The organism is Halomonas garicola (assembly GCF_055382465.1).
This window is the reverse complement of sequence record NZ_AP043931.1, coordinates 222771-277024: the sequence shown is the minus strand read 5'-3', so window position 1 is coordinate 277024 and position 54254 is coordinate 222771. Positions and strand designations below refer to the sequence as shown.

Here is a 54254-nt window from a genome sequence, read left to right as displayed (position 1 = left end):
TTCTCGCGAAGCTGCAAGCCATAGTCGGAAAGACGCTGACGGCGCTGGCCGTGCACACCCGGGATCTGCTCGGATTTACACTTCTTCTCGAAGGGGGTGACGCCACTCTTGAGAAAGAGGTCGGTACCCTCACGACGAGACAGTTTACACTTGGGTCCAATATAACGAGCCATGAATCTGTCTCCTTAAACGCGGCGTTTCTTCGGCGGACGGCAGCCATTGTGGGGGATGGGCGTCGCGTCGGTGATGCTTTGCACGCGGAAGCCGGCGGCATTCAGTGCGCGCACGGCGGATTCACGGCCGGGTCCTGGGCCCTTGACCAGCACGTCGACGTTTTTCACACCATACTCGGCTGCAGCATTAGCTGCACGTTCACTTGCTACTTGAGCAGCGAACGGGGTGCTCTTGCGAGAACCACGAAAACCCGAACCACCGGCGGTCGCCCAGGAAAGGGCGTTGCCCTGGCGGTCTGTGATCGTCACGATCGTGTTGTTAAAAGAGGCGTGGATATGCGCAACGGCATCCACTACCTGCTTTTTAACCTTCTTGCGATTAGTACGCGGGTTAGCCATGTTGATGTTTCTTCCTGTCTTTACGCCATAACGTGCGTATTATTTGCGGATCGGCTTACGCGGGCCCTTGCGGGTACGCGCGTTAGTCTTGGTCCGCTGACCACGCAGCGGAAGACTGCGACGATGACGCAGACCACGATAGCAACCCAGGTCCATGAGACGCTTGATGTTAAGCGTAACGTCACGGCGAAGGTCGCCTTCTACGGTGTACTTGCCAACTTCAGACCGCAGGGTGTCGACTTCTTCAGAAGACAGCTCCTGGATCCTGGCAGTCGGCGCGATACCCGCGGAGGTACAGATGTCCTGCGCGCGAGTCCGGCCGATCCCGAAGATATAGGTCAGCGAGATCGCCGCATGCTTGTTGTCCGGGATATTGACGCCTGCAATACGGGCCATCAGCTTACTCCGAAATGTGAGCGGCTTGCTCGTTGTTCATCTTTAAAAGGCGCAACAGCATACCCCTTTGAACGCGTCCGTGCAATGGCACGCGTATAGGGGTATGCCGGCACCCACTTGATGCAGCCTAGGGATTACCCCTGGCGCTGCTTGTGCCGCGGTTCGCTGCAAATGACGCGCACGGCGCCGTTGCGACGAATGATCTTGCAGTTACGGCACATCTTTTTTACGGAAGCTCGAACTTTCATCGTTCTTTCTCCAAACCGGCTGCGACGCGCCTCAGCGCATGATGCCGCCGCTACCGTAGCCTTTCAGGTTGGACTTCTTCATTACCGAGTCATACTGATGCGACATGAGGTGCGACTGCACCTGGGCCATGAAGTCCATGATCACCACGACCACGATCAGAAGCGAGGTACCGCCGAAGAAAAACGGCACGTTCCACGCCACGATGAGGAACTGGGGCATCAGGGAAACGGCGGTAATATATAAAGCACCGAACAGGGTCAGACGCGTCATGACCTTGTCGATATAGCGAGCCGTCTGCTCGCCGGGGCGAATACCCGGCAGGAAAGCGCCTGACTTTTTCAGATTGTCAGCCACGTCCTTGGGGTTGAAGACCAGCGCTGTGTAAAAGAAGCAGAAGAATACCACCGCGAGGCCAAAAAGCAAGATGTAAAGCGGCTGGCCCGGGCCTAGCGCCTGGGACGCGCGCTGCAGCCATTCCATGCCCTCGCCGGCACCGACCCACTGGCCGATGGACGCCGGGAAAAGCAGAATGCTTGACGCAAAGATCGCCGGGATAACGCCAGCCATGTTCACTTTCAGCGGCAGGTAGCTGCTCTGGCCTGCATACATCTTGTTGCCGACCTGGCGACGCGGGTAGTTCACCTTGAGGCGGCGTTGACCGCGCTCGATGAACACCACAAACGCCACGGTGGCAATGCCTAGCGCCGACAGCGCCAACAGCGGCAGCACGTTCCATGCCCCTTCGTTGCGGGCAAGCTCGAATGCCTGCCCCACGGCGCTTGGCAGCCCGGCGACGATCCCCGAGAAAATCAGCAGCGAAATGCCGTTGCCGATGCCCTTTTCGGTGATCTGTTCGCCCAGCCACATCATGAATGTCGCGCCGGCCACAAAGGTGATAACCGCAGTGAAATAAAAGCTGATATCAGCGCTATAGGCAATGCCTTGACTCGCCAGACCCACCGACATGCCGATGGCCTGGACGAAGGCCAGTAACACCGTGCCGTAGCGGGTGTACTGACTGATCTTGCGGCGGCCGGCTTCACCTTCCTTCTTGAGCTGCTCAAGGTGAGGTGAAACCGCAGTCATCAGCTGCATGATGATCGACGCCGAAATGTAGGGCATGATGCCCAGGGCGAGAACACTCATGCGCTCCAGCGCACCACCCGAAAACATGTTGAACATGCCAAGGATGGTACCCTGCTGCTCCTTGAACAAGGCAGCAAGCTGGTCAGGATTGATACCGGGAATGGGGATATGGGCACCGATACGGTACACCACGATGGCGAGAAGCACGAAGCGCAAGCGCGCCCAGAGTTCACTCAGTCCGCTACCCATCGCCGGCATGTTTCCTGACTTGGCCATTTAGTCCTCTACCTTGCCGCCGGCGGCTTCGATCGCGGCCCGGGCACCCTTGGTGACCTTGAGTCCGCGGACGGTAACCGCCTTGTTCAGTTCGCCGGAAAGAATGATCTTCGCGTAGCGCGTGGCATTCTTCAGCACGTTGGCCTGCTTTAAGGTCTCCAGGGTGACGTCGTCACCGGCGACCCGGCCAACCTCGGTCAGGCGCACTTCTTCAGAGGCAAGCGACTTGGCCGAGGTAAAGCCGAACTTCGGCAGACGGCGCTGCAAGGGCATCTGACCGCCCTCGAAGCCCGGCGTTACGCTGCCGCCGCTGCGCGACTTGAGGCCTTTGTGGCCGCGGCCGCCGGTTTTGCCCAACCCGGAGCCGATACCACGCCCCACGCGCTTTTCGGCGTGCTTGGAACCCGCTGCGGGGCTCAGGCTGTTAAGTTTCATGGATTACTCTCCCTCTACACGCACAAGGTAGTTGACCTTGTGGATCATGCCGCGAACGGCGGGGGTGTCTTCCAGCTCAACCGTGTGACCGATGCGACGCAGACCCAGACCGTTAACCGTGGCCTTGTGCTTGGTCAGCACGCCGATGGTGCTACGGACCTGGGTAACTTTAATCAAAGCTGCCATGTTGAATTACCCCGTGATCGCTTCGACTGGCAGGCCGCGCTTGGCCGCCACGTCTTCCGGCGCGTGCATGGACGCAAGGCCGTTGACCGTTGCGCGCACTACGTTGATCGGATTGGTGGAGCCGTAGCACTTGGCCAGGACGTCGTGGACGCCGGCAAGTTCAAGCACGGAGCGCATGGCGCCGCCGGCGATGATGCCGGTACCTTCGGTGGCCGGCTGCATGTACACCTTGGAAGCACCGTGACGGGCTTTCACCGGGTACTGCAGCGTCTGGCCAGCGAGGCGGACCTTGACCATGTTGCGGCGCGCCTGATCCATCGCTTTCTGGATCGCGACCGGCACTTCACGCGCCTTGCCGCGACCAAAACCGATACGGCCGTTGCCATCGCCGACGACGGTCAGGGCGGTAAAGCCGAACACACGGCCCCCCTTGACCACCTTGGCGACACGGTTGACCTGCACCAGTTTTTCCTGCAGATCACCGTTTTGCTGTTCGTTCTTCGCCATCGTAAAACCCTTTAGAATTCCAGGCCGCCTTCACGAGCGGCGTCGGCCAAAGCCTTGACGCGACCGTGAAACTTGAAACCGGCACGATCGAAGGCTACCTGGGTGATGCCTGCTTCCTTTGCGCGCTCGGCAATCAGGGCGCCGACTTTCGTGGCGGCCTCGACGTTGCCGGTCGCACCCTCGCTCAGCGCCTTGTCCAGCGTAGATGCACTGGCCAGCACTTTGCCACCATCCGGCGAGATAACCTGCGCATAGATGTGGCGCGGAGTACGGTTGACGCACAGGCGGAACGCGCCTAGCTCGCGGATCTTGGCACGAGCGCGGCGGGCACGACGGAGACGGGATTCTTTCTTCGCGTTCATAACCCTGCCTTACTTCTTCTTGGCTTCTTTGCGACGCACCTGCTCGTCGGCGTACCGGACACCCTTGCCTTTGTACGGCTCGGGCGGACGGAAGGCGCGGATCTCCGCAGCGGCGTGGCCGAGCTTCTGCTTGTCCGCGCTTTTCAGCACGATCACGGTGTTCTTGGGCGCTTCCGCCGTGACACCTTCAGGCAGTTCATAGTCGACCGGGTGCGAGAAGCCCAGTGAAAGATTGAGCGTCTGGCCCTTTACTTGGGCACGATAACCGACGCCAACAATTTCGAGGGTCTTGGTAAAGCCCTCGGATACGCCCGTGACCAGGTTTTGTACCAGGGCACGGGTGGTGCCGGCCAGCGCCCAGCTTTTAGCCGACTCGCACGGAGCGAAGGTCAGCTTGCCGTCTTCCTGGCCGATCACCACGTCAGGGTGAACCACCATGGAAAGCGTGCCCAGACTGCCCTTGGCGGTCAGCTGGTCGGCGTCGATATCAACCTCGACGCCGGTGGGCAGTGTAACCGGATATTTCGCTATGCGGGACATTCCAGCCTCCTAGAATACGGTGCAGATGACTTCACCACCGACACCCGCCTGGCGCGCGGCGCGATCGGTCATCACCCCGCTTGAGGTAGTGACGATCGCGATACCCAGACCGTCGGCCACCTTGGGCATGTTGTGCTTGCCCTTGTAGCTGCGCAGGGACGGCTTGGAAGCCCGCTGGATGTGGTCGATAACCGGCTTGCCCTCAAAGTACTTGAGGGAAACGGTCAGTTCGGGCTTGCTGTCGCCAGCCACCGCGTAATCGGCGATGTAGCCCTCTTCTTTCAGCACGCGGGCCACTTCCACTTTGAGCTTGGAGGACGGCAGATTTACCGTCTCCAGGGTGGCCATCTGCGCATTGCGGATACGGGTAAACATATCCGCCAGAGTGTCTTGCATGCTCATTTAATGTGCGCTCCTGATGATTCTACGTGGCCCTTACCAGCTGGACTTCTTGAGTCCCGGGACGTAGCCACTCATGGCGGCTTCACGCAGCTTATTACGGCCGAGGCCGAACTTTTGGTAAACACCGTGCGGACGACCCGTGACGCGGCAGCGGTTACGCTGGCGTACCGGGCTTGAATCGCGCGGCAGTTGCTGCAGCTTGAGCTGCGCCTCGAAGCGCTCTTCGTCAGAAGCGTTCACATCAACGGTGATCGCCTTGAGCTCGGCACGCCTGGCCGCGTACTTTTCGACCAGCTTGGCGCGCTTGAGCTCGCGCTCTACCATGCTTTTCTTTGCCATGTTCCCAACCTTATTTCTTGAACGGGAAGCGCATCGCGCGCAGCAGCGCACGGCCTTCCTCGTCGGTGTTGGCAGTAGTGGTGATGGTGACGTCCATCCCCCGGATGCGATCGATTTTATCATACTCGATCTCCGGGAAGATGATCTGCTCACGCACCCCCATGGAGTAGTTGCCACGACCGTCGAACGACTTCGGGTTGAGACCACGGAAATCACGCACGCGCGGAATCGCGATGTTCACCAGACGGTCCAGAAAGTCCCACATGCGCTCGGCGCGCAGCGTGACCTTGATACCGATCGGCCAGCCTTCGCGCACTTTGAAGCCTGCAACGGACTTGCGTGCCTTGGTTACCAGCGGCTTTTGCCCGGAAAGCTTTTCCAGGTCGCCGATGGCATTGTCGATCAGCTTCTTGTCGCTGACCGCGTCGCCGATGCCCATGTTCAGGGTCACTTTCGTGATCCGGGGCACCTGCATTACGTTGGCGTAGCTAAACTCCTCCTGGAGTTGACCCACCACCTCGTTTTGATAACGTTCTTTCAAGTTCGCCATTTTGCTACCCGACTCACGTTAGGCGTCGATCTGCGCTTGCGTCGACTTGTAGATACGTACCTTGGTACCGTCTTCCTTTACCTGGAAGCCGACGCGATCCGCCTTACCGGTCTCCGAATTGAAGATGGCTACGTTGGACGCGTGAATCGGAGCCTCGCGCTCGACGATACCGCCCTGATTTCCCGCCATGGGATTTGGCTTGGTGTGACGCTTGATCATGTTCACACCGGACACTACGAAACGGTTTTCGAGTACCCGCTTCACCGTGCCGCGCTTGCCCTTGTCCTTTCCGGCGAGGACGATGACTTCATCGTCACGTTTGATCTTTTGCATATCCGCCTCGCTCCTTACAGCACTTCAGGCGCTAAGGAAATGATCTTCATGAACTTTTCGTTACGCAGCTCACGAGTGACCGGCCCGAAAATACGCGTGCCGACCGGCTGTTCGTTAACGTTTTGCAACAGAACCGCCGCATTTCCATCGAAACGGATCAGCGAACCGTCGGGACGACGGACGCCGCTTTTGGTACGCACGACAACGGCCTTCATGACCTGGCCTTTCTTGACCTTGCCGCGCGGAATCGCTTCGCGTACTGAGATCTTGATGATGTCACCAACGCGGGCGTAGCGGCGATGCGAGCCGCCCAGCACCTTGATGCACTGCACCCGGCGCGCTCCGCTGTTGTCAGCGACATCCAGCATTGTCTGAGTCTGAATCATCGGTTTTCTCCAAACCTAATCTGACTGCACTGATTGAACAGCCGCAGGGATTACCCTTTGGCCTGCTCGACCACTTCGATCAGCGCCCAGGACTTCTTCCTGGACAGCGGACGGCATTCCTTGATGGAAACCGTGTCGCCGGCCTTGGCCTGGTTCGCCTCGTCGTGGGCGTGCAGTTTAGTGGAGCGCTTGACGTATTTTCCGTAAAGCGGGTGACGCTCACGGCGCTCGATCATCACAACGATGGACTTGTCCATCTTGTCGCTCACTACCGTACCGGTAAGCGTGCGGGTTTTCTTTTCTTCGGCCATCTCAGTCACCTGCCTTCTCGTTGAGCACAGTCTTCACGCGGGCAATATCCCGACGGACCTGCTTGAGCAGATGAGTCTGGCTCAGCTGGCCGGTGGCCTTCTGCATGCGCAGGTTAAACTGCTCGCGGAGGAGCTCAAGAAGCTGGTCCTTAAGTTCTCCGACGGATTTTTCACGGATTTCCTGGACTTTCATCACATCACCGTCCGTTTCGCAAAGGTGGTGGATACGGGCATTTTCTGGGCGGCAAGCTCAAACGCTTCGCGCGCAAGCTCTTCAGAAACGCCTTCAATCTCGTAGAGCACCCGACCCGGCTGGATCTGGGCAACCCAGTACTCGACAGAGCCCTTACCCTTACCCATACGAACTTCGAGCGGCTTTTTGGAAACCGGCTTGTCCGGGAATACGCGGATCCATATCTTGCCGCCACGCTTGACGTGACGCGTGATCGCACGACGGCCGGCCTCGATCTGGCGCGCGGTAACGCGGCCACGACCGGTGGACTTCAAACCGTATTCCCCGAAGCTGATCCGGCTGCCGCGATGCGCCAGACCACGGTTACGGCCTTTCTGCACCTTACGGAATTTTAAACGCTTGGGTTGTAACATCGACTCGCTCTCCCCTTACCTGGAACCTTTCTTCTTGGGCGCGTTGCCGGCCGACTGCTTGGCCTTGGCACGCACTTCCTCGATACCGCCGAGGATTTCGCCCTTGAAGATCCACACTTTGACACCGATGATGCCGTAGGTGGTATGAGCTTCGTAAGTGGCGAAGTCGATGTCCGCACGCAGCGTGTGCAGCGGAACGCGACCTTCGCGGTACCATTCGGTCCGGGCGATTTCAGCACCGCCCAGACGACCTGACAGCTGGATGCGGATACCGCCAGCGCCCAGGCGCATGGAGTTCTGTACCGCGCGCTTCATGGCGCGACGGAACATCACCCGGCGCTCGAGCTGACCGGCGACGTTGGCCGCGACCAGCTTGGCGTCCAGCTCCGGCTTGCGAACTTCTTCGATGTTCACATGGACCGGTACGCCCATCAGCTCGGCAAGATCCCGGCGCAGACGGTCAACGTCCTCGCCCTTCTTGCCGATCACGATGCCCGGGCGGGCCGTGTGAATGGTGATACGGGCGTTGTTCGCCGGACGCTCGATGTGCACGTGGCTCACGGAGGCGTTTTTCAAACGCTCATCCAGGAAGCTGCGCACTTCGAGATCGTTGTTGAGCTTATCGGCATAGGCGCCGCGCTCGGCATACCAGACAGAAGCATGGTCTTTGACGATGCCCAGCCGCATACCTATTGGATTGACTTTCTGACCCATCTGGTCGACTCCTACTTCTCGGCTACCTTGACGGTGATGTGGCAGGTGCGCTTCAAGATACGGTCCGCGCGGCCCTTGGCACGCGGCTTGATACGCTTGAGCGTCATGCCCTCATCGACGCAGATGGTCGAGACACGCAGCTCGTCGATATCCATGCCGTTATTTTCTTCCGCGTTTGCAATGGCGGACTGCAGCACCTTGTTGACCAGCGTGGCTGCCTTCTTCGGCGAGAAGGCCAGCAGGTCGAGCGCCTCGGCGACCGGTTTGTTCCGCACCTGATCAGCCACCAAACGGGCCTTCTGGGCGGATAACCGAGCGCCACGCAGCTTAGCTGTGACTTCCATCTCTAATCCTCTCTGGCTTACCGTTTGGCTTTCTTGTCCGCCACGTGCCCGCGATAAAGGCGGGTGGCAGCAAATTCGCCCAGTTTATGGCCGACCATTTCCTCGGAGACGTGCACCGGGACGTGTTGGCGACCGTTATGAACTGCAATGGTCAGGCCTACCATGTTGGGCAGAACCATCGAACGACGCGACCAGGTCTTGATCGGTTTGCGGTCGTTCTTTTCCGCTGCAGTCTCGACCTTCTTCAACAGATGAAGGTCAATGAAGGGACCTTTCTTTAGTGAACGTGGCACAGCCGTTACCCCTTAATGTCTGTTACTTGGCCTTGCGGCGACGAACGATGAGTGCGTCGGTGCGCTTGTTCTTGCGGGTCTTGTAACCCTTGGTCGGCACGCCCCACGGAGTGACCGGGTGACGACCGCCGCTCGAGCGACCTTCACCACCGCCGTGCGGGTGGTCGATCGGGTTCATGGCGACACCGCGAACGGCCGAACGCCTGCCTCTCCAGCGCTTCGCACCGGCCTTGCCAAGTTGACGCAGGCTGTGCTCGGAGTTGCTCACCTGACCCAGAGTAGCGCGGCACTCGGCCAGCACCTTGCGCGTCTCGCCGGAGCGCAGACGCAGGGTGGCGTAGTTGCCTTCACGAGCGACCAGCTGAGCGCTGGTACCGGCACTGCGAGCCATCTGCGCGCCCTTGCCCGGCTTGAGCTCGACACCGTGAACGGTGGAACCCAGCGGGATGTTGCGCAGCGGCAAGGCGTTGCCCTTGCGGATGGGGGCGTTGACACCGGATTCCAGCACGTCGCCGGCTTTGACGCCGCGCGGTGCCAGGATGTAGCGACGCTCACCATCGGCGTACTTGAGCAGCGCAATGTGCGCACTGCGGTTCGGGTCGTACTCAATGCGCTCGACGGTGGCGGGAACGCCATCCTTGGTGCGCTTGAAGTCGATCAGCCGGTAGTGATGGCGATGGCCACCACCAATGTGACGGCTGGTGATACGACCGTTGTTGTTACGACCGCCGGTCTTGGACTGCTTTTCCAGAAGCGGCGCGTAGGCGCGGCCCTTGTGCAGCTCGGCGCTCACGACCTTGATGACGTGACGACGACCGGAGGATGTGGGTTTGGTCTTGACGATTGCCATTGTCCGTACTCCTGCCCTTATTCGGCGCCAGCGAAGTCTTCGAGCGTTTCGCCCGCAGCCAGGGTTACATACGCCTTGCGGTACCCTTTACGCAGCCCCATGCCGTGTGCCGTACGCTTGGTTTTGCCCTTGACGTTCAGCACTTGAACACCGTCCACTTTCTTTTCGAACAGCGCTTCGACGGCTTTTTTGATCTCGGGCTTGGTAGCGTCGCTCGCCACCTTGAAAACGTACTGATTGCGCTCTGCTGCCATCGCGGCCTTTTCGGTCACGTGCGGTCCGAGCAGAACCTTGAATACGCGTTCCTGGTTCATGCCAGCTTCTCCTCGAATTTACGCAGGGCGGAGACGGTGACCAGCACCTTGTCGAAGGCAACCAGGCTCACCGGGTCAGCGGCGGTAACGTCCACCACGTCAACGTGAGGCAGATTGCGCGCGGCCAGATAGAGCTTTTCATCAACCTCTTCGGTGACGATCAGCGCCTTGTCCAGCTCAAGCTCCTTGAGCTTGGCAGCGACCTGCTTGGTCTTCGGCGCATCCACGGCGAACTCTTCCACCACGACCAGACGTTCCTGACGCACGAGCTCAGACAGGATCGAACGCATCGCCGCGCGGTACATCTTGCGGTTGACCTTCTGCGAGTGGTCCTGGGGACGCGCTGCAAAGGTGACGCCGCCGGCACGCCAGATCGGCGAGCGGATGGTACCGGCGCGAGCGCGACCGGTGCCCTTCTGGCGCCACGGCTTCTTGCCGCCGCCGCGCACGTCAGAGCGGTTCTTCTGTGCACGAGTGCCCTGGCGACCGCCGGCAAGATATGCCGTAACGACCTGGTGAACCAGCGCTTCGTTGAATTCTTTGCCAAAGGTGGCGTCGGCGACTTCAACAGTACCCGCGCCTGCAGCAAGATTCAGATTCATGGGTATTATCCTCTTCAGCCAGCTTTCACGGCACTGCGTACGATCACGTCGCTGCCGGTTGCTCCCGGAACGGCGCCCTTGATTAGCAGCAGGTTGCGCTCGGCATCGATGCGGACGACTTCAAGGCTCTGTACGGTGCAGCGGGCGTTACCCATCTGACCGGCCATCTTTTTGCCCTTGAATACGCGACCCGGCGTCTGGCACATGCCGATGGAACCCGGCGCGCGGTGAGCCAGCGAGTTGCCGTGGGTGGCGTCCTGGGTGTTGAAGTTCCAGCGCTTAACGCCGCCCTGGAAACCTTTACCCTTGGAGGTGCCGGTCACGTCGATCATCTGACCAGCTTCGAAGAGGGATACGGTGAGTTCGCCGCCGACTTCCGGAGCTTCCTCGCCTTCTGCCAGGCGAAACTCCATCAGCGAACGACCAGCCTCGACACCTGCCTTGGCAAACTGACCAGCTTGCGCACGGGTGAGGTGTTTGGCTTTGCGGGAGCCGGTTGTGACCTGAATCGCCGCGTAGCCGTCGGATTCGACGGATTTGACGCGCGTGATGCGATTAGGCTCAACCTCAATAACGGTTACGGGCACTGAGGCGCCGCTTTCGGTGAAGACGCGGGTCATCCCGGCCTTCTTACCGACCAAACCGATAGTCATTCTCAGTTCTCCTATAGTGTACGGGGCTATCACCCGCTATGGCTGCCCTTTCCAGAGCATTCCACTAGCACATTGTATGGCGCCTCACGGCGCGGCGGCTGCTGATCACCCCACAAAAAAAGTACCGGGTGAACGCTGGGCCGCGTGTGACTAGTGTGGTTAGTCGAGCTTGATCTGCACGTCAACGCCGGCGGCGAGGTCGAGCTTCATCAACGCATCGACTGTTTTTTCAGTCGGCTCGACAATGTCAAGCACACGCTTGTGCGTACGGATCTCGAGCTGATCGCGCGCGTCCTTGTTGACGTGCGGCGAGGTCAGCACGGTATAGCGCTCGCGATTGGTCGGCAGCGGGATGGGACCGCGAACCTGAGCACCAGTGCGCTTGGCGGTATCAACGATTTCCGCGGTGGACTGGTCAATCAGGCGATGGTCGAACGCTTTCAACCGAATGCGAATCTTCTGGTTCTGCATTTGCCCTAAACTCCAATGGATGTCGACGGCGCGAGCCGTCTACCCACGCATTCAAAGGATGCGCATTGTAGGCACGCAGACGGGAGGTGTCAAACACTTCTCGCCAGTGCGAAGAAAGGGGGCTCGGCGAGCCCCCTTGAACCCGCGAAGGGTCTGCTTACTTGAGGATCTTGGCGACGACGCCGGCACCCACGGTGCGGCCGCCTTCGCGGATCGCAAAGCGCAGACCGTCGTCCATGGCAACCGGGGCAATCAGGCTGACAACCATCTTGACGTTGTCGCCCGGCATGACCATTTCGACGCCTTCCGGCAGTTCACAGGTACCGGTGATGTCGGTGGTACGGAAGTAGAACTGCGGACGATAGCCCTTGAAGAACGGCGTGTGACGACCGCCTTCTTCCTTGGACAGCACGTAGACTTCGGCTTCAAACTCGGTGTGCGGCTTGATGGTGCCGGTCTTGGCCAGTACCTGGCCGCGCTCGACATCGTCACGCTTGGTGCCGCGCAGCAGCGCGCCGATGTTCTCGCCGGCACGACCTTCGTCGAGCAGCTTGCGGAACATTTCCACGCCGGTAACGGTGGTCTTGGCGGTATCGCGGATGCCCACGATTTCCACGTCTTCACCGGCCTTGACGATGCCGCTCTCGACGCGACCAGTCACTACGGTGCCGCGACCGGAGATGGAGAACACGTCTTCGATCGGCATCAGGAACGGCTGGTCGATGGCGCGCTCGGGCTCGGGGATGTAGGCATCCATCGCCTTGATCAGGTCGGCAACGGCGGTGGTACCCATGCCGTTGTCGTCCTTGCCTTCCAGCGCCATCAGCGCAGAACCGGTGATGATCGGGGTGTCGTCGCCCGGGAAGTCGTACTCGCTGAGCAGCTCGCGAACTTCCATCTCGACAAGCTCGAGGAGCTCCTCGTCGTCGACCATGTCGGCCTTGTTGAGGAACACAACGATGTACGGAACGCCAACCTGGCGAGACAGCAGGATGTGCTCGCGAGTCTGCGGCATGGGGCCGTCAGCGGCAGAGCAGACCAGGATCGCGCCGTCCATCTGAGCCGCGCCGGTGATCATGTTCTTGACGTAGTCGGCGTGCCCAGGGCAGTCAACGTGCGCGTAGTGACGGTCTTCTGACTGGTACTCGACGTGCGACGTGGCGATGGTGATGCCGCGCTCGCGCTCTTCGGGCGCGTTGTCGATGGCCGCGAACTCGCTCCAGTCGCCGCCGAATACTTCGGCGGAAACGCGAGTCAGGGCGGCTGTCAGCGTGGTTTTACCGTGGTCGACGTGACCGATGGTACCGACGTTGATATGCGGTTTGGAACGTTCGAATTTTTCCTTAGCCACTGCTATAACCTCTTTACGTTAGCTAACGGTTAACCGTTTTGGTTGATGACGGCTTCTACGATGCTGGAGGGCGCCTCGTCGTACTGCGCAAACTCCATGGAGTAGCTTGCACGGCCCTGGGTTTGAGAGCGCAGGTCGGTTGCGTAACCGAACATCTCGCCCAGCGGCACCGTGGCGCGGATGACTTTACCAGCGGATGTGTCATCCATGCCCTGCACCAGACCGCGACGACGGTTCAGGTCGCCCATGACGTCACCCATGAATTCCTCGGGGGTCACGACCTCGACCTTCATCACCGGTTCCAGCAGCACGGCCTTGGCCTTTCTGGCACCTTCTTTGACTGCCATGGAAGAGGCAATCTTGAACGCGGTCTCGTTAGAGTCCACGTCGTGGTAGGAACCATCAAACAGCGTGACCTTGACGTCAATCATCGGGTAGCCCGCGATAACGCCGTTTTGCAGCTGCTCATAGGCCCCTTTCTCGACGGCAGGCACGTATTCCTTGGGAACCACGCCGCCAACGATTTCGGAGTTGAACTTGAAAAATATTTCGTCGTCGCCTTCGCCCTTCTCTTCGTAAGTCAAGGGCTCGATACGCATGACCACGTGGCCGTACTGGCCGCGGCCGCCTGACTGGCGAACGAACTTGCCTTCCTGCTCGACGCTGCCGCGAATGGTTTCGCGGTAGGCAACCTGGGGCTTGCCGATGTTGGCATCGACCTTGAACTCGCGACGCAGGCGGTCAACGATGATATCCAGGTGCAGCTCACCCATGCCGGAGATGATGGTCTGGCCGGTCTCTTCGTCGGTTTTTACCTGGAAGGACGGGTCTTCCTGGGCCAGCTTGCCAAGGGCAGTGCCCATTTTCTCCTGGTCAGTCTTGGTCTTGGGCTCCACGGCGACCGAGATAACCGGGTCAGGGAACTCCATGCGCTCAAGGATGATCTTGTTGTTGATATCGCACAGCGTATCACCGGTCGTCACGTCCTTAAGGCCGATACAGGCGGCGATATCACCGGCGCGGATCTCCTTGATCTCCTCGCGGGAGTTGGCGTGCATCTGCACCAGACGGCCGATACGCTCTTTCTTCTCGCGAACCGAGTTGTACACGCTGTCGCCGGAATTGAGCACGCCGGAGTAGACGCGAATGAACGTCAGCGTTCCGACGAAGGGGTCGGTGGCAATCTTGAACGCCAGCGCCGAGAACGGTGCCTTGTCGTCGGCCTCACGCGTGTCGATGGTGCCGTTCTTGTCGTCAAGCTCACCTTCGATGGCCTTGACCTCGGTGGGCGACGGCAGGTATTCGATCACCGCGTCGAGCACGGCCTGAACGCCCTTGTTCTTGAACGCCGAGCCGCAGGTGACCAGCACGATCTCGTTGTCGAGAGTACGACGGCGCAGGCCGGCCTTGATTTCGGCGTTGGACAGCTCGCCCTCTTCGAGGTACTTGTCCATCAGCTCTTCAGAGGCTTCGGCGGCGGCTTCTACCATCTGCTCGCGGTACTTGTCGGCGGCTTCCTGGAGCTCGGCGGGAATGTCCAGCAGCTCGTAGGAGGCGCCGAAATCGTCCTGACTCCAGAGAATGGCCTTCATCTCGATGAGATCAATGACGCCCTTGAAGTCTTCCTCGGTGCCCCAGTTGATCTGGATCGGCACGGCGTGGGCGCCCAGGCGATCGCCCAGCTGATCGACCACGTTGAAGAAGTCGGCGCCGGTGCGGTCCATCTTGTTGACGAACACCAGCCGCGGCACTTCGTACTTGTCGGCCTGACGCCAGACGGTTTCCGTCTGCGGCTGAACGCCGGAGCTGCCGCACAGCACGACGACCGCGCAGTCCAGCACGCGCAGGGAACGCTCAACTTCGATGGTGAAGTCGACGTGCCCCGGGGTGTCGATGATGTTGACGCGGTGCTCGTCGAACTGGTGGCTCATGCCCTTCCAGAATGTCGTCACGGCAGCGGAGGTAATGGTGATACCCCGCTCCTGCTCCTGGGACATCCAGTCAGTCGTCGACGCGCCTTCGTGTGTTTCACCCAGCTTGTGGTTGATACCGGTGTAAAACAGCACGCGCTCGGTGGTGGTGGTTTTACCGGCATCGACGTGGGCGACGATACCAAGATTGCGGTAGCGATTTAGTGGAGTCTTGCGTGCCACGGTGGTAACTCCCGTTTGTTGGCAATGCTCGTTGATCCAGCTAGCGACGCCTAAAGGCACTTATCGCCGCTGCCGGAAAGGCAGCGGCGCGGGCCCTCAAAACGCGAAACCGGCATGTTCCGCTCAGCGCCGCTATCAGAAGCGGAAGTGAGAGAAAGCCTTGTTGGCTTCTGCCATGCGATGTACGTCTTCCCGCTTCTTCACGGCGGAGCCCTTGCCCTCGGAGGCGTCCAGGATCTCGCCGGCCAGACGCTGAACCATGGTTTTCTCACCGCGACGACGCGCCGCGTCGGCCAGCCAACGCATGGCCAGCGCGCTACGGCGTGACGGGCGAACCTCTACCGGCACCTGATAGGTCGCACCGCCAACGCGGCGCGACTTGACCTCGACCATGGGCTGGATGGCTTCCAGCGCCTTCTCGAAGGTCTCCAGCGGCTCTTCCTTATTACGATCGGCAACCTTGTCCAACGCACCATAGACGATACGCTCAGCTACGGACTTTTTGCCGCTGATCATCAGGTGGTTCATGAACTTTGCCAGACGTTCACTCTTGAACTTCGGATCCGGCAGGATCTCGCGCTTCGCTACAATCTTCCTTCTAGGCATGATAAGCCCTCTATCAAGGATCCTTCAGGTAAACCCGGGACTCGCGCCGCGACTGCCGGCACCGCCCGACCTTACTCTTATCAGACCGTTTCTGAATATGTGTTATCTGGCAGCGCGTGCGCTAACGCTAGCGCCGCTGCCCAACGACCGAGTCCAAAACGATCAGGACTTCGGACGCTTGGTGCCGTACTTGGAACGGCCCTGACGACGGTTCTGCACGCCGGAGGTGTCAAGCGCGCCGCGTACGGTGTGGTAACGCACACCCGGCAGGTCCTTGACGCGGCCGCCGCGGATCAGAACCACGGAGTGTTCCTGGAGGTTGTGACCTTCACCGCCGATGTAGGACGCCACTTCGAAGCCGTTGGTCAGGCGCACGCGGCATACCTTACGCAGGGCCGAGTTGGGCTTTTTCGGGGTGGTGGTGTAGACGCGGGTGCATACGCCACGCTTTTGCGGGCAGGCCTGCAGCGCCGGCACGTCATTTTTGGTGACGGGGCGCTTGCGCGGCTTGCGCACTAGCTGATTAATCGTTGCCATAGTAAGTAGCTGACTCCAATGGTTGCCTGGCTTTAACAGCGGATTCGGACGTACCCGCCCCACTGTTAAAGGCTGCGCATTCTAATGGCCGGGCCGGCGCGGCGTCAAGCGCTGCGGGCTTTTTGCCCGCCGGCGCCGCGCCGGCCCGGCGTCTTGCTAGAGCTCTTCGTCGTCGTCCAGCGCGGTCAGCTGGGCGCCAAGCTCCTGCTCGACATCCGTTGCCGAGGGCTTGGCCAACCGCTCGTCGCTGTCGCGCTGGCGACGGCGCTCGGCGTGGTGGGTAAGCCCGGTACCGGCGGGGATCAAGCGGCCCACCACCACGTTTTCCTTCAGGCCGCGCAGGTAGTCGCGCTTGCCGGTTACCGCCGCTTCGGTCAGCACGCGGGTCGTTTCCTGGAACGACGCCGCCGAGATGAACGACTCGGTGGCAAGGCTCGCCTTGGTAATACCCAGCAGCAGGCGCTGGTACTTGGCCGGGAACTTGCCTTCCTGCTCAAGACGGGCGTTTTGTTCCAACACGCGCACCAGTTCGGCCTGGTCGCCGGTGATGAAGTCCGAGTCGCCGGCGTCGGTAATCTCCACCTTGCGCAGCATCTGACGCACGATCACTTCGATGTGCTTGTCGTTGATGCCCACGCCCTGGAGGCGGTAGACGTCCTGCACCTCGGCGGTGATGTACTTGGCCAGCTCCGCCACGCCCAGCAGCCGCAGGATGTCGTGGGGGTTGCTTGGACCGTCGGAAATCACCTCGCCCTTCTGGACGGTTTCGCCCTCGAACACCGCGATCTGGCGCCACTTGTGGATCAGCATCTCGAACGGATCGCCGTCTTCCGGGGTGATCGCCAGGCGGCGCTTGCCCTTGGTTTCCTTGCCGAAGCTGACCATGCCGCTGATCTCGGCGAGAATCGCCGATTCCTTGGGCTTGCGCGCCTCGAACAGGTCGGCCACCCGGGGCAGACCGCCGGTGATGTCCTTGTTGCCCGACGCCTCCACCGGAATACGCGCGACCACCTCGCCAACGCCGATATGCGCGCCGTCATCGGCGGAGATAACCGCCTTGCCCGGCAGCGGGTACTGTACCGGCGTGTTGGAACCGGCAATGGCGACGTACTCGCCGGCTTCGTCCTTGAGCATGATCATCGGACGCTTGTCGCGGCCGGACATGGGGCGCGACGCCGACTCGATGACCTCGATGGAGGACAGGCCGGTCATCTCGTCCACCGTGCGATGCATGGTGACGCCTTCGTCGAGGTCGACGAACTGCGCCTGGCCTTCCATTTCGGCGACGATCGGGTGGGTGTGCGGGTCCCACTTGGCCACCGCCTGACCGGGCGCGACTTCATCGCCGTCGCGCACGTCGAGCACCGCACCGTAAGGCAGCTTGTAGTACTCGCGCTCGCGGCCGTGATCGTCGGCGACGGCCAGGGCGCTGGAGCGCGATACGACTACCAGCTTGCCGTCAGCGCGCTCCACGTGCTTGATGTTGTGCAGCCGCACGCTGCCGCCGTGCTTGACCTGGACGCTATCGATGGCCGAGGCCCTTGAGGCCGCGCCGCCGATGTGGAAGGTCCGCATGGTCAGCTGGGTACCCGGCTCGCCGATGGACTGCGCGGCGATGACGCCGACCGACTCGCCGACGTTGACCTGATGGCCCCGGGCCAGATCGCGACCGTAGCACGCCGAGCACACGCCGTGGTTGGTGTCGCAGGTGATGGTCGAGCGCACGATGACTTCATCCACGCCCATGGTTTCAAGCGCGGCACACCAGGCTTCATCGAGCAGGGTGTTGCGCGGGATCAGCACCTCTTCGGTGCGCGGATCTACTACGTCGCGCGCCACCACGCGGCCCAGCACGCGCTGGGACAGCGGCACGATAATGTCACCGCCCTCGATGATCGGGTGCAGGGTCATGCCGTTTTCGGTGTCGCAGTCGGCCTCGGTGATCACCAGATCCTGGGCGACGTCCACCAGACGACGGGTCAGGTAGCCCGAGTTGGCGGTCTTCAGCGCGGTATCGGCAAGACCTTTACGCGCGCCGTGGGTCGAGATGAAGTACTGCAGTACGTTCAGACCTTCACGGAAGTTGGCGATGATCGGCGTTTCGATGATCGAGCCGTCCGGCTTGGCCATCAGGCCGCGCATGCCCGCCAGCTGGCGGATCTGGGCGGCACTGCCCCGAGCGCCGGAGTCGGCCATGATGAAGACGCTGTTGAACGAGTCCTGCTCGACCTCGTTGCCCTCGCGGTCGATGACGTTCTCTTTCGAAATACCGGTCATCATCGCCTTGGCCACCTGGTCGTTGGCCCGGGCCCAGATGTCGATGACCTTGTTGTACTTCTCGCCGGCGGTGACCAGGCCCGAGGAGAACTGGTCCTCGATCTCCTTGACCTCGTCCTCGGCGCCGGCAACGATTTCTGCCTTGGCATCGGGGATGACGAAGTCGTTGACGCCGATGGAGGCGCCGGACCAGGTCGCCATGCGAAAGCCGGTGTACATCAGCTGGTCGGCAAAGATCACCGTGGGCTTGAGGCCCGAACGGCGATACACCTCGTTGATCAGCGCGGAGATGGCCTTCTTCTTCATCGGCTGATCGATCAGCTCGAAGGGCACGCCTTCGGGCAGGATGCGGAACAGCAGCGCCCGGCCCACCGTGGTGTCTTCGATGCGCCGATGGGTGGATTTCTCGCCGGTCTCTTCGTCAACGTCGACTTCGTCCAGGCGCACCTTGATGCGCGCGTGGAGCGACACCGACTGGGTGCCAAAGGCGCGCTCGACCTCGTTGAGGTCGGAGAAGATCATGCCTTCGCCGCGGTCGTTGATGCGCTCCCGAGTCATGTAGTAAAGCCCCAGCACCACGTCCTGGGACGGCACGATGATCGGCTCGCCGTTGGCCGGTGAGAGCACGTTGTTGGTGGCCATCATCAGCGCCCGGGCTTCCAGCTGGGCTTCCAGCGTCAGCGGCACGTGAACGGCCATCTGGTCGCCGTCAAAGTCGGCGTTGTAGGCGGCACACACCAGCGGGTGCAGCTGGATGGCCTTGCCTTCGATGAGCAGCGGCTCGAACGCCTGGATACCCAGACGGTGCAGGGTCGGCGCGCGGTTGAGCAGCACCGGGTGCTCGCGAATGACGTCGGCGAGGATATCCCACACTTCCGCCGTCTCGCGCTCGACCATCTTCTTCGCCGCCTTGATCGTCGAGGCGTAGCCCAGCGACTGCAGCTTGGAATAGATGAACGGCTTGAACAGCTCCAGCGCCATCTTCTTGGGCAGGCCGCACTGGTGCAGGCGCAGGGTCGGGCCCACGGTGATCACCGAGCGGCCGGAGTAGTCCACGCGCTTGCCCAGCAGGTTCTGGCGGAAACGCCCCTGCTTGCCCTTGATCATATCGGCGAGCGACTTCAGCGGGCGCTTGTTGGAGCCGGTGATCGCCCGGCCGCGGCGGCCGTTGTCCAAAAGCGCATCCACCGCTTCCTGGAGCATGCGCTTTTCGTTGCGCACGATGATGTCCGGCGCGCTGAGATCCAACAGCCGCTTCAGGCGGTTGTTGCGGTTGATCACCCGGCGATACAGGTCGTTCAGGTCCGAGGTCGCAAAGCGGCCGCCGTCCAGCGGCACCAGCGGGCGCAGGTCCGGCGGCAGCACCGGCAGCACTTCCATGACCATCCACGCCGGCGCGTTGCCGGAGTAGTAAAAGGCTTCCAACAGCTTCAGGCGCTTGGACAGCTTCTTGATCTTGGTTTCGGAGTTGGTCTGCGGAATCTCTTCGCGCAGCTGGTTGATCTCCTCTTCCAGATCGATGTCCTTGAGCAGCTCCTGGACGGCCTCGGCGCCCATGCGGGCGTCAAAGTCGTCGCCGAACTCCTCGAGCGCCTCGAAGTACTGCTCATCGTTGAGCAGCTGGCCGCGCTCGAGCGTGGTCATGCCCGGGTCGATCACCACGAAGGACTCGAAGTACAGCACCCGCTCGATATCGCGCAGGGTCATGTCGAGGAACATACCGATGCGCGAAGGCAGCGACTTCAGAAACCAGATGTGCGCCACCGGCGAGGCAAGCTCGATATGGCCCATGCGCTCCCGGCGCACGGCGGCCTTGGTCACTTCCACGCCGCATTTTTCGCAGATGATGCCGCGGTGCTTCATGCGCTTGTACTTGCCGCACAGGCACTCGTAATCCTTCACCGGGCCGAAAATCTTGGCACAGAACAGACCATCCCGCTCCGGCTTGAAGGTGCGGTAGTTGATGGTCTCGGGCTTTTTCACCTCACCGAAGGACCAGGAGCGAATCATGTCCGGCGACGCCAGGGTAATCCTGATGGCGTCGAACTCTTCGGACTGTGATTGCGATTTGAGGACTTTCACCAAATCTTTCATTGGGGGCTCCTAGCTCTCTAACTCGATATCGATGCCCAGCGAGCGGATTTCCTTCACCAGCACGTTGAAGGATTCCGGCATGCCTGCCTGCATGGCGTGGTCGCCGTCGACGATGTTTTTGTACATCTTGGTGCGCCCTTCGACGTCATCCGACTTGACGGTGAGCATCTCCTGCAGCGTGTAGGCCGCGCCGTAGGCCTCAAGGGCCCACACTTCCATCTCGCCGAAGCGCTGACCACCGAACTGCGCCTTGCCGCCCAGCGGCTGCTGGGTCACCAGCGAGTAGGAGCCGGTAGAGCGCGCGTGCATCTTGTCGTCAACCAGGTGGTTGAGCTTGAGGATGTACATGTAGCCAACGGTGACCGGACGATCAAACTGCTCACCGGTACGCCCGTCATAAAGCGTCAGCTGACCGGATTCCGGCACGTCGGCCAGGCGCAGCAGGTGCTTGATCTCGGGCTCTTCGGCCCCGTCAAACACCGCCGTTGCCATGGGAACGCCGTCCTTGAGGTTCTTCGCCAGCGCGATGACTTCGTCATCGGACAGCTGCGACAGATCCTCGACCTTCAGCGTACTTTCAGTGTTATACACCTGGCCCAGGAAGTCGCGGATTTCCGCTACCTGGGTCTCCCGGGCGTCGCGCAGCATGTGGTCGATCTTGACCCCGAGCCCGCGAGCCGCCATGCCCAGGTGGGTTTCCAGAATCTGGCCCACGTTCATCCGCGAAGGCACGCCCAGCGGGTTCAACACCACGTCCACCGGCTCGCCCTGCTCGTCAAACGGCATGTCTTCCACCGGCATAATCGCCGAGATGACACCCTTGTTGCCGTGACGGCCGGCCATCTTGTCGCCCGGCTGAATGCGACGCTTCACCGCCATGTAGATCTTGACGATCTTGAGTACGCCCGGCGCCAGGTCGTCGCCCTGGGTGAGCTTGCGCTTCTTGTCTTCAAAGCGCTCGTCCATTTCCCGGCGACGGGTTTCCAGCTGCTCGTCGGCCTGGGCCAACAGCTCATTGTGGGTTTCATCCTGCATGCGCAGCTTGAACCAGTCCTGACGCGGCAGCGCGTCGAGGTAGGCGTCATCCAGCACGTCGCCCTTGGACAGCTTCGGGCCGCCGTTGACCGTTTGCCCGCTCAGCGTGCGCTTGAGGCGCTCGTAAGTGGCTTCCTCGGCGATGCGGTAGGTTTCCTGGAGGTCGCGACGCACTTCGTCGAGCTGCATTTCCTCGATGGCAAGCGCCCGGGAATCCTTCTCCACGCCGTCGCGGGTGAAGACCTGAACGTCGATGACCGTACCGTTCATGCCCGTGGGCGCGCGCAGCGAAGTGTCCTTCACGTCGCTTGCCTTCTCGCCGAAGATGGCGCGCAGAAGCTTCTCTTCCGGCGTCAGCTGGGTTTCGCCCTTGGGCGTTACCTTGCCCACCAGGATATCGCCCGGATCGACTTCGGCCCCGATGTAGACCACACCGGCCTCATCCAGCTTGGACAGCGCCGACTCGCCGACGTTGGGAATGTCCGAAGTAATCTCCTCCGGCCCCAGCTTGGTGTCGCGCGACACACAGGTCAGCTCCTGGATGTGAATGGTGGTAAAGCGGTCTTCCTGGGCCACCCGCTCGGAAATAAGGATGGAATCCTCGAAGTTGTAGCCGTTCCACGGCATGAACGCCATGCGCATGTTCTGACCCAGCGCCAGATCGCCCATATCCACGGACGGGCCGTCGGCGAGGATGTCACCCACGGCGACGCGGTCGCCGGTTTGCACGATGGGGCGCTGGTTCATGCAGGTGTTCTGATTCGAACGCACGTACTTGGTCAGGTTGTAGATGTCCACGCCGGCTTCGCCGCCGACGATTTCATCTTCGTTGACCCGGACGACCACTCGGCGGGCGTCGACGGAGTCGATGATGCCGCCGCGGCGCGCCACTTCGCAGACGCCGGAGTCACGGGCGACAAAGCGCTCCATGCCGGTGCCCACCAGCGGCTTGTCGGCGCGCAGGGTCGGCACCGCCTGACGCTGCATGTTGGCGCCCATCAGCGCGCGGTTGGCATCGTCATGCTCGAGGAACGGGATCAGCGCGGCAGCAACCGACACCACCTGGCGCGGCGACACGTCCATCAGCGTCACCTGCTCCGGGCGCATGAAGGTGGTTTCCCCCCGGTGGCGCGCCTGGACCAGGTCGTCGTTCAGCCGGCCGTTCTCGTCCACTGCGGCCGAGGCCTGGGCGATCACGTAGTCGCCCTCCTCGATGGCGGAGAGGTGGACCACCTCGTCGGTGACCTGGCTGTCCACCACCTTGCGGTACGGCGTCTCGAGGAAGCCGTAATTGTTGGTGTGGCTATAGGTCGCCAGCGAGTTGATCAGGCCGATGTTGGGGCCTTCCGGCGTCTCGATCGGGCACAGACGGCCGTAGTGGGTGGCGTGGACGTCGCGCACCTCGAAGCCAGCGCGTTCCCGTGTCAGCCCGCCCGGCCCAAGCGCGGAAACCCGGCGCTTGTGCGTGACCTCGGACAGCGGGTTGTTCTGGTCCATGAACTGCGAAAGCTGACTCGAGCCAAAGAACTCCTTCACCGCCGCCGCGACCGGCTTGGCGTTGATCAGGTCCTGGGGCATCAGGCCTTCGCTTTCGGCCATGGACAGGCGCTCGCGCACCGCGCGCTCGACCCGCACCAGACCCACGCGGAACTGGTTTTCGGCCATCTCGCCCACGCAGCGAATGCGGCGGTTGCCCAGGTGGTCGATGTCGTCGACGTCACCAAAGCCGTTACGGATACTGATCAGCTCGCGCAGTACGCCAAGAATGTCGTCGCGATCGAGTACGCCGGAGCCGGTATCAGCCTCGCGGCGCAGACGGCGGTTGAACTTCATGCGGCCGACGCCCGAGAGGTCGTAGCGGTCTTCCGAGAAGAACAGGTTGTGGAAAAGCGTCTCGGCGGCTTCCTTGGTGGGCGGCTCGCCGGGGCGCATCATGCGGTAGATTTCCACCAGCGCCTCGAGGCGCGAACCGGTGGTATCCAGGCGCAGGGTATCGGAGATGAACGAGCCGCAGTCGAGATCGTTGGTGTAAAGCGTCTCGATGCGGGTAATGCCGCCCTGGCCGATCTGTTCCAGCAGCTCCGGGGTGATTTCGGTGTTGCACGGGCAGATCAGCTCGCCGGTCTTGGCGTCGATCTGATCCTTGGCCAGCACCTTGCCGAACAGGTACTCCATGGGCACTTCCAGACGCTCCATCCCGGCTTTTTCCAGCTGGCGGATGTGCTTCTGGGTGACCCGGCGACCCTCGTCAACGATGACGTTGCCGTCGCCGTCCTTGATATCGAAGGTGGCGGTTTCACCGCGCAGGCGCGCGGGCACCAGCTCCACCGAGAAACCGTTTTTCTCGACGTGGAACACGCTGGTGGCAAAGAACTCCTCGAGGATCTCCTCGGCGCTCATGCCCAATGCACGCATCAGCACGGACGCCGGCAGCTTGCGACGGCGGTCGATGCGCACAAAGACGTTGTCCTTGGGATCGAACTCGAAGTCGAGCCAGGAGCCGCGGTACGGAATCACCCGGGCGGAGTACAAAAGCTTGCCCGAGGAGTGGCTCTTGCCCTTGTCGTGGTCGAAGAACACGCCCGGGGAGCGGTGGAGCTGGGAGACGATGACGCGCTCGGTACCGTTGATCACAAAGGTACCGTTTTCGGTCATCAGGGGGATTTCCCCCATGTAGACTTCCTGCTCCTTGATATCCTTGATTGCCTTGTTCGAGGAATCGCGATCATAGATGATCAAGCGAACCTTGACGCGCAGCGGGGCGGAATAGGTCACGCCGCGCAGCTGACACTCCTTGACATCGAACGCCGGCGTGCCGAAACGGTAGCTGACATACTCAAGTGCCGCGTTACCGGAGAAGCTCTCGATCGGAAACACGGACTTGAAAGCCGCGTGCAAGCCGACTTCGTGACGCTCGTCGGGCGAACGATCTTGCTGGAGAAAGTCGTAGTAGGAATCAAGCTGGATGGCCAGCAAGTAGGGCACATCCATCACTTGGGGCAGTTTGCCGAAATCCTTGCGGATGCGTTTTTTCTCAGTGTATGAGTAAGCCATCTGTATTCCCCAGCTTGTTCACCATGGGTGGCCGATGCGTGGTCATCTGCCCCGCGGGCGTTTCAGACGCAGACAGCAAGCTCCTGGTCGGGTAGCTCGCCGTCAAAAATCTTCATGTCGTCGCGTTTTTAACGCATCTGCTGCTGTTTTTTGCCGTCAGTGCCGTTTACGCCGCAGGCGCGGGACCGATAGCGGTACAGGCCAAGCCAATCAGCAGCGAAACGTCCTATTATGGCAGCATGTCAGCAACAGAAAAAGGCCGGCAGCGGGAATATCCCGCCGCCAGCCGCGGAAGCTTACGCAGCGCGCAAAGCCGCCGGCATCAAGATTACTTGAGCTCGACAGCAGCGCCAGCGTCTTCCAGCTTGGTCTTCGCTTCTTCAGCGTCTTCCTTGGACATCGCTTCCTTGATGGTCGCCGGTGCGCCGTCAACGGCACCCTTGGCTTCCTTCAGGCCGAGGCCTGTGATCTCGCGAACGGCCTTGATCACGTTGACCTTCTTGTCGCCGGCGCCGGTCAGCACCAGGTCAAATTCAGTCTGCTCTTCTTCGGCTTCGGCTTCACCGCCGCCCGGGCCTGCGACGACGGCCGCCGCCGCGGTCACGCCGAACTTCTCTTCCATCGCTTCGATCAGCTCGGCGACTTCCATGACGGACATGTCGGCGACGGCGTTGATGATATCGTCTTTGCTCAGTGCCATTGTTTCATTCCTAAACGTTGCGGGAGTCTCGCGCAGGCGAAACCCAAAAGTTTTTCCGGGTTCGTGCCGCCCGGGGTTTATCCCGGTACCGCGGCGAAAAGGGGCTTACGCCGCCTCTTCATCCTTCTGGGCGCGCAGGGCATCCAGCGTACGAACCAGCTTGCCGGCGGAGGCTTCTTTCATCACCGACATCAACTTGGCGATAGCCTCGTCGTAGGTCGGCAGGCTTGCCAGGCGGTCAATCTCGGCGGCCGGGATGTACTCACCTTCGTAGGCCAGCGCCTTGACTTCGAAGTCCGGGGCCGTCCTGATGAAATCCTTGAACAGACGCGCAGCGGCGCCGGGGTGTTCGTTGGAAAACGCCAGCAGGGTCGGACCTACAAAAGCCTCGTTCAGGCACTCCCACTGAGTGCCTGTCAGGGCGCGGCGTGCCAGGGTGTTGCGCACAACACGGATCTGGACGCCATTCTCGCGCGCCTGCTTGCGCAGGTCGGTCATCTTGCTGACCGGGACGCCGCGAGAATCGGCAACAACGACGGAGAGTGCGTCCTTGGCCGCTTCACTGACTTCGGCAACAATCGCTTTCTTGCCTTCAAGTGCTAGTGGCACAGTGATCACTCCTTCGTGCCGGAAACCCCGGGGGCTTCCGAGTTACCATCTCTTCCCACCCGGGGGCGGGAAGCCTTGGGATGGTGCTCACCAGAAAGCGCAACGCGACTCCTTGTTTTTCAAAACCTGTTTTTCACAACAAGGTTTCCACAACAAGGTTTCCACAACAATCGCTTGACGTTTTACTGACTGGCGGCAACACCATCTACGCAGGCCTTTGCCATTAAGCCGCTTATCCTGCTAGGGCAGGCCGCGGCACCTGCGGTCTTTGACGGTGCACCGCGCCTGGCACGGAGACCGCAAAGTCTTGCTGAAAATTCGCTCTGACGGGAGTTAAACCAGCGACGTATGGTCGACGGTCAGGCCCGGGCCCATGGTAGTGGATAGCGTCATCTTCTTGAAATAGATACCCTTGGACGTGCTCGGCTTGAGCTTTTTCAGGTCCGAGATCAGCGCGTCGAGGTTGCCCTTGATCGCATCGGCCTCAAAGTCCGCCTTGCCAAGCGTCGTGTGGATGATGCCGTTCTTGTCGGTACGGAAGCGCACCTGGCCCGCCTTGGCGTTCTTGACCGCGGTGGCGACGTCAGGCGTTACCGTGCCGACCTTGGGGTTGGGCATCAGGCCGCGCGGACCGAGGATCTGGCCCAGCTGGCCGACGACGCGCATGGCGTCCGGCGAGGCGATCACCACGTCAAAGTCGAGCTGGCCGTCCTTGACCTGGGCAGCCAGGTCGTCCATGCCGACGATGTCGGCACCGGCGTCCTTCGCCGCCTGCTCGTTGGCGCCCTGGGTAAAGACGGCAACGCGCACGTCCTTTCCGGTGCCATTGGGCATGACGGTGGCGCCGCGCACGACCTGGTCGGATTTACGCGGGTCAACGCCCAGGTTAACGGCAACGTCGAGGGATTCCTTGAAGTTGACGGTGGACAGCTCGGCGAGCAGCGCAACCGCCTCCTCAAGAGAATACGTCTTGTTGGAGTCAACTTTTTCGCGAATCTGCTGCGCGCGCTTGGTTAGCTTCGCCATGATTACAGACCCTCCACGTTGAGGCCCATGCTGCGGGCGCTACCGGCAATGGTGCGCACGGCGGCGTCGAGATCGGCAGCCGTCAGGTCCGGCTCCTTGGTCTGGGCAATCTCTTCGAGCTGCTCGCGGGTAACGCTGCCAACCTTGGCCTTGTTCGGCTCGCCGGAACCTGACTGAACGCCGGCGGCTTTCTTCAGCAGCACGGCGGCAGGCGCGGTTTTGGTGACGAACGTAAAGCTGCGGTCGGAGTACACGGTAATGACCACGGGCGTGGGCAGACCGGGCTCGATATCCTGGGTCTCGGCGTTGAACGCCTTGCAGAACTCCATGATATTGACGCCGTGCTGACCCAGCGCGGGGCCCACCGGCGGACTCGGGTTGGCTTTACCTGCAGCAACCTGCAGTTTGATGTAAGCCTGTACTTTCTTGGCCATTTTCTACTCCAGTTGGGTGATAGCGCCTTGCGGCTCCCCGGTAACAACGGGCCGCAACACAGGCGGCCCGCATGAAAATCGTTTTCCGGCCGGCTTTCCCGGCCTTTTCTGCCCGACCTACTCTTTCTCGACCTGAGCGAACTCGAGCTCGACCGGCGTGGCGCGGCCAAAGATCAGCACGCTGACCTGCAGGCGGCTCTTCTCGTAGTTGACCTCTTCGACCACGCCGTTGAAATCGGCGAAGGGGCCGTCGGTAACGCGCACCGACTGGCCGGGCTCGAACATGGTCTTGGGCCGCGGCTTGTCGGTGCCGTCTTTTACCCGGCGAAGAATCGCCTCGGCTTCGCTGGTGGTGATCGGCGCGGGCTTTTCCTTGGTGCCGCCGATAAAGCCCATGACGCGGGGCGTTTCGTTGACCAAATGCCAGGTATCGTCGGTCATTTCCATCTCGACCAGCACATAGCCGGGATAGAACTTGCGCTCGCTTTTGCGGCGCTTGCCGTCACGCATCTCGACGACTTCTTCGGTAGGCACGAGGATCTCGCCAAAAAGATCCTCGACCTGATAAAGCTTCACGCGCTCGGCAAGCGAGCGCAGGACATGCTTTTCAAAACCGGAATACGCGTGAACGACGTACCAACGCTTGGACATGAAAACTCCTAACCGATCACGCCGGACATCGCCCAGCTGAGAAGCGTGTCAATTAACCACAGCAACAGGCCGACCACCATGACGGCGACCAGCACGATTGCGGTTGTCTGCACGGTCTCCGGCCGTGTGGGCCAGACAACGCGCTGTATTTCTTTCTTGGACTCGCGCGCCAGAGTGAGCAGGCTGCGCCCTTTGGTCGTGGTCAGTGCCACGGCGCCGGCAAGCAGGCACAAAACCACAACGCCCAGCACGCGGTACAAAAGACCGATGCCGGCAAAATAGGTGTTGGCCACTACCGCTACTGCCAACAGCGCGACTACCGCCGCCCATTTGAGCCCGTCATGACGCGACTGCTGCACCTCGGCGCCATGCTTTACAGACTTAGGCTTCATAAAAACGAAACTCCTCGGGAGTGCGGCAAACGATAAAGGAAATCGGGAAAGGCACGCCAACTTGGGGAAAGCTGGCAGGCCAGGAGGGACTCGAACCCCCAACCTGCGGTTTTGGAGACCGCTGCTCTGCCAATTGAGCCACTGGCCTGTATCGTCGCTGCTGAGGCGATCATTGCGATGCCATGCAACAGCGGCCGTCATGTTAGCGAAGAAACCTCCGCCTGACAACCCTTGCGCCCTCACACCGCCAAGCACTCTCTCGGCGGCGGAGACAAAAAAAGCGAGCCTGGCTCGCCTTTTTGCAATGTGGAGCTCATGGACGGAATTGAACCGTCGACCTCACCCTTACCAAGGGTGTGCTCTACCCCTGAGCTACATGAGCAAACGTTACATGAACTGGAGCGGGCAGCGGGGATCGAACCCGCATCATCAGCTTGGAAGGCTGAGGTTCTACCATTGAACTATGCCCGCTTGGCACTACGCCCGCTTCAATCACTTGCGTCACTGCGGCATCTTTCTGCTGCCCGCTTGGCAACTTGTGGCTGCCAGTCATGCAAAGCTGGTGGAGGGAGAAGGATTCGAACCTTCGAAGCTTTCGCGGCAGATTTACAGTCTGCTCCCTTTGGCCACTTGGGTATCCCTCCATCACTGGCGGCGCATTCTACCGCCTTCCAAGGCCGTGTCAAGCCATGCTGCTGCTCGGTAGCAGCGCCGTTTGGCGACACCCTTCCGCCCTGGAACGCGCTGCATTCTGTCAAAGCAGCATGGAGAATGCAAGGCCTGCGCGGATTTTTTCCAGCGCCGGGCTTGCCGGCACGCCGGGCGCCCCGGACATCCGCCCGGCACGCTCGGCAAGCGTCAGCGGGAAACAGGCCTCGAGCCCGCCGTAGACCATGTCCGGCCATACCGCATGGGGCACGGGCACCCCGCGGGAAACCACCCGGGCATCGCCGCCGGTAAGCAGCATCGGCAGCGCCACGCCGTGCTGATCGCACACTTCGCTGTAAATGCGCTGCACCGCGCTGGTGGCCGCCATATAGATGCCGTGATTGACCGCATCCACGGTGGAGCGCCCCGGCGTCAGCAGGGTATCGGCCTCGCCCTCGGAGTCAATGGCGACGTTGCGGGTGCCGAGCCTCAAGCTCTCCTTCATCAGCCGCAGCCCGGGGACGATATAGCCGCCGGCGTGGGCGCCGCCGGGCAGCACGAAGTCCACGGTAATAGCGCTGCCGCAGTCCACCGCGCAGCAGCCGCCGGCCAGCTGGTAGCCGGCAAGCGCACCCAGCCAACGGTCCACGCCCAGCCGCCAGGGCTCGTCGTAGCCGTTGGTCACGCCCAGCGCTTCCCGGGTGGAGCGCCCGACATAGACGCGGGGCACCCGGGTGCGCAGCAGCGCCACGGTGTCGTTGAGCACCTCCCGGCGGGCGACGCTTGAGATGCGCACCGCCTCCACCACGTCGAGGTCGGGAATGTCGGCCCCCGGGCGCCACTCTTCCCGGGTCCACACCGCCCCGCGGGAGCGGATCTCGCTGCTTTCGGTATCCTTTAGCCGCCACTTGGACAGCGTGTTGCCGATATCCAGATCGAGAATCATGGCCGGCCGCGCACGCTGATTTCACCGCCGGCAAGCGCCCGCTCCGTGCCGCCCTCGCTCACCCAGAGGTTGCCGGCACTATCTACCTCCCCGGCCACCGCAACGCTTTGAGCATTGCCTACCAGCACGTCGACCGAGTGACCGGCGTAGGCATGGCGCCGGTTCCATTCACCCCGCCAGGCGCCGAAGCCCTCGCTTTCAAACGTCGCCAGCATGGCCAGCAGCCCGGCCACTACGTCGGCGGCCAGGGCGTTGCGATCAATATCGGGGCAAGCGTCGGCAAGCACCGCCACCGGCTGGCCGATGGCCTTGCGCAGGGTCTCGGGCAGGGCCAGATTCATGCCCACGCCGAGCACCACGTCGCAGGGCCCGGCGGCGTCGCCGGTCACCTCGACCAGGATGCCGGCCAGCTTGGCAAGGGAACCATCGGGCGTTGCCAGCAGAATATCGTTGGGCCACTTGAGCTGCGGCCGGGCGCCGTAGCGCTCGAGCACCTCGGCAACGACGACGCCGATCGCCAGACTGAGCCCTTCCAGGGCGGCCACGCCGCTGTCAAAGCGCCAGCCCACCGAGAGCATCAGGCTCTGCCCCCAGGGCGTCAGCCAGGCGCGCCCGCGCCGGCCGCGACCGGCGGACTGCTGCTCTACCAGGCATACCTCGCCGTGGCCGGCGCCCTGGGAAAAGCGTCGGCGCAGGTACTCGTTGCTCGACGGCAGCGTGTCTTCGACAAATAGCCGAGCGAGCCGGCGCCGGGCGTCGGCCGGCAGGTGCGCGACAATGCGCGCGCCGTCCAGCGGCGTCAGCGGCTGGGCCAGCTGATACCCGCGCCCCTTGACCGCGCTCACCTCGACGCCGGCGGTCTCGAGCTTTTTCAGCTGCTTCCACACGGCCGCCCGGGAAATCCCCAGAGCCTTGCCCAGCTGTTCGCCGGAATGCACCTCGCCGTCGCTTAACAAACGCATCAGATTGCCGATGGTCATGACCCTGCCCTGCCGGGGAAAACGGCTATCTTACCGGATGCCGTGCAGCGGCGAAAAGCTCCCCGCCCGGGCCCGTGCCATCGGCGCCGGCAAATACGGTCGTCGAATACAACGCTGGCCGCCATGCGCCCCCAGCCCGTATAATACCGGCCTATATTTTTAAGCAGGATCGCTTCGTGATCGAGAATCTTCGCAATATCGCCATCATCGCCCACGTTGACCACGGCAAAACCACCCTGGTCGACAAACTCCTGAGCCAGTCCGGCACTCTCGACCGCAAGGCCGAAGGCCAGGAGCGGGTAATGGATTCCAACGACCAGGAAAAAGAGCGCGGCATCACCATTCTGGCCAAGAACACTGCCATCCAGTGGCAGAATGGAGCCGGCACCGACTACCACATCAATATCGTCGACACCCCCGGCCACGCCGACTTCGGCGGCGAGGTCGAGCGGGTCATGTCCATGGTGGACTCGGTGCTGCTGCTGGTCGACGCCGTGGACGGCCCCATGCCGCAGACTCGCTTTGTCACCCAGAAGGCGTTTGACCAGGGGCTCAAGCCCATTGTGGTGGTCAACAAGATCGACCGCCCCGGCGCGCGGCCGGACTGGGTCATCGACCAGATATTTGATCTGTTCGACAACCTCGGCGCCAGCGAGGAGCAGCTCGATTTCCCCATCATCTACTGCTCGGCGCTCAACGGCATTGCCGGTCCCGACCCCGACGAGCTGGCCGATGACATGACGCCGATGTTCCAGTCCATCGTCGATATCGTCGAGCCGCCCAAGGTAGAAACCGACGGCCCCTTCCAGATGCAGATCTCGGCGCTGGACTACTCAAGCTACGTCGGCGTCATCGGCCTGGGGCGCATCGTGCGCGGCAGCGTCAAGCCCAACCAGCAGATCACCGTGATCAGCAAGGAAGGCAAGGAGCGCCGGGGCAAGGTCGGCCAGGTCATGACCCACATGGGCCTTGAGCGGGTACAGACCGAGGAAGCCACCGCCGGCGACATCATCTGCATCACCGGCATCGAGAACCTGGCCATTTCCGATACGCTGTGCGATCCGGCCGCCGCCGAGGCGCTGCCGGCGCTGTCCGTGGACGAGCCCACGGTATCGATGACCTTCCAGGTCAACGACTCGCCGTTTGCCGGCAAAGACGGCAAGTACGTCACCAGCCGCAACATCAAGGATCGCCTCGAGCAGGAGCTGATCCACAACGTCGCCCTGCGCGTGGAAGAAGGCGAAACCCCGGAGAAATTCACCGTCTCCGGCCGCGGCGAGCTGCACCTGTCGGTGCTGCTGGAAGCCATGCGCCGGGAAGGCTTCGAGGTGGCCGTGGGCCGCCCGGAAGTCATCATCCGCGAGTTCGACGGCGAGCAGCAGGAGCCCTACGAAGAAGTCATCATCGACTGCGAAGAGCAGCACCAGGGCGCCATCATGGAGGAGCTCGGCTACCGCAAGGGCGAGATGACCAACATGCACCCCGACGGCAAGGGCCGCGTGCGGGTGGACTTCACCATCCCCGCGCGCGGGCTGATCGGCTTTCGCGGCCAGTTCATGACCCTGACCTCGGGCACCGGCATTCTGACCAGCCGCTTTGACCACTACGGCCCGCTGCGCCCGGACGCGGCCATCGAGCGGCGCAACGGCGTGCTGGTCTCCATGGCCACCGGCAAGGCGCTGGCCTACGCGCTCTATGCCCTCCAGGACCGCGGCAAGCTGATCGTCGAGCACGGCACCGAGGTTTACGAAGGCATGCTGGTCGGCATCAACAACCGCGCCGACGACATGACCGTCAACCCCACCAAGGCCAAGAAGCTCGACAACATGCGCTCCTCGGGCGCCGACGAAAGCCTCGATCTGGTAACGCCGGTGCGCTTTACCCTGGAACAGGCCATCGAGTTCCTCGACGACGACGAGCTGGTGGAAATCACGCCCAACCATCTACGCCTGCGCAAGAAGCACCTCACCGAGAACGAGCGCAAGCGCGCCAACAAGGGCAAGTAAGGCACCGCTCGACGAGCCACCCGCTGCGCATGAACCGGCCCGCCTTTTCGGCGGGCCGTTTTTTTACTCATCCGTCATCCGGCGCCGATCCCGCTCGCGCTGGGCCCGCTTGTGCCGGTAAAGCCGCACCGCGGCAATGCTCAGCGCCGCGGCCAGCATCAGCAAAAGCGTCACCCCCTGCCACGGCCTTGCGCCGTCGCCGAGCACGGTCTCCAGCGTGATGATGGCAATGAGCCCCGCCGCCTGGGTGCCGATCGCCAGCGCCCGCAAGGGGTCATAGGTTGGCCGTGCCATTAGCGCCTCCGATTGTCGCTATCCCGTGGTACAGTCAGCCCATTGTACCCGCTTGCCGGGCACTTTACGGACAACGCCGCATGAACGCCGTCGCTTTGGGGCCCATACTGATGCCGCTGCCATGCCTCTACGCGCTCGCCGCCGCCCTGGCGCTGCTCGCCGGCGTGCTGGGCTACGCGCTGCGCTGCGCCGAGGCGAAGCCTGGCGGCCGATGGCAGGGGCTCGCGCACACGGCGCTGCTGACGCTGAGCGCCGGCGGGCTGGGCCTGGTGTTTGCCGCCCTGCTGCCGCCCGCTACCCATAGCGGGCCGACGACGCTGCCCGACATTACCCTGGAAGACCTCGACGGCAATGCCGTAGCGCTTGCCGAGCTGCCCGGGGCCGCCGGCCCCGAGCGCGACACGCCGATCATCGTCCACCTCTGGGCCACCGGCTGCCCGCCGTGCCGCCGAGACATGGCGCTGCTGGCTGAGCTCGGCGGGCGCCGCGACGTACGCGTGGCAAGTATCAATCAGGGCGAAGACCTGCTCCCCGCGGTGCGCTACCTGGATAACACAACGCCGGGCGCGCCGGCGTTCGATATCGTCCTGCGCGACCCGCAGCAGCGGCTGATGGCCGCCTTTGACGCCACGCGGCTGCCGCTTACCCTGCTGCTCGACGCCCGCGGCCGGGTGCAGAAGCGCCGCGCCGGCGAGCTCAACCAGGCCACCCTCGCCCGCTGGCTGGGTCGCTGATCGGCGTGCACCAACGCATAAACCGTGCGGCACCTTAATCCGCCCGGCGCTTTGCGTTAGAATCCCTCGCCTTTGAGACGCTGCCGCCTTCCCCGCCGGCAGCGTTGTCCCGATTGACCGCATCCTCCGAGGCACCATGAGCGATTTTTCCCCCGGCCAGCGCTGGATCAGCGACGGCGAAGCCGAGCTCGGGCTTGGCACCGTACTCAACGGCGATGCCCGAAGCGTCACCGTCCTGTTCAGCGCCAGCCAGGAAACCCGCACCTACAATACCCGCCAGGCGCCGCTGACCCGGGTCGCGTTCGGCGCCGGCGACCTTGTCACCGCCGCCGACGGCTGGCAGATGACCGTGGACGCCAGCCGCGAGCACCAGGGGCTGATTATCTACCAGGGCAAGGACGCCGACGGCGAGCCCTGCGAACTGCCCGAAACCAAGCTCGCCGACGCCATGCGGTTCGACCAGGCCCGGGACCGGGTGCTCACCGGCCAGGTAGACCGCAACGACTGGTTCGATCTGCGCTTTCGCACCCTGCACCACTACCAGCGCACCGAACAGCACCCGGCGCTGGGCTTTGCCGGCCCGCGCATCGACCTGATCCCACACCAGCTCTATATCGCCGACGAAGTCGCCCGCCGCCACGCCCCCCGGGTGCTGCTGGCCGACGAAGTGGGGCTGGGCAAGACCATCGAAGCGGGGCTGATTCTCCACCGCCTGCTGCTGGCCGGGCGGGTCGAACGCGCGCTGATCCTGGTGCCCGACAGCCTTTCTCACCAGTGGCTGGTGGAGCTTCTGCGCCGCTTCGCCCTCGACGTCACCCTGCTCGACGAAAGCCAGAGCGAGGCTCTTGGTGAGGGCAACCCCTTCGACAGCGGCCAGATCATACTCGCAAGCCAGGACTGGCTGTTCGCCAACCCCGCTCGCCAGCAGCAGGCGCAGAGCGCGCACTTTGATCTACTGATCGTCGACGAGGCCCACCACCTGGACTGGAGCGAAGAAGGCGCCAGCGGCCCGGGCTACCGGTGCGTGGAGGCGCTGGCCGCCGAGATCGATGCCCTGCTGCTGCTCACCGCCACGCCGGAGCAGATGGGGCTCGCCAGCCACTTTGCCCGGCTGCGCCTGCTCGACCCCGAGCGCTATCACGACCTGGAACGCTTCCGCGAAGAAGAGCAGCACTACGCCGAGGTGGCCGCCGCCATCGAAGCGCTGGACGCCGTGGGCGCCAACGGCGACGCCAAAGCCCGGGTGGAAGCGGTGATCGACGACGCCGAAAGCCGCGCGCTGCTCGCGATGCTGGCCAACCCCGAAGCCGGTCAGGACCAGCGGGAAAGCGCCCGGGCCCAGCTGCGCGAGGCGCTTCTGGACCGCCACGGCACCGGCCGGGTGATGTTCCGCAACAGCCGGCGCCACGTCGGCGGCTTCCCCGAGCGCCGCCTGCACACCGCCACCCTGGCGCTGCCTTCGGCCTACCGCCGGGTGCTGCGCCGCCTGGCCCGGGACGAGGACTACCTCGACGAGCTGCTGATCGAGACCGGACTGGATCACCCGGACGTGCTGATCTACCCCGACGCCATGTACCGGGAGCTTTCAAGCGACCCGCTCAACGCCGAGGACTGGTGGCACATCGACCCCCGGGTCAACTGGCTTCTGGAGCACCTGAGCGACGACGGCGAGGACGGCTTTGCCGGCGAGAAAGTGCTGGTCATCGCCCACCACCGAGAAACCGCCGAGGGCCTGGCCGAAGGCCTGCGCAGCCTCGGCGGCTACCACGCCCCGGTGTTTCACGAAGACCTGTCGCTGATCGAGCGCGACCGCGCCGCCGCGGCCTTCGCCGACGAGGAAGACGGCTGCCAGGTGCTGGTGTGCTCGGAAATCGGCTCCGAGGGGCGCAACTTCCAATTCTGCCGTCATCTGGTGATGTTCGACATGCCCCAGCATCCGGACCAGCTGGAGCAGCGCATCGGCCGGCTCGACCGCATCGGCCAGCAGCACGCCATCGAGCTGCACGTCCCGCTGTTCGAGGACAGCCCCGGCGTCCGGCTGATGCGCTGGTACGACGAGGGCATGGACGCCTTCAGCGCTCCCCACGGCGTGGGCAGCGAACTGTTCGAGGCCTTCGGCGATGCGCTAGCCGACGCCCTTCTCGACGACGACGCCCTCGACGAGATCATCGCCGACACCCGGGCGACGTTTACCGCCAAGCTCGCCGAGCGCGACGCCGGGCGCAACCGCCTGCTGGAGCTCAACGCCTGCCGCCCGGCACGCGCCGAACGCATCATCGAGGGTGTGCGCGAACTCGACGACGACAAGGCCCTGCCGCGCTATGTGGACCGCGCGCTGGATATCTTCGGCGTCGACAGCAAAGACCTGGGCAACGGCCTGATGCACCTCAAACCCGGCCCCCAGATGCTCGACGGCCTGCCGGGGCTGGCCAAGGGCGAGGACGGCTTTACCGCCACCTACCGGCGCGACCGGGCGCTTGCCCGGGACGACGTCCAGCGGCTTTCCTGGGAGCACCCGCTGCTGCGCGAAATGATGGGCCGCATCGTCGACGGCACCATGGGCAACACCGCTCTGGCGCTGCTCGGCCACCCGTCCATTCCCGGCGGGCGGCTAATGACCGAGCTGGTCTTTCGTACCCACTGCCCGGCGCCCAGGCGCCTGCACCTGAACCGCTTTCTGCCGCCCACCGCGGTGCGCGTGCTGCTCGACGAATCCGGCGCTAACCTCAGCGACAGGATATCCTTCACCGGCCTGGGCAAAAACCTGCAGAAGGTCAACAAATCGCTGGCCCGGGATCTGATCAAAGAGCATCACGACAAGCTGCGCAACCTGCTCACCCAGGGCGAAAGCGAAGCCGAACGCGAGCTTCCCACCATTGTGGAGGCCGCCGAGACGCGCATGCGCGCCCAGATCGACGGCGAACTTGCCCGCCTCCGGGCGCTCGCCGAGCACAACCCCGCGGTGCGCGACGCCGAGCTTTCCGCGCTAAGCGAGGAGCGCGCCGCGCTGAGCGAGGCCATCGAAGCCACCCGCCTGCGCCTGGACGCCGTACGGGTGATCATCACCGTGGATGCCGAAGGCTAGCGGCCGGGGCTTCTTTCAGCGCGGCGCGAGAATCGCCTCCAGCGCCCGGTCCAGGGTTTTATAGCGGAAGGTAAAGCCCGCCTGCTGCAGGCGCACCGGGCGCATGTCCGCCCCGGTGAGCAGCAGCCGCGACATTTCGCCAAGCCCCGCCTTGAGCACAAAGGCGGGCACCGGCAGCACCGCCGGGCGGTTGAGGGTTTTCGCCAGCGTCCGGGTAAACTCGGCGTTGGTCACCGGGTGCGGGGCACTGGCGTTAAACGCGCCGCTGGCGGAATCGCGCTCCAGCAGAAAGCGTATCGCCTCGACCAGGTCGTCGCGATGGATCCACGGCATGAACTGCCGGCCGCTGCCGAAGCGGCCGCCCAGCCCCCACTTGAACGGCGGCAGCATCTTCTCCAGGCTGCCGCCGCCTTCGCCGAGCACCAGCCCGATGCGCACGATCGCCGTGCGCACCCCGAGCGCCTCAATCTCGCCGGCGGCGGCCTCCCAGCGCGCGCATAGCCGATGGGCAAACTCGTCGTGGGGCGGCGTGTCTTCGCTAACCGCAGTGTCGTTCTGGTCAGCATCGTTTTGCTCTCCGTAGTAGCCCATGGCCGAGCCCGACACCAGCACCCGGGGCAGCGCCTCGCCGGCTTCACGCAGGGCTTCGCACAGCGCTAAAAGATCGCCGGTGGCGCGCAGGCGAGAGTCGATCATTTCGCGCTTCTGCGCCTCACTCCAGCGCTTGGCCGCAATGGACTCCCCGGCCAGGTTGACCAGCGCCGCCGGCGGAGCGTCGGCAAAGGCCGTCGCGCTTTCGCGCACGTCGCAGCCCTCGGGCAGTACCGCCCGAGCCTTTTCCGGCGAGCGCGATACCACCTGCAGCTCGTATCCCTGGCGCGCCAGGCTTTCGCACAGGCGCCGCCCAACAAAACCGCTACCGCCCGTTATCAGTACACGCATGGCAGGCTCCTTTTTATGGCTGACGACGTTCATGGCTGCCGAATGGCTCGGCACAGCCTCCCTTCAACTGTACTAAATATGTACAATATGGCTAACTTGTCACATACTTTTTTATCTTTTCCCGCAGCGCGCGGCGGTTGACAAGCGAGTGCCGCCGGCGGCACCGCACCGACCACGTTTTCACCACGGCATCCAAGAGGCACAGGCGGCCATGAGCAATCAGGCGACCCATCCACCCGATACCCCGCTGTACCCCATCCGGGAGGTTTCCCGGCTGACGGGTGTGAACTCGGTCACCCTGCGCGCCTGGGAGCGCCGCTACGGCCTGATCCGGCCCCAGCGCACGCCCAAGGGCCACCGCCTCTACGCCCAGGACGACATCACCCGCATCGAGCGCATTCTGCAGTGGCTCAACCGCGGCGTGCCGGTCAGCCAGGTGGCCGACCTGATCAACCAGCCGGAAGCCGTGGAAACCCCGGCTCCCACCAGCGACGACTGGGACAGCCAGCGCCGGCAGCTGATTACCCTGGTCGACGCGCTGAACACCCAGCGGCTGGAAATCCTCTACCACCAGAGCCTGGCGCTCTACCCGCTGGGCACGGCCGTCAGCGAGCTCTGGCAGCCGGTGATCAACGCGCTTGAGGCGCGCTGGCAGGAAACGCCGGACGTCGCCGCGCGCCGCGCGTTCGAGGCCCTGCTGCGAAGCCAAGTGGGCATCCGCCTGCACTACGCCAACCAGGCCACCCGGGGGCCGCTGGTGCTGCTCACGCCGCGCCCGGGCGAGCCCGGTCCGCTGTGGGTGCTGCTGGCCGCGCTGCTGGCAAGCGAGCAGGGTTATCGCGTGCAGCTGTTTGACCAGGGGCTGCCGCTGGACGCTCTGCCCCGGGCGGTATCGCGGCTGCATGCCTCCATGGTGCTGTTTGCCGGCGGGCGCATCCCCGCCGCTGCCCTGACGCTGCCGGACGGCGCCGCGCCGAGCGTGCCGGTAGGCCTGTGCGGGCCGGAACCCGGCGAGCCCCACGACGAGCGCGTCCACCAGCTGGGAGACGACCTGCCCCGGGCCGTGGCCAAGCTGCGCCCGCTGCTGCGCGAGTCCGGGGTGTTATAAGCCCGTCAGCTTCCCGATCACACAACGCCCCGGAGTTCGGCATGGCCCTGCAGCTGGTTTGGTTTCGCAGCGATTTACGCCTCCACGACAACCGCGCCCTGACCGCCGCGGCGGCCCGAGGGCCGGTGCTCGCCGTGTTTCTGCACAGCCCGGCCCAGTGGCAGGCCCACGGCCACGGCGCCAACAAGATCGATTTCTGGCGGCGCGGCGTGGCGGCGCTGGGCGATGCCCTCAAGGGCCTGAACATTCCGCTGCTGCAGCGCAGCGTTGAAAACTTTGACGACGCCCCGGAAACGCTTGCCGCCGTTGCCCGGGAGTACGGCGCCGAGACCCTGCACTTCAACCGCGAATATCCGCTCAACGAGCAGCGCCGGGACGCGGCCGTCCAGGCCGCGTTCAGCGCCGAGGGCCTTGGCTCCCACGGCTACCACGACGCCGTGGCCTTTGCCCCGGGAGAGCTTCTTACCGGCAAGGGCGACTACTACGGCGTATTTACGCCTTTCGCCAACGCCTGGCACCGCCACCTTACCGCCGAACGCCTGGCGCTTGCCGACGCGCCGCCCGCCCAGGCGCCGCTGGATATCGCCAACGACCCATTGCCAACTCTCGATACCGCGCTGGCCGACGCGGCCATTGTTGGCCACCAGTGGCCCGCCGGGGAGGACGCCGCCGCCGATCGTCTGGCCCGCTTTCTACGCTATCGCGGCCGGCACTACCGTGAGCAGCGGGATTTTCCCGGCGTGCGCGGCACCAGCGAGCTCTCGCCCTACCTGGCGCTGGGGATGATCTCTTATCGCCAGTGTATGAACGCGGTGATGACGGAAAACGACGGCCAGCTCGCTGAGGGCGATGCGGGCCTGGCCGCCTGGGTCAACGAGCTGATTTGGCGCGAGTTCTACCAGCACGTGGCGGCGGGCTTTCCCCGGGTGTGCCGCTACCAGCCCTTCAAGGAAAGCACCCTGGCGCTTGAGTGGCGCGACGACGACGCCGGCTTTGCCGCCTGGTGCGAAGGGCGCACCGGCTACCCGCTGGTAGACGCCGCCATGCGCCAGCTCGTCGCTACCGGCTGGATGCACAATCGTCTGCGCATGGTCACGGCGATGTTTCTGGCCAAGCACCTGCTCATCGACTGGCGGCGCGGCGAGGCCTTCTTTTTGCACCACCTTGTCGACGGCGAGCTCTGCTCAAACAACGGCGGCTGGCAGTGGGCGGCCTCCACCGGCACCGACGCCGTGCCCTACTTCCGCCTCTTCAACCCCACCACCCAGTCCACCCGCTTTGACCCCGACGGCGAGTTCATCGCCCACTGGCTCCCCGAGCTTGCCCCGCTCCCGCCCCGAGCGCGCCACAACCCACCGGCCGCCGAACGCGGCAGGCTCGGCTATCCCAAGCCTATCGTTGACCACAGGGCCGCCCGCCAGCGGGCGCTGGACGCGTTCAAGGCGCTCGGCTGACCGGGGAGGCCTGCGGCATCGCCCGGCGCCAGTGTCATTGCGAAGCAATCTCGGGGTTTGTTGCTACCGGCACCGTAAGGAGATCGCCACGTCGCTTCGCTCCTCGCGATGACGCATCGTCTGCTCACTAATCCCACGGAGTCCGCCATGCCCCAGAGCGCGGCGTTGGAGGCGTTCTGCGCCTTCTTCAATAATCTCGACAAGGATTGTACAAAAAGTCTGTACGATGTATATACTCAGGACGTGGTGTTCATTGATCCGCTGCACCGCATTGAGGGCGCCCGGGCGCTTGAGGCCTATTTCGCCGGCATGTACGAAAACGTTCGCGACTGCCGCTTTGACTATCACGACACCCGGCAGGACGGCGACACGGCCTTTGTGATCTGGACGCTGCACTTTGTCCACCCGCGGCTCAACGGCGGGCAGAGGATCAGCGTCGAGGGCTGTACCCGGCTGCGCTTTGCCGCCGACGGCGAAGACGGCGCCGAGCGCTGCCACTTCGACGCCACGCTCATGCTTGACGGCATACCGGCCACCCGGGGCGCGCTTATCGCCACGCTTGCCCGCCAGCCGGGCATGAGCCTGAAGACATTCGCCGGCATCCATCTCCAGGCGTTCCGGCTGTGGCGCAAGGGCGTGCCGATTCACGACCACCCAGGCAGCGGCCCTGACGGCCACAGCGACTCAGACCAACATCGGGAGACGCCGCCAAGCGCGAGATGGATGTCATCAAGCGCTATATTTTTCCCGGCGGGTTTCTGCCCTCCCACCAGGCCATGGTGTCGAGCCTGGCGCGGAAAACCTCGCTCAACGTGCTGGGGCTCGACGAGATCGGCCCCCACTACGCGCGCACCCTGCGCGAGTGGCGCCACCGCTTCGAGGCAAACCTCGAGCAGGTACGCCGGCTCGGCTACGACGAGCGCTTTATCCGCATGTGGCGCTACTATCTATGTTACTGCGAGGGCGGTTTTCTCGAACGGACCATCGGCACCTGCCAGCTGCTGCTGGCAAGGCCCGGCGCGCGGACGGCGCCGCTTGTCGGCGCGCCGTGACGCGGCAGCGGCCTTGACCGCCACTCCCATCGTGCGCGTCTTTGAACAGCAACGTGCGTGCATTCAGCGGTTTCGGGAAGTAGACTAGTCGGGCCTTGCGGGTCGCGACCCGGTACCTCGCCTCGGCACGGGTAGCCGCACGCGGCCTTTGATCATTTCGACACTCGGAACAATTCAGTGACCAAGCAACACTCTTTTGATCGCGACGAACTGCTGGCCTGCTCGCGCGGCGAGCTATTCGGCCCGGGCAACGCCCAGCTGCCGGCGCCCAATATGCTCATGCTCGACCGCATTACGAACATCAGCGAAATCGGCGGCGAACACGACAAGGGCGAGCTGATTGCCGAGCTGGATATCAGCCCCGACCTGTGGTTTTTTGACTGCCACTTCCCCGGTGACCCGGTGATGCCCGGCTGCCTGGGGCTGGACGCCATGTGGCAGCTGGTGGGCTTTTATCTTGGCTGGCTTGGCCACCCCGGCCGCGGACGGGCGCTCGGCTGCGGCGAGGTCAAGTTCTCCGGCCAGATTTTACCCGAGGCGCAAAAGGTCACCTATCGCATCAACATCAAGCGCGTGATTACACGACGCCTGATTCTGGGCATGGCCGACGGCACCGTGGCCGTCGACGGACGCGATATTTACCAGGCTAATGATTTACGCGTTGGCCTATTCACCTCCACCGCGAACTTTTAACAGGAGGCTCCCATGCGACGAGTGGTAGTCACCGGCCTGGGCATCGTTTCGTGCTTGGGCAACGATCAGCAACAGGTGTTGGACGCGCTGAAAAGCGGACGCAGCGGCATCAACTTCAAGCAGGACTACGCCGATCTGGGCTTTCGCAGCCACGTCGCCGGCAGCATCGACATCGACCTGGAAGCGCTCATTGACCGCAAGCTGCGCCGCTTCATGGGCGACGCGGCGGCCTACGCCTACGTCTCCATGGCCCAGGCCATCGAGGACTCGGGCCTGGCCCCCGACCAGGTATCCAGCGAGCGCACCGGGCTGATCGCCGGTTCCGGCGGTGCGTCGAGCTCCAACCAGGTGGAAGCCGCCGACGTGCTGCGCGAACGCGGCCTGCGTCGCGTGGGGCCCTACCGCGTGACCCGCACCATGGGCAGCACGGTATCGGCCTGCCTGGCCACGCCCTTTGCCATCAAAGGGGTCAACTACTCGATTTCGTCGGCCTGCGCGACCTCGGCACACTGCATCGGCAACGCCATGGAGCAGATACAGCTGGGCAAGCAGGACGTGGTCTTCGCCGGCGGCGGCGAGGAAGAGCACTGGACGCTGTCCTGCCTGTTCGACGCCATGGGCGCGCTTTCCACCCACTACAACGACACCCCGGAAAAAGCCTCGCGCGCCTACGACAAGGCCCGGGACGGCTTTGTCATCGCCGGCGGCGGCGGCATGCTGGTGCTCGAAGAGCTTGAGCATGCCCGCGCCCGCGGGGCGAAGATCTACGGCGAGCTGGTGGGCTACGGCGCCACCTCCGACGGCGTCGACATGGTCGCCCCGTCCGGTGAGGGCGCCACGCGCTGCATGCGCCAGGCGCTGGCCACGGTCAACGGCGATATCGACTACATCAACACCCACGGCACCTCGACCCCGGTGGGCGACGTGTCCGAGCTAAAGGCCGTGCGCGAGGTGTTTGGCGACACCACGCCGGCGATGAGCTCGACCAAGTCGCTGACCGGCCATTCCCTGGGCGCCACCGGCGTGCAGGAGGCGATCTATTCGCTATTGATGATGCAGCACGAGTTCGTTGCCGCCTCGGCCAACGTCGACAACCTCGACGACCAGGCCGACGGCTTTGACATCGTCACCGAGCGCCGGGACGGCGTGAAGCTTGAGCGCGTCCTCACCAACAGCTTCGGCTTTGGCGGCACCAACGCCTGTTTGGTGTTCGAGCGCATGCAGGACTGACGCCGCAAGCCGGCGTGAAGCCGGCATGCTAGGTACGCTCATAAAAACGGCGCCTTCGGGCGCCGTTTTTGTGTCGCTATTGGCCCGGCGACGGCCGCGCTAGGGCCGCGGCGGGCGAGCGACGTCGGAAATTTCATCAAGCTGGCCCTCGATCCAGGCTTCCACCTCGGCCATCACCGCATCCGGCGTTTTGCCCGCCGTCTCGATGGGCGCGCCGATGCGCACCCGCAGTACCCCCGGCTGCTTGACCCAATGGCGCCCGGGCCAGCGCTCGCCGGCGTTGTGCGCCACCGGCAGCACCGGCACGCCGGCACGGCAGGCGATCACGCTGCCGCTTTTGTTGTAGCGGCGGCGCACGCCGGGGTCGACCCGGGTGCCCTCGGGAAAGATCAGCACCGAAAGCCCGCTTTGCAGCCGCGCCACGCCCTGGGTCAGCACCTGCTTCAGCGCCCGGGAGGGGCGCGAGCGGTCGAGGCTGATCGGGCGCAGCAGCCGCAGTCCCCAGCCGAAGATGGGGATGTTCAGCAGCTCGCGCTTGAGCACCGTGCACACCGGCGGCATCATCACCTGAAGAAACACGGTTTCCCATTCGCACTGGTGGTTGGCCTGGATCACGCAGGCGCCCTTGGGCAGGTGCTCGCGGCCGCGGATGTCGTAGCGCACGCCGCAGGCCAGGCGAAACCAGCGGATCAGGAAGTGATTGTAGAGGTTGAGCAGCCGGTAGCGCCCGGCCAGCGGCAGAAACGGCGCGACCGGCAGCAGCAGCACGCCGCACACCAGCATCGCGGAAAAGTAGCCGACATAGAAAATGCCGCTGCGCAGCACGTTGATCACGAGGCGCCTCCCTCGCGGCCGGCGGTCGGCGCGTCCCGGGTCAGGCACCAGGCATCCAGCATGCGCTCAACCTCCAGCCGCCAGGGCTTCTGATGCACGCCAAACACCTTCAGCACCCGACGGCAGTTTAGCACGCGATAGAGCTTGGCATCGTGGTGGTGGTTCAGCGCCTGAACCTCGCCCAGCGCCAGCGTTTCGCCCCGCCCGTCCAGGTGCGTCGCCAGCTGGGTGCGCACCACCGAGGTAAAGCCAAACGCGCTGACCGGCTCGATGCCGGCCAGGTGGTAGGCGCCCCAGGCGCTGACGCCGCAGCCCAGCTGCTGCAGCATCCCGATCAGCGCAAGCGCCACGGCGTCCGCCGAGGTGGGGCAGAAAATCACGTCTTCGGCGGCGCGCACGTTGTCGCCGGCCACCAGGCTATCGATCACCTGACCCAGCCAGGCATGGCTGCCTTCCAGGGCGAAGAGCGGCCCCAGCCGTACAATCAGGTGACGATGGTATTCCGCGCGGATACGATCGCCGGTCTGCACCAGCCGCCGCAGGCTGGCATCCCGGGGCTCGGGCACCAGATGCTCGTCGATGGGCTCGCTATAGCCGTCTTCGTAAAGCTGATCGGAAACGCACCAGACCAGCGCCACGTCCCGGGAGAGGCAGGCATCCAGGCAGGCCTCCACGGCGTTGGCATGGGCCGTCACCTCGGCCGGCGCCAGGTTCAGCGGGCTTGACAGCGGCGGCACGATCACCGCATCCGGCGCAACCTCGTCAAGCCGCTCGGGCGTGACTTGAGTGGCCGCTTCGATCACCAGCCGAGTGTCGGAGCGCCGCCTCGCTTCGCGCGCCAGCGCCAGGCTCAGGCAGTGTCCGGCATCCAAAATCAAAAGCTTCACAAAACGCCTCTCCGTTATCCGTTCGGGCCACCGGCCGGCGCCTGCGCTGCCCCGCAAAACAGGCGCCCAAGGCGTGCTACTTTACCGGATCCCTATCGGTGGCAAAAGCGCTATACACCGACTGCCGCGGTGTCTATGCTGTTTGGCACTGCCCTCGTTAAAGGCCTGACGACGCTCTGCCGGGCGCTGCTCTGTCAAGGCCGCTGACTCAACGGAGATGGCCATGCCGACAACCGCATTTTCCCTTGACTCATCCGCCGCGCCCAAAACGATCCGCTGCAAGCGCGCCTACGACTCACCCGCCGCCGACGACGGCTATCGCGTCCTCGTGGACGGCATGTGGCCGCGCGGCGTCAGCAAGCAGGCGCTCAAGCTCGACGACTGGCAAAAGGCGCTGGCGCCGTCCAAGAAGTTGCGCCAGTGGTTCGGCCACGACCCTTCGCTGTGGGCGGGATTCTACCAGAAGTTCTTTCACGAGCTGGAGCACAGCGACGAGGCCCGCGAGGCGCTGTCCGCCCTGCTCGACGCCTGTCACGGAAAAACCCTGACGCTGGTCTATGCGGCAAAGGACGAGTCGCACAACAACGCCGTGGCGCTGAAACAGTTCATCGAGCACCACACCGCCTGACACCACGAGCCGCCGGCACCTGCATCTCACTATCGATGCATGAGCGCCCGCCTGGCTTAAAAACTTGCCGGCAACGCAAAAGCCCGGCCCGCCGCTGTTTGAGCGTACGGGCCGGGCTTTTTTCGTGCGCCGCGTTTTACGGCAAAGGCCGCCGCGCTAGACCATGTCGCGACGTTCCTTTTGCGCCTGGCGGCGATCGCGGAGAACCGCGCGGCAGATCAGGACCAGCACGCCAAGGGTCAGCGCCGGCCAGATCAGTACGTAAAAGCCCATTAATGCGGTCATCAATACGTCTCCTTTTTCAGTGGTACGCCGCGGTTCAGGACTGAGCGACGGGCTGGCCGGCGGTTTCCGGCGACTTGTCCGGCTTGCCGGTATCCAGGCTTTCCGTCTCCGCGGTGTCGTCGTAGTCGCCCACGCGCTTGCGGATGAGATCGAAGTCAAAGGGCGCTTCCTTGCTGGCAAGGCTCATCACCACGCACACCAGGGTGCTGGTGCCGTAGGCTGTGAGCGAGGCCAGCAGCACGGTGTATTCGCGCAGGAAACCGGTGGCGAACACCAGCATTCCCACCAGCGCCAGCAGGCCGGCCACGCCCCCTGCGATGCGACCGAGAAAGCCGAAGGCCATCAGGGCGATGATGATACCGCCGCCGATGCTTGCCAGCAGCTCGAACATCAGGCCCGAGGCACCCGCCAGGGGCAGCACTTCAAAGCGTGCCAGCGAGAACATGACCATGGCGACGATCACCGAGGTGGTAAACGCCCTGTTGGTCACGCGGCCCCAGAAGCAGCTGGCAATCACCGGGAAGACGATCGCCCCCCAGAGCGCGCCGACAAACACCAGCATGACCAGAATATCCAGCGAGAAGCTGGCAAAGACAATGCCCACCGCGGTGGCGGTAATCATGGTCAGCCGGCCTACCATCAGCATGCGGTCGGGGTCGGCATTGCCCTTGGCGATGTTCTTGCCGTAGACGTCGGCCATCATGATCGCAGAAAGCGCCGAGAGGTCGGAGTCCGCAGTAGACGAAAGCGAACCGATCACCAGAATGAAAAACAGGGCGATGAACACCGGCGGCAGGTAGCCCGAGACCATCTGCGGAATGAGGTTGTTCATGTTGCCGTTCATCGGCTCAATACCCAGCGTCAGCGCCATCAGGCCGATCATGCCAAGGCCGATGACAATCGCCCCGTAGCCCACGGTGGCGGTGAGGAAAGTCGGCTTGATGTGGTCTTCGTTGACCGCAAACAGGCGCTGGGAAATGGTCTGGTTACCGATGGCATAGGCCAGCACGGCCACGAAGAACGGCGCACCCTGTTCAAGGACCGCTTCGCTGGAGAAGAAGTTGGCCTGCTCGGGCGTGAGGTTGTCCAGCCCAGCGACCAGCTCGGTGGGGCCGCCCATGGCAAAAAACACCGCGGGGATGATCACCACGGCGATGGCCATCAGCGCCACCAGCTGGGAAAAGTCGGTAATGACCGAGGCGCGAAAGCCCGACCAGAGGGTATACAGCAGCACGCCGACGCCGGAAATGATTACCCCGGCCTGAAACGACAGCGGCGACAGCACCGAGACCAGCGCGCCGGCGGCGGTGAAATTGACCATCAGGCTGATGATGCTGCCCATGATGTTGGAAATCGCCAGAATCAGCTGGCTGGAGCTGCCGTGGCGGGCGTGGATCAGCTCGCCCAGGGTTGCCGCGCTGGGGGCGAGCTTGCGAAAGCGCTTGCCGAACGGATAAATGAACAAAATCATCAGCGCGCCCCAGAGCCCGTAGTGAATGGGGCCGGACACGCCGTACTGATAGCCCGACGTGGCCGCGGCGTAAAACGAGGCCGCCCATATCCAGGTGGCGGTCATGCTGGCCGCACCGATACCGAAGCCGATGCGGTGGTTGGATACCATGAAGGCGTCGGCATCTTCGTTTTTCTTGCGGATGCCTAACGTCAAAAGGTAGGTGCCGCCGTAAAACGCCAGCAGCAGCAGCAGCACGGTCCAGATGGAAAACTGATATAACGATTCGCTATTCAAGGGCAACTCCCCGTTGGTGGAACACACGTACCCGCAGGCACAACGTTGGTGCGGGTACAGCGGATGGTTACAGGTACAGCAAAGAAGCGATGTCGGCGTCCGGCGTGCGGGTGCTAAAGCCCCAACCTGCGCGCAGCGCAGGGGGCGTTACCGGCTTGCGGAGAAGCGCGGCGTTGGCAGCAAAAAACGCACGGCGTGCCAATGACGGCCGTTCAGACGCTACCCCGAAAAGAGCCGGGGCGGCGGGCGGCGCGGCATGCAGCGGCCGGCGTCGGAATAGTGGGATGGCATGGCTGCCCTCTCCTATTATCGATGACGTTAGCCGACATAAAATCGAAGCGGCCGGAGGCGATACTGCGCGTGGGCAGCGCCGTCACGGCGTTCGTGGAAAGGCCTCGGCGGTGGAAAAGCAGGTGCCGAGGATGTCGCTACCCTACAGCCCCCCGGGGGCAAAGTCCAACCGGCGGCGCATAGGGGGTTAGCGCCTCCTCGCTTGCGGGCACCACAGGGCATTGTGGGCAGGTTATGCCCGAGTGGGCGCCCAGGCGTTGAGCACACGGTCGAGCAGCGCCATCACCAGCACCGTTAGCGCCATGGCGACGCACATCGAGGTGAAGCGGTAAACCGCGCTATAGACCAGGTCCTGATGGGGCGACAGGTACTGGCCGAACAGAATGCCAAGCGTGGTCAGCCCGCCAAAGCCCACGCCGGAACCCGCACGCTCGAGAATGTGCGCCCGGGCAAACAGCATCAGCCCCGCCCAGTACACCAGCGCCACCAGTAAAAAGTGCTGGCTCTGGGTATACAGCAGCAGCTGGACAAACACCGCCAGATTGCAGCCCAGAAGCGTGCCCACTACTCGCTTGCGCGCAGAAAGCCGCGCGCCGGGGTAGCCCAGCGCAAACAGAATCAGCACCGTGGACATCTGCGCCGACAGCGAATCGCGCAGGTCAAAGACCTGAAATACCACAAAGGAGAGCGTGACGGTAATCGTCCCGATCAGGGTTTCGTGGCGAATGCGCGAGGGCGTTTTGGTATTTTTGGGCGGCGGCTGGCGCGGCGCCACGTCGGGGAAGACCACGTGCATCAGCCCGGCAATGGCCACGGCCAGCACGCTTGCCACCACGTTGCTGGTGAAGAGATCGGCGAGGTCCACCTCGGGATAGCTGGCAAAGTGCAAAAGGATGCTCAGCGTCAGCACGCCGTTGGCGCCGAAGAGGAAAAAGGGCCCCCGGGCCATGAGCCGGAAGCGCGTATAAAACAGCCCGAAGGCAAAGCCCAGCATCACCGGCGGCAGATGCTGGGTGAGCCCCACCACCAGGCTGACCTCCACGCAGTTGACCAGCGCATTACCCAGAAACTGGCGTACCACGTGGCCGTTGAGCACCGGCAGTATGCCCAGCAGAAACATCGGAAACACGGTGAAGAAGACCCCGTAGTTCCAGTCCATCAGCTGGCTGATGACAAAGCCCAGCGCCGCGCCGCAGGCCACGCGCAGGCACTGGCGCAGGTCATTTTCATCCAGCGCCGCGTGGCCCGTGGTGGGCCCGGCGGCAACAGCCTCAGTAGACATGGTGCGAAAGGCTCAACAGCCACACCTGAGCCCGAGCAAGGGCGTAAGCCACCGGGTGTTCAGAAGGCGCCAGCTGCACCGTGGCCCGAGCGCCGGTGGGCGGCAGCGCCTCGGGCGGATTCTCCAGGCGCAGGTGCGTGCGCAGGCGCTGGGCATCGCGCACCCAGCGGTCAGTGGTGGGGATATGCACAAGGTTACCGTCGGGCTGTATCTGGCCGTCGCGCACGCCGGCGTCAAGCGACGTGATCCGGGCTGCGTACGCCTTGCCCGGGCGAGCATCGAAGGCCACCCAGGCGCGGTCGCCGGCAGCCACGTGGCGCAGGCTTTTCTCGCGGAAGTCGGCGACGATATCCAGCCGATCGCCCACGCTTGCCATCACCGGCTTGCCGGCGCTGACGCTATCGCCCACGTCAAGCTGCAGGTTGCTGATATAGCCGTCCTGCTCGGCGCGCACCGCCGTGCGGCGCAGATCAAGCTGGGCTGTCGCCAGCGCGTTGCGCGCCTTGCGCCGCTGCAAGTTATCCTCGCCGCTTTGACCGCGCTGCACTTCCAGCGCGGTCACCCGCGCCCGGGCGGCCTGTGCCGCAGCCTTGCCCGCCCGGGCATCGGCGCTTGCGGTATCGAACCGCTGGCGCGACATGCTGCCGCGCTTGACCAGCGTGGCGGCCCGGGCGCGCTCCTGCTCGAGCTCATCGGCGAGCGTCTGCTGGCGGGTCAGGCTGGCCCTGGCCTCGGCCAGGTCTGCCTCCAGCCGGGCGTTATCGCGCCGCGCCTGGGAAAGCGCCAGCCGGGCCTTTTCCACCGCCAGCCGGTAAGGTGCCGGATCAACGCGGAACAGCACGGCACCGCGATGCACCCGGGCGTTGTTGCTTACGTTCATCTCGACCACCTGCCCGCTGACCCGGGGTGCCACGCGAACTACGTCGCGCAGGGCGCGGGCCTGGGGCGTTGCCGGCATCCAGCTATCGGCCAGCACGAAGTACACAAACAGCACGACAAACAGCGCGATCGCCGCGCGCACCCAGCGGGCAAAACGCTGCTCCGGGGTCATGGGATTCTCTCTGACGGGCGGAAAGGAAAAACGAAAAAAATCGGCGAATCAAAACGATTCGCCGATGTAGCGCAGGCCGCTACCCAGCAACATCTGCTGCCAGACGGTATCACTACGCCATCGGGCAACGGGCATTGAATAACATGGCAACATGGTTAGTCGGCTAAACATATCATGAATTAGCCGACTCACAAAGCGCGCGCCGTCAGACCTTTTTCACAAACTCGGACTTGAGCTTCATCGGGCCGATGCCGTCGATCTTGCAGTCGATGTCATGATCGCCTTCCACCAGGCGGATGTTCTTGGCCTTGGTGCCGACCTTGACCACCGTCGACGAGCCTTTGATCTTCAAGTCCTTGATCACGGTAATGCTGTCGCCGTCCTGGAGCATATTGCCGTAGGCATCGCTGGCCAGCGGCGCGTCGGGCTCGTCTTCCACCGCGCCGTCGATCACCCATTCGTGGGCGCACTCGGGGCAGATCAGCAGCTGCTGGTCTTCATAGGTGTACTCTGAGCCGCACAGGGGGCAAGGAGGTAGCTGACTCATGGGGGATCCTCACAGGGTCAATAAAACAGGGGCAAAATGAAACAAGGGCAAATGCCACGCACGCCAGTCTAGCAAAAACCGCTGCCGGGCGAGCGCGGGGGCCACCCTTGCACCGCCGGCAGGTAATATGGAAAGCTTTTCCATTATCCGGCATGCCTGCGGCAACGCGGGCACCGGCCTATACGCACGAGGGAAAGGAGAGCCGCTATGTCATCACTGCCGCGCGTCCACCTGGCCGCCACCGCCCACGAGCCCGCCGTGGCGCTGCCCGCCGTCGGCCAGGGCACCTGGTTCATGGGCGAAAACCTGAGCCCCCGCGAAGATGAGGTCCGCGCCCTGCAGCACGGCCTGGATCAGGGCCTGACGCTTGTCGACACCGCCGAGATGTACGGCAACGGCGGCGCCGAGGAGGTCGTTGGCGAGGCCCTTGCCGGCCGCCGCGACGACGCCTTTCTGGTGTCCAAGGCGTTTCCCTGGAACGCCGGGCGCGACAGCGCTATCGCCGCCTGCGAGGCCAGCCTCAAGCGGATGCACACCGACTACCTGGACCTCTACCTGCTGCACTGGCCCGGGGGCATCCCGCTGGACGAGACCCTGGAAGCCTTCGAGCGCCTGCGCGCCGACGGCAAGATCCGCCGCTTCGGCGTGTCCAACTTCGACGTTGACGAAATCGACGCCCTGTACAGCCTCGCCGGCGGCGACGCCTGCGCGATCAACCAGGTGCTTTACCACCTGGGCTCCCGGGGCATCGAGCACTCGCTGCTGCCTTGGATGCGCGAGCGCCGGATGCCCGCCATGGGCTACTGCCCGCTGGCTCAGGGCGGCGGCCTGCGGCGCAAGCTGCTGGATAACCCCGAGGTAGAGAGCATCGCCGCTGACCTGAACATCACCTCCGCCCAGCTGCTGCTGGCCTGGGCCATTCGCCCGCGGGACTTTGCCGGCAATACCGATCGGCGCGACGTCATCGCCATCCCCAAGGCGTCGCAGACCGACCACGTAGCGCAAAACGCCGCGGCGCTTGGCGTAGCGCTCGATGACGACATCTGCCGCCGGCTGGACGCGGCGTTTCCGCCGCCCAGGGGCAAAGAGCCGCTGGATATCGTTTAACCCGCGCGCACAGTTGCCCGCCTGCCTCCAGCCGCGCAGCCCTCCCCTATTTCCCGCCGGCACCCGTGTGCCGGCTTGTCACGACTTTGCACATTATCGGCTTGATCTCTACGCCGGCGGATAGGACAATTGAAGAACGTTAAAAAACGCTGTTCGCAAACGCGTTGCGCCTCTTCACCTTTTGTGCTTTGCCTGTTGCGAACGCCGTGTTCCTGAAAGGAGGACACCATGAAAAACCTGACACTTGCTACTCTGACCGCCGCCGTCCTTGCTGCCGGCATCGCCACCACCGCCCAGGCTCAGCAGCCGGTTCAGGCCACGCCCTACGTCGGCGCCGATGCCATGTTCTGGAAACTCAACCCGGACCACCACAGCAGCCGCAACGACGTTGGCCTGCGGGTTAACGGCGGCATGAAGTTCAACGAATTCTTCGCTCTGGAAGGCCAGCTGGGTACCGGCGGTTCCGACGGCTACGCCGATCTTGACTACCTGGCCGGCATTTATGCCAAGGGTATTCTGCCGGTAACGCCGCAGGCTCGCCTGTACGGCATGGTAGGCGGCACCCGGGTAAACGCTGACTACGGCGGCAGCGATTCCGACGTGTCCTACGGCGCCGGCGCCGAGATGGATATCGCCCCCAACCTGGCGCTGGGTGCCGACTATATGCGCTACCTGGACAAGTCCGACTACACCTTTGATGCCGCAAGCGTGGGGCTCAGCTACCGCTTTTAATGCCCCGGCATCGCCGGCACGCTCGTTGCAAAAACGCCCCGCAAAAGCGGGGCGTTTTACGTTAACGGTCCATGCCGGGAAGCCGAATGCTTGCCAGCCTATCCAGCACCTTGCCCGGGCGGCTTGCGCCGTCGTTGCAGAGCTGCACCGCCGTCGCTGCCGCCAGCCCAAACAGCGCGGCACCGGCGATATCCAGCGGAAAATGCACGCCGACGAAAACCCGGGCCAGACCCCCCATGGCGGAAAGCCCGAGTAGCACAGCGCCGATCGCGCGGGTGCGGGCCTCGATCGCCAGCACAAAGGCAATCGCAAACAAAAAGGTCGTATGATCCGACGGGAAGGAGGCATCCGGGGCATGGGATAAAAGGCCCAGCCCCAGATCACCCGCGAAAGGGCGCGGATGAAAGTAAAAAAGCGACACCGCGTAGCTGGCGCCAAGCCCCAGCAGTACGGCACCGCCCGCTTTCAGACTGGCCTTTTTACGCGCCGGCTCGGGGCTGAACCACAGAGTGGCCAGCACCAGCATGAAGACGTACGGCATCACCTCGGCCGCGGCGATGGCCAGCGTATCCAGCAAGTCATGCTGGCCGGCGTATCGGTTGATCAGCAAAAACGCTGATACGTTAAAACTTTCCATCGATTTGTTTAGCGCTCAGCGTTTTTCTGACGTTGATGCGTTAATCGTCATCGTCCACTTCGTGACCGATAACCCCGCCCACTGCGGCACCGCCCACGGTACCCGCCGTGCTGCCGCCGGTCAGTACCGAGCCGCCCACGGCGCCGGCGCCGGCACCCACGGCGGTATTCCTGTCCTGATCCGACATGTTGGAGCAGGCAGCAAGGCCCAGCATCAGCGCCAGCGTAGCGGTGACCATACCGGCTTTTTTCAGCGTATTAACCGATGTTACGTGCATAACACACCTCGTTATCGTGGATTCACATCTATCTTAGGGTCTGTTGACGTTTCATGGCAGGGGTATTGGCAGGATAGGGGC

At 63.4% G+C, this 54254-nt stretch carries 61 protein-coding genes, 4 tRNA genes and 2 pseudogenes (1 of these 67 only partly in view); 12 read left to right on the top strand and 55 right to left on the bottom strand.

All coding sequences use genetic code 11. The features are described from left to right. The 44 genes from rpsD to ACZ46Y_RS01425 form a co-directional block, all read right to left on the bottom strand. A protein-coding gene (gene rpsD / locus ACZ46Y_RS01640; protein WP_311956011.1) for a 30S ribosomal protein S4 crosses the window boundary here: on the bottom strand, window positions 1-173 show its beginning. It extends 448 nt beyond the left edge of the window; 173 of the gene's 621 nt are visible here — the first part of the coding sequence; the start codon lies at window positions 171-173; its stop codon lies off the left edge, out of view. A gap of 12 nt (window positions 174-185) precedes the next feature. After that, complete coding sequence (gene rpsK / locus ACZ46Y_RS01635; RefSeq protein WP_311884263.1) at window positions 186-572, bottom strand: 30S ribosomal protein S11; 387 nt, start codon at window positions 570-572, stop codon at window positions 186-188. A gap of 39 nt (window positions 573-611) precedes the next feature. Beyond that, window positions 612-968 (bottom strand): 30S ribosomal protein S13, encoded by a 357-nt coding sequence (rpsM, locus tag ACZ46Y_RS01630; protein WP_311956013.1) that lies wholly within the window; start codon window positions 966-968, stop codon window positions 612-614. A 134-nt stretch (window positions 969-1102) separates the two neighbouring features. After that, entirely contained in the window at window positions 1103-1216 is a 114-nt protein-coding gene (gene rpmJ, locus ACZ46Y_RS01625) for a 50S ribosomal protein L36 (RefSeq protein ID WP_008959154.1), read from the bottom strand. 31 nt (window positions 1217-1247) lie between these two features. Then, window positions 1248-2579, bottom strand: a complete 1332-nt coding sequence (gene secY / locus ACZ46Y_RS01620) for a preprotein translocase subunit SecY (RefSeq protein WP_311956016.1) — start codon at window positions 2577-2579, stop codon at window positions 1248-1250. Further along, window positions 2580-3014, bottom strand: coding sequence for a 50S ribosomal protein L15 (gene rplO, locus ACZ46Y_RS01615; protein WP_311956022.1), 435 nt, complete (start codon window positions 3012-3014; stop codon window positions 2580-2582). Between the two features lie 3 nt (window positions 3015-3017). Next, window positions 3018-3200 (bottom strand): 50S ribosomal protein L30, encoded by a 183-nt coding sequence (rpmD, locus tag ACZ46Y_RS01610; protein WP_311956026.1) that lies wholly within the window; start codon window positions 3198-3200, stop codon window positions 3018-3020. Between the two features lie 6 nt (window positions 3201-3206). Beyond that, window positions 3207-3707 (bottom strand): 30S ribosomal protein S5, encoded by a 501-nt coding sequence (gene rpsE / locus ACZ46Y_RS01605; RefSeq protein ID WP_311956028.1) that lies wholly within the window; start codon window positions 3705-3707, stop codon window positions 3207-3209. A gap of 11 nt (window positions 3708-3718) precedes the next feature. Next, the gene (gene rplR, locus ACZ46Y_RS01600; protein WP_311956032.1) at window positions 3719-4069 is read right to left on the bottom strand and encodes a 50S ribosomal protein L18; all 351 of its coding nucleotides are present in this window, start codon (window positions 4067-4069) and stop codon (window positions 3719-3721) included. 9 nt (window positions 4070-4078) lie between these two features. Beyond that, the gene (gene rplF / locus ACZ46Y_RS01595) at window positions 4079-4609 is read right to left on the bottom strand and encodes a 50S ribosomal protein L6 (RefSeq protein WP_311956035.1); all 531 of its coding nucleotides are present in this window, start codon (window positions 4607-4609) and stop codon (window positions 4079-4081) included. Between the two features lie 9 nt (window positions 4610-4618). Beyond that, complete coding sequence (rpsH, locus tag ACZ46Y_RS01590) at window positions 4619-5011, bottom strand: 30S ribosomal protein S8 (RefSeq protein WP_311956037.1); 393 nt, start codon at window positions 5009-5011, stop codon at window positions 4619-4621. Between the two features lie 33 nt (window positions 5012-5044). After that, window positions 5045-5350: a 30S ribosomal protein S14 gene (rpsN, locus tag ACZ46Y_RS01585; RefSeq protein WP_311956040.1), complete on the bottom strand. Its 306-nt coding sequence runs from the start codon at window positions 5348-5350 to the stop codon at window positions 5045-5047. A 10-nt stretch (window positions 5351-5360) separates the two neighbouring features. Beyond that, window positions 5361-5900 carry a 50S ribosomal protein L5 gene (rplE, locus tag ACZ46Y_RS01580; protein WP_311956043.1) on the bottom strand — a complete coding sequence of 180 codons (540 nt, stop codon included), beginning with the start codon at window positions 5898-5900 and terminating at the stop codon, window positions 5361-5363. Window positions 5901-5918: 18 nt separating this feature from the next. Next, the gene (gene rplX / locus ACZ46Y_RS01575) at window positions 5919-6233 is read right to left on the bottom strand and encodes a 50S ribosomal protein L24 (protein WP_311956045.1); all 315 of its coding nucleotides are present in this window, start codon (window positions 6231-6233) and stop codon (window positions 5919-5921) included. A gap of 14 nt (window positions 6234-6247) precedes the next feature. Then, window positions 6248-6619 (bottom strand): 50S ribosomal protein L14, encoded by a 372-nt coding sequence (gene rplN, locus ACZ46Y_RS01570; RefSeq protein ID WP_311956049.1) that lies wholly within the window; start codon window positions 6617-6619, stop codon window positions 6248-6250. A gap of 50 nt (window positions 6620-6669) precedes the next feature. After that, a complete protein-coding gene (gene rpsQ / locus ACZ46Y_RS01565) occupies window positions 6670-6930 on the bottom strand; it encodes a 30S ribosomal protein S17 (protein WP_311956123.1) in 261 nt (86 codons plus the stop codon). 1 nt (window position 6931) lies between these two features. After that, entirely contained in the window at window positions 6932-7123 is a 192-nt protein-coding gene (gene rpmC, locus ACZ46Y_RS01560; protein WP_311884236.1) for a 50S ribosomal protein L29, read from the bottom strand. After that, the gene (gene rplP, locus ACZ46Y_RS01555; RefSeq protein WP_311956053.1) at window positions 7123-7536 is read right to left on the bottom strand and encodes a 50S ribosomal protein L16; all 414 of its coding nucleotides are present in this window, start codon (window positions 7534-7536) and stop codon (window positions 7123-7125) included. The genes rpmC and rplP overlap by 1 nt, the downstream gene beginning before the upstream one ends. Before the next feature lie 15 nt (window positions 7537-7551). Continuing rightward, a complete protein-coding gene (gene rpsC / locus ACZ46Y_RS01550) occupies window positions 7552-8250 on the bottom strand; it encodes a 30S ribosomal protein S3 (RefSeq protein WP_311956055.1) in 699 nt (232 codons plus the stop codon). A gap of 11 nt (window positions 8251-8261) precedes the next feature. Next, entirely contained in the window at window positions 8262-8594 is a 333-nt protein-coding gene (rplV, locus tag ACZ46Y_RS01545; protein WP_311956058.1) for a 50S ribosomal protein L22, read from the bottom strand. 17 nt (window positions 8595-8611) lie between these two features. Then, entirely contained in the window at window positions 8612-8887 is a 276-nt protein-coding gene (rpsS, locus tag ACZ46Y_RS01540) for a 30S ribosomal protein S19 (protein ID WP_079552756.1), read from the bottom strand. A gap of 22 nt (window positions 8888-8909) precedes the next feature. After that, the gene (gene rplB, locus ACZ46Y_RS01535) at window positions 8910-9737 is read right to left on the bottom strand and encodes a 50S ribosomal protein L2 (protein ID WP_311956062.1); all 828 of its coding nucleotides are present in this window, start codon (window positions 9735-9737) and stop codon (window positions 8910-8912) included. Between the two features lie 17 nt (window positions 9738-9754). Then, a complete protein-coding gene (rplW, locus tag ACZ46Y_RS01530; protein WP_311956065.1) occupies window positions 9755-10051 on the bottom strand; it encodes a 50S ribosomal protein L23 in 297 nt (98 codons plus the stop codon). After that, complete coding sequence (gene rplD, locus ACZ46Y_RS01525) at window positions 10048-10653, bottom strand: 50S ribosomal protein L4 (RefSeq protein WP_311956067.1); 606 nt, start codon at window positions 10651-10653, stop codon at window positions 10048-10050. The genes rplW and rplD overlap by 4 nt, the downstream gene beginning before the upstream one ends. 14 nt (window positions 10654-10667) lie before the next feature. Continuing rightward, a complete protein-coding gene (gene rplC, locus ACZ46Y_RS01520; RefSeq protein ID WP_311956070.1) occupies window positions 10668-11306 on the bottom strand; it encodes a 50S ribosomal protein L3 in 639 nt (212 codons plus the stop codon). 159 nt (window positions 11307-11465) lie between these two features. Continuing rightward, a complete protein-coding gene (gene rpsJ, locus ACZ46Y_RS01515) occupies window positions 11466-11777 on the bottom strand; it encodes a 30S ribosomal protein S10 (protein WP_311884221.1) in 312 nt (103 codons plus the stop codon). 157 nt (window positions 11778-11934) lie between these two features. After that, window positions 11935-13128 (bottom strand): elongation factor Tu, encoded by a 1194-nt coding sequence (gene tuf, locus ACZ46Y_RS01510; protein ID WP_311956074.1) that lies wholly within the window; start codon window positions 13126-13128, stop codon window positions 11935-11937. 29 nt (window positions 13129-13157) lie between these two features. Further along, window positions 13158-15281: an elongation factor G gene (fusA, locus tag ACZ46Y_RS01505; RefSeq protein WP_311956077.1), complete on the bottom strand. Its 2124-nt coding sequence runs from the start codon at window positions 15279-15281 to the stop codon at window positions 13158-13160. A 135-nt stretch (window positions 15282-15416) separates the two neighbouring features. Beyond that, window positions 15417-15887 carry a 30S ribosomal protein S7 gene (gene rpsG, locus ACZ46Y_RS01500; protein ID WP_311884218.1) on the bottom strand — a complete coding sequence of 157 codons (471 nt, stop codon included), beginning with the start codon at window positions 15885-15887 and terminating at the stop codon, window positions 15417-15419. 162 nt (window positions 15888-16049) lie between these two features. Then, a complete protein-coding gene (gene rpsL / locus ACZ46Y_RS01495; protein WP_311956080.1) occupies window positions 16050-16424 on the bottom strand; it encodes a 30S ribosomal protein S12 in 375 nt (124 codons plus the stop codon). A gap of 156 nt (window positions 16425-16580) precedes the next feature. After that, window positions 16581-20795 (bottom strand): DNA-directed RNA polymerase subunit beta', encoded by a 4215-nt coding sequence (rpoC, locus tag ACZ46Y_RS01490; RefSeq protein WP_311956083.1) that lies wholly within the window; start codon window positions 20793-20795, stop codon window positions 16581-16583. 9 nt (window positions 20796-20804) lie between these two features. Continuing rightward, window positions 20805-24884: a DNA-directed RNA polymerase subunit beta gene (gene rpoB / locus ACZ46Y_RS01485; RefSeq protein WP_311956086.1), complete on the bottom strand. Its 4080-nt coding sequence runs from the start codon at window positions 24882-24884 to the stop codon at window positions 20805-20807. Between the two features lie 328 nt (window positions 24885-25212). Further along, on the bottom strand, window positions 25213-25584 hold the full coding sequence (rplL, locus tag ACZ46Y_RS01480; RefSeq protein WP_311956088.1) for a 50S ribosomal protein L7/L12: 372 nt from the start codon (window positions 25582-25584) through the stop codon (window positions 25213-25215). 105 nt (window positions 25585-25689) lie between these two features. Further along, window positions 25690-26193: a 50S ribosomal protein L10 gene (rplJ, locus tag ACZ46Y_RS01475; RefSeq protein WP_311956091.1), complete on the bottom strand. Its 504-nt coding sequence runs from the start codon at window positions 26191-26193 to the stop codon at window positions 25690-25692. Between the two features lie 333 nt (window positions 26194-26526). Beyond that, a complete protein-coding gene (gene rplA / locus ACZ46Y_RS01470) occupies window positions 26527-27219 on the bottom strand; it encodes a 50S ribosomal protein L1 (RefSeq protein ID WP_311956093.1) in 693 nt (230 codons plus the stop codon). 2 nt (window positions 27220-27221) lie between these two features. Beyond that, on the bottom strand, window positions 27222-27653 hold the full coding sequence (gene rplK, locus ACZ46Y_RS01465; protein WP_311956096.1) for a 50S ribosomal protein L11: 432 nt from the start codon (window positions 27651-27653) through the stop codon (window positions 27222-27224). 117 nt (window positions 27654-27770) lie between these two features. Continuing rightward, the gene (gene nusG / locus ACZ46Y_RS01460; RefSeq protein ID WP_311956099.1) at window positions 27771-28304 is read right to left on the bottom strand and encodes a transcription termination/antitermination protein NusG; all 534 of its coding nucleotides are present in this window, start codon (window positions 28302-28304) and stop codon (window positions 27771-27773) included. A gap of 8 nt (window positions 28305-28312) precedes the next feature. Continuing rightward, window positions 28313-28696, bottom strand: a complete 384-nt coding sequence (gene secE, locus ACZ46Y_RS01455; RefSeq protein WP_311956102.1) for a preprotein translocase subunit SecE — start codon at window positions 28694-28696, stop codon at window positions 28313-28315. A gap of 72 nt (window positions 28697-28768) precedes the next feature. Continuing rightward, window positions 28769-28844 (bottom strand) — tRNA-Trp (locus tag ACZ46Y_RS01450). A 159-nt stretch (window positions 28845-29003) separates the two neighbouring features. Beyond that, window positions 29004-29078 (bottom strand) — tRNA-Thr (locus ACZ46Y_RS01445). A gap of 15 nt (window positions 29079-29093) precedes the next feature. Then, a tRNA-Gly gene (locus ACZ46Y_RS01440) sits at window positions 29094-29167 on the bottom strand. An 89-nt stretch (window positions 29168-29256) separates the two neighbouring features. Then, window positions 29257-29340 (bottom strand) — tRNA-Tyr (locus ACZ46Y_RS01435). A 110-nt stretch (window positions 29341-29450) separates the two neighbouring features. After that, window positions 29451-30290, bottom strand: a complete 840-nt coding sequence (locus tag ACZ46Y_RS01430; protein ID WP_311956105.1) for a type III pantothenate kinase — start codon at window positions 30288-30290, stop codon at window positions 29451-29453. Then, window positions 30287-31270: a biotin--[acetyl-CoA-carboxylase] ligase gene (locus tag ACZ46Y_RS01425; protein ID WP_311956107.1), complete on the bottom strand. Its 984-nt coding sequence runs from the start codon at window positions 31268-31270 to the stop codon at window positions 30287-30289. The genes ACZ46Y_RS01430 and ACZ46Y_RS01425 overlap by 4 nt, the downstream gene beginning before the upstream one ends. 176 nt (window positions 31271-31446) lie before the next feature. Between ACZ46Y_RS01425 and typA the strand changes: the two genes are divergently transcribed. Next, window positions 31447-33276 carry a translational GTPase TypA gene (gene typA / locus ACZ46Y_RS01420; RefSeq protein ID WP_311956109.1) on the top strand — a complete coding sequence of 610 codons (1830 nt, stop codon included), beginning with the start codon at window positions 31447-31449 and terminating at the stop codon, window positions 33274-33276. A 63-nt stretch (window positions 33277-33339) separates the two neighbouring features. Here typA and ACZ46Y_RS01415 read toward each other — a convergent pair whose 3' ends face one another. Continuing rightward, window positions 33340-33570 carry a hypothetical protein gene (locus tag ACZ46Y_RS01415; RefSeq protein ID WP_311956112.1) on the bottom strand — a complete coding sequence of 77 codons (231 nt, stop codon included), beginning with the start codon at window positions 33568-33570 and terminating at the stop codon, window positions 33340-33342. Between the two features lie 80 nt (window positions 33571-33650). Between ACZ46Y_RS01415 and ACZ46Y_RS01410 the strand changes: the two genes are divergently transcribed. Continuing rightward, window positions 33651-34304, top strand: a complete 654-nt coding sequence (locus ACZ46Y_RS01410; protein WP_311956115.1) for a TlpA family protein disulfide reductase — start codon at window positions 33651-33653, stop codon at window positions 34302-34304. Window positions 34305-34440: 136 nt separating this feature from the next. Next, complete coding sequence (gene rapA / locus ACZ46Y_RS01405) at window positions 34441-37389, top strand: RNA polymerase-associated protein RapA (RefSeq protein WP_311956118.1); 2949 nt, start codon at window positions 34441-34443, stop codon at window positions 37387-37389. Window positions 37390-37404: 15 nt separating this feature from the next. Here the strand turns inward: rapA and ACZ46Y_RS01400 are convergent, their stop codons facing one another. Further along, a complete protein-coding gene (locus ACZ46Y_RS01400) occupies window positions 37405-38331 on the bottom strand; it encodes a TIGR01777 family oxidoreductase (RefSeq protein WP_311956120.1) in 927 nt (308 codons plus the stop codon). A 211-nt stretch (window positions 38332-38542) separates the two neighbouring features. On the opposite strand from ACZ46Y_RS01400, the gene ACZ46Y_RS01395 reads away from it, so the two are divergent. From ACZ46Y_RS01395 to fabB, 6 genes and pseudogenes are all read left to right on the top strand, one after another. Beyond that, a complete protein-coding gene (locus ACZ46Y_RS01395) occupies window positions 38543-39439 on the top strand; it encodes a MerR family transcriptional regulator (RefSeq protein ID WP_460541206.1) in 897 nt (298 codons plus the stop codon). 41 nt (window positions 39440-39480) lie between these two features. After that, window positions 39481-40893, top strand: coding sequence for a deoxyribodipyrimidine photo-lyase (phrB, locus tag ACZ46Y_RS01390; protein ID WP_311957485.1), 1413 nt, complete (start codon window positions 39481-39483; stop codon window positions 40891-40893). A gap of 108 nt (window positions 40894-41001) precedes the next feature. Then, window positions 41002-41490, top strand: a pseudogene (locus ACZ46Y_RS01385) (nuclear transport factor 2 family protein); the annotation flags it as partial. Between the two features lie 107 nt (window positions 41491-41597). Beyond that, window positions 41598-41945 (top strand): annotated as a pseudogene (locus tag ACZ46Y_RS01380) (class I SAM-dependent methyltransferase); the annotation flags it as partial. 177 nt (window positions 41946-42122) lie between these two features. Next, window positions 42123-42638, top strand: a complete 516-nt coding sequence (gene fabA, locus ACZ46Y_RS01375; protein ID WP_311957486.1) for a 3-hydroxyacyl-[acyl-carrier-protein] dehydratase FabA — start codon at window positions 42123-42125, stop codon at window positions 42636-42638. A 12-nt stretch (window positions 42639-42650) separates the two neighbouring features. Continuing rightward, a complete protein-coding gene (gene fabB / locus ACZ46Y_RS01370; protein ID WP_311957488.1) occupies window positions 42651-43868 on the top strand; it encodes a beta-ketoacyl-ACP synthase I in 1218 nt (405 codons plus the stop codon). A gap of 99 nt (window positions 43869-43967) precedes the next feature. Here fabB and ACZ46Y_RS01365 read toward each other — a convergent pair whose 3' ends face one another. After that, window positions 43968-44702 carry a lysophospholipid acyltransferase family protein gene (locus ACZ46Y_RS01365; RefSeq protein ID WP_311957490.1) on the bottom strand — a complete coding sequence of 245 codons (735 nt, stop codon included), beginning with the start codon at window positions 44700-44702 and terminating at the stop codon, window positions 43968-43970. Then, complete coding sequence (locus ACZ46Y_RS01360) at window positions 44699-45589, bottom strand: sugar nucleotide-binding protein (RefSeq protein ID WP_311957493.1); 891 nt, start codon at window positions 45587-45589, stop codon at window positions 44699-44701. The genes ACZ46Y_RS01365 and ACZ46Y_RS01360 overlap by 4 nt, the downstream gene beginning before the upstream one ends. A gap of 223 nt (window positions 45590-45812) precedes the next feature. Between ACZ46Y_RS01360 and ACZ46Y_RS01355 the strand changes: the two genes are divergently transcribed. Further along, a complete protein-coding gene (locus ACZ46Y_RS01355) occupies window positions 45813-46217 on the top strand; it encodes a DUF488 domain-containing protein (protein WP_311957495.1) in 405 nt (134 codons plus the stop codon). Window positions 46218-46373: 156 nt separating this feature from the next. Here ACZ46Y_RS01355 and ACZ46Y_RS01350 read toward each other — a convergent pair whose 3' ends face one another. The 5 genes from ACZ46Y_RS01350 to ACZ46Y_RS01330 form a co-directional block, all read right to left on the bottom strand. Next, a complete protein-coding gene (locus ACZ46Y_RS01350) occupies window positions 46374-46502 on the bottom strand; it encodes a putative transporter small subunit (protein WP_311957496.1) in 129 nt (42 codons plus the stop codon). A gap of 34 nt (window positions 46503-46536) precedes the next feature. Next, window positions 46537-48249: a sodium:solute symporter family protein gene (locus ACZ46Y_RS01345; RefSeq protein WP_311957500.1), complete on the bottom strand. Its 1713-nt coding sequence runs from the start codon at window positions 48247-48249 to the stop codon at window positions 46537-46539. Window positions 48250-48772: 523 nt separating this feature from the next. Beyond that, complete coding sequence (locus ACZ46Y_RS01340) at window positions 48773-49822, bottom strand: DUF2955 domain-containing protein (protein WP_311957503.1); 1050 nt, start codon at window positions 49820-49822, stop codon at window positions 48773-48775. Next, window positions 49812-50873 carry an HlyD family secretion protein gene (locus tag ACZ46Y_RS01335; protein WP_311957507.1) on the bottom strand — a complete coding sequence of 354 codons (1062 nt, stop codon included), beginning with the start codon at window positions 50871-50873 and terminating at the stop codon, window positions 49812-49814. Before ACZ46Y_RS01335 ends, ACZ46Y_RS01340 begins: the two co-directional genes overlap by 11 nt. A gap of 205 nt (window positions 50874-51078) precedes the next feature. Next, complete coding sequence (locus ACZ46Y_RS01330) at window positions 51079-51420, bottom strand: zinc ribbon domain-containing protein YjdM (protein ID WP_311957518.1); 342 nt, start codon at window positions 51418-51420, stop codon at window positions 51079-51081. 207 nt (window positions 51421-51627) lie between these two features. Between ACZ46Y_RS01330 and ACZ46Y_RS01325 the strand changes: the two genes are divergently transcribed. After that, complete coding sequence (locus ACZ46Y_RS01325; protein WP_311957522.1) at window positions 51628-52527, top strand: aldo/keto reductase; 900 nt, start codon at window positions 51628-51630, stop codon at window positions 52525-52527. 228 nt (window positions 52528-52755) lie between these two features. Continuing rightward, a complete protein-coding gene (locus ACZ46Y_RS01320) occupies window positions 52756-53259 on the top strand; it encodes a porin family protein (protein WP_311957530.1) in 504 nt (167 codons plus the stop codon). Between the two features lie 61 nt (window positions 53260-53320). On the opposite strand, the gene ACZ46Y_RS01315 is transcribed toward ACZ46Y_RS01320, so the two are convergent. Next, on the bottom strand, window positions 53321-53869 hold the full coding sequence (locus ACZ46Y_RS01315; RefSeq protein ID WP_460541216.1) for an undecaprenyl-diphosphatase: 549 nt from the start codon (window positions 53867-53869) through the stop codon (window positions 53321-53323). 67 nt (window positions 53870-53936) lie between these two features. Continuing rightward, window positions 53937-54173 (bottom strand): glycine zipper 2TM domain-containing protein, encoded by a 237-nt coding sequence (locus ACZ46Y_RS01310; RefSeq protein ID WP_311957533.1) that lies wholly within the window; start codon window positions 54171-54173, stop codon window positions 53937-53939. Window positions 54174-54254: the final 81 nt, after the last annotated feature.

Excerpts from the sequence above, each read along its gene's own strand:
- rpsK (WP_311884263.1), bottom strand. The coding sequence starts at position 572 with ATGGCTAACCCGCGTACTAATCGCAAGAAGGTTAAAAAGCAGGTAGTG.
- rpsM (WP_311956013.1), bottom strand. The coding sequence starts at position 968 with ATGGCCCGTATTGCAGGCGTCAATATCCCGGACAACAAGCATGCGGCG.
- rpmJ (WP_008959154.1), bottom strand. The coding sequence starts at position 1,216 with ATGAAAGTTCGAGCTTCCGTAAAAAAGATGTGCCGTAACTGCAAGATC.
- secY (WP_311956016.1), bottom strand. The coding sequence starts at position 2,579 with ATGGCCAAGTCAGGAAACATGCCGGCGATGGGTAGCGGACTGAGTGAA.
- rplO (WP_311956022.1), bottom strand. The coding sequence starts at position 3,014 with ATGAAACTTAACAGCCTGAGCCCCGCAGCGGGTTCCAAGCACGCCGAA.
- rpmD (WP_311956026.1), bottom strand. The coding sequence starts at position 3,200 with ATGGCAGCTTTGATTAAAGTTACCCAGGTCCGTAGCACCATCGGCGTG.
- rpsE (WP_311956028.1), bottom strand. The coding sequence starts at position 3,707 with ATGGCGAAGAACGAACAGCAAAACGGTGATCTGCAGGAAAAACTGGTG.
- rplR (WP_311956032.1), bottom strand. The coding sequence starts at position 4,069 with ATGAACGCGAAGAAAGAATCCCGTCTCCGTCGTGCCCGCCGCGCTCGT.
- rplF (WP_311956035.1), bottom strand. The coding sequence starts at position 4,609 with ATGTCCCGCATAGCGAAATATCCGGTTACACTGCCCACCGGCGTCGAG.
- rpsH (WP_311956037.1), bottom strand. The coding sequence starts at position 5,011 with ATGAGCATGCAAGACACTCTGGCGGATATGTTTACCCGTATCCGCAAT.
- rpsN (WP_311956040.1), bottom strand. The coding sequence starts at position 5,350 with ATGGCAAAGAAAAGCATGGTAGAGCGCGAGCTCAAGCGCGCCAAGCTG.
- rplE (WP_311956043.1), bottom strand. The coding sequence starts at position 5,900 with ATGGCGAACTTGAAAGAACGTTATCAAAACGAGGTGGTGGGTCAACTC.
- rplX (WP_311956045.1), bottom strand. The coding sequence starts at position 6,233 with ATGCAAAAGATCAAACGTGACGATGAAGTCATCGTCCTCGCCGGAAAG.
- rplN (WP_311956049.1), bottom strand. The coding sequence starts at position 6,619 with ATGATTCAGACTCAGACAATGCTGGATGTCGCTGACAACAGCGGAGCG.
- rpsQ (WP_311956123.1), bottom strand. The coding sequence starts at position 6,930 with ATGGCCGAAGAAAAGAAAACCCGCACGCTTACCGGTACGGTAGTGAGC.
- rpmC (WP_311884236.1), bottom strand. The coding sequence starts at position 7,123 with ATGAAAGTCCAGGAAATCCGTGAAAAATCCGTCGGAGAACTTAAGGAC.
- rplP (WP_311956053.1), bottom strand. The coding sequence starts at position 7,536 with ATGTTACAACCCAAGCGTTTAAAATTCCGTAAGGTGCAGAAAGGCCGT.
- rpsC (WP_311956055.1), bottom strand. The coding sequence starts at position 8,250 with ATGGGTCAGAAAGTCAATCCAATAGGTATGCGGCTGGGCATCGTCAAA.
- rplV (WP_311956058.1), bottom strand. The coding sequence starts at position 8,594 with ATGGAAGTCACAGCTAAGCTGCGTGGCGCTCGGTTATCCGCCCAGAAG.
- rplB (WP_311956062.1), bottom strand. The coding sequence starts at position 9,737 with ATGGCAATCGTCAAGACCAAACCCACATCCTCCGGTCGTCGTCACGTC.
- rplW (WP_311956065.1), bottom strand. The coding sequence starts at position 10,051 with ATGAACCAGGAACGCGTATTCAAGGTTCTGCTCGGACCGCACGTGACC.
- rplD (WP_311956067.1), bottom strand. The coding sequence starts at position 10,653 with ATGAATCTGAATCTTGCTGCAGGCGCGGGTACTGTTGAAGTCGCCGAC.
- rplC (WP_311956070.1), bottom strand. The coding sequence starts at position 11,306 with ATGACTATCGGTTTGGTCGGTAAGAAGGCCGGGATGACCCGCGTCTTC.
- rpsJ (WP_311884221.1), bottom strand. The coding sequence starts at position 11,777 with ATGCAGAACCAGAAGATTCGCATTCGGTTGAAAGCGTTCGACCATCGC.
- rpsG (WP_311884218.1), bottom strand. The coding sequence starts at position 15,887 with ATGCCTAGAAGGAAGATTGTAGCGAAGCGCGAGATCCTGCCGGATCCG.
- rpsL (WP_311956080.1), bottom strand. The coding sequence starts at position 16,424 with ATGGCAACGATTAATCAGCTAGTGCGCAAGCCGCGCAAGCGCCCCGTC.
- rpoC (WP_311956083.1), bottom strand. The coding sequence starts at position 20,795 with ATGAAAGATTTGGTGAAAGTCCTCAAATCGCAATCACAGTCCGAAGAG.
- rpoB (WP_311956086.1), bottom strand. The coding sequence starts at position 24,884 with ATGGCTTACTCATACACTGAGAAAAAACGCATCCGCAAGGATTTCGGC.
- rplL (WP_311956088.1), bottom strand. The coding sequence starts at position 25,584 with ATGGCACTGAGCAAAGACGATATCATCAACGCCGTCGCCGACATGTCC.
- rplA (WP_311956093.1), bottom strand. The coding sequence starts at position 27,219 with ATGGCGAAGCTAACCAAGCGCGCGCAGCAGATTCGCGAAAAAGTTGAC.
- rplK (WP_311956096.1), bottom strand. The coding sequence starts at position 27,653 with ATGGCCAAGAAAGTACAGGCTTACATCAAACTGCAGGTTGCTGCAGGT.
- nusG (WP_311956099.1), bottom strand. The coding sequence starts at position 28,304 with ATGTCCAAGCGTTGGTACGTCGTTCACGCGTATTCCGGTTTTGAAAAG.
- secE (WP_311956102.1), bottom strand. The coding sequence starts at position 28,696 with ATGAAGCCTAAGTCTGTAAAGCATGGCGCCGAGGTGCAGCAGTCGCGT.
- ACZ46Y_RS01430 (WP_311956105.1), bottom strand. The coding sequence starts at position 30,290 with ATGATTCTCGATCTGGATATCGGCAACACGCTGTCCAAGTGGCGGCTA.
- ACZ46Y_RS01425 (WP_311956107.1), bottom strand. The coding sequence starts at position 31,270 with ATGACCATCGGCAATCTGATGCGTTTGTTAAGCGACGGCGAGGTGCAT.
- ACZ46Y_RS01415 (WP_311956112.1), bottom strand. The coding sequence starts at position 33,570 with ATGGCACGGCCAACCTATGACCCCTTGCGGGCGCTGGCGATCGGCACC.
- ACZ46Y_RS01410 (WP_311956115.1), top strand. The coding sequence starts at position 33,651 with ATGAACGCCGTCGCTTTGGGGCCCATACTGATGCCGCTGCCATGCCTC.
- rapA (WP_311956118.1), top strand. The coding sequence starts at position 34,441 with ATGAGCGATTTTTCCCCCGGCCAGCGCTGGATCAGCGACGGCGAAGCC.
- ACZ46Y_RS01400 (WP_311956120.1), bottom strand. The coding sequence starts at position 38,331 with ATGCGTGTACTGATAACGGGCGGTAGCGGTTTTGTTGGGCGGCGCCTG.
- ACZ46Y_RS01395 (WP_460541206.1), top strand. The coding sequence starts at position 38,543 with ATGAGCAATCAGGCGACCCATCCACCCGATACCCCGCTGTACCCCATC.
- phrB (WP_311957485.1), top strand. The coding sequence starts at position 39,481 with ATGGCCCTGCAGCTGGTTTGGTTTCGCAGCGATTTACGCCTCCACGAC.
- fabB (WP_311957488.1), top strand. The coding sequence starts at position 42,651 with ATGCGACGAGTGGTAGTCACCGGCCTGGGCATCGTTTCGTGCTTGGGC.
- ACZ46Y_RS01355 (WP_311957495.1), top strand. The coding sequence starts at position 45,813 with ATGCCGACAACCGCATTTTCCCTTGACTCATCCGCCGCGCCCAAAACG.
- ACZ46Y_RS01350 (WP_311957496.1), bottom strand. The coding sequence starts at position 46,502 with ATGACCGCATTAATGGGCTTTTACGTACTGATCTGGCCGGCGCTGACC.
- ACZ46Y_RS01340 (WP_311957503.1), bottom strand. The coding sequence starts at position 49,822 with ATGTCTACTGAGGCTGTTGCCGCCGGGCCCACCACGGGCCACGCGGCG.
- ACZ46Y_RS01335 (WP_311957507.1), bottom strand. The coding sequence starts at position 50,873 with ATGACCCCGGAGCAGCGTTTTGCCCGCTGGGTGCGCGCGGCGATCGCG.
- ACZ46Y_RS01330 (WP_311957518.1), bottom strand. The coding sequence starts at position 51,420 with ATGAGTCAGCTACCTCCTTGCCCCCTGTGCGGCTCAGAGTACACCTAT.
- ACZ46Y_RS01325 (WP_311957522.1), top strand. The coding sequence starts at position 51,628 with ATGTCATCACTGCCGCGCGTCCACCTGGCCGCCACCGCCCACGAGCCC.
- ACZ46Y_RS01320 (WP_311957530.1), top strand. The coding sequence starts at position 52,756 with ATGAAAAACCTGACACTTGCTACTCTGACCGCCGCCGTCCTTGCTGCC.
- ACZ46Y_RS01310 (WP_311957533.1), bottom strand. The coding sequence starts at position 54,173 with ATGCACGTAACATCGGTTAATACGCTGAAAAAAGCCGGTATGGTCACC.